The following is a 55,967-nucleotide window of genomic DNA, read 5'->3' on the forward strand; positions in this document are numbered from 1 at the left end:
GCGGTGACCGCGACTGGCGGGGGCTGCTCGATGCCATCGCCCGGGTCGCGCGTGCGCTGCCGGTGCCCGTAGTGGCCAAGGAAGTACCCCACACGTCCCACCCGTCCGGCCCATCCAAAGAGCAGCAGTTGACGTTGGTAGCCACGAGGGGCTGCGCCGTTGGCCGACCAACCCCTGTAACACCATGTAAACGATTACGGCGAAACGGGTTTTTTCTCGTTCCGGTATCATGGGCGGCTGATTTCAAATGGAGTCCTGCCCATGCGCCGCAAGATCGTCGCCGGTAACTGGAAGCTGCACGGCAGCCGCGAGTTCGCCGTTTCCCTGGTCACCGATATCGCCAACGGGGCGCCGGGGCAGGGCGTCGAGCTGGTCATCCTGCCGCCGCTGCCCTACCTCGGCGAGCTGGTGGAGGACTTCAGCGATACGGGGCTGGCCTTCGGCTCGCAGGACGTCAGCTGCAACGAGAAGGGCGCCTACACCGGTGAGGTGTCGGCAGCGATGCTGCATGAGGTCGGTGCGCGTTACGGCCTGGTCGGCCACTCCGAGCGGCGCCAGTACCATCACGAGAGCAGTGCGCTGGTCGCGGCCAAGTTCGCCGCCGCCCTCAACGCCGGGCTGGTGCCGGTGCTCTGCGTGGGCGAGACCCTGGAGCAGCGCGAAGCCGGGCAGACCGAGCAGGTCATCGCCAGCCAGCTGGCCCCGGTGCTGGAGCGGGTTGGCGCGGCAGGCTTTGCCAACGCCGTGGTGGCCTACGAGCCGGTCTGGGCGATCGGCACCGGGCGCACCGCCAGCAAGGAGCAGGCGCAGCAGGTGCATGCCTTCATCCGTGGCGAAGTAGCCAAGGTCGATGCTAGAATCGCTGATTCGCTGCCGATCCTGTACGGTGGCAGCGTGAAGCCTGACAACGCCGGTGAGCTGTTCGCACAGCCCGATGTCGATGGAGGGCTGGTGGGCGGTGCCTCGTTGGTGGCCGCCGATTTTCTGGCCATCGCCGAAGCGGCGGCCGCAAACTGATCAAGAAGTATAGTCCGAGGGCGGGTTCCAGATGCTGATGTTGATTCTCAATGTCGTTTACGTGCTGGTCGCAGTGGCCATGATTGCGCTGATCCTGATGCAGCGTGGTTCCGGCGCGGCAGCTGGTTCGGGCTTTGGTGCCGGTGCCTCGGGCACGGTGTTCGGTGCGCGCGGCGCATCGAACTTCATGTCCAAATCGACCAAGTGGCTGGCCGTGGTGTTCTTCGGTATCAGCCTGTTCATGGCCTGGTACGCCGGTCATGGGGCGCGCCCCTCGGGCGGGCAGGACCTGGGTCTGATGATCGCGCCCGCCGAAACCGCGCCGGCCGCTCCGGTCAACACGGTGCCGAGCGTGCCGCAGGCCGCCCCGTCGACGGCTCCGGCCCCCGCAGAGCAGGCCGTTCCGGCCGCCACTGTGCCGGCTGAGGCGGAATCTGCAGAAAACGTTAAATAAAATACGCAAAGAGGCTTCCAGAAACACTGAAGCCGGTTACAATACGCGGCGCATTAAGCTGATTGGCTGATGTGATCGTTTGCCCAGGTGGCGGAATTGGTAGACGCACTACCTTGAGGTGGTAGCGACTTAGGTCGTAGGGGTTCGAGTCCCCTCTTGGGCACCATTTGTTAGTAAAGCGGGTACAGCCTGGCGCGCTCGGCGCCAGGCCGGTCTCCCGTCCACTCCCCCATGCCAACGTGCCTGCAGGCACCGCGGCAGAGGCAAGAGAGAATCGCTGTGCTGGCCGAATATTTGCCGTCCCTGCTGTTTCTGATCGTTGCCACCGGTATCGGCGTTGCGCTGATGCTGGTCGGACGATTCCTCGGCCCCCGCCGCCCCGATCTGGAAAAGCTGTCGCCCTATGAGTGCGGCTTCGAGGCCTTCGAAGACGCGCGCATGAAGTTCGACGTGCGCTACTACCTGATCGCGATCCAGTTCATCGTCTTCGATCTGGAAATCATCTTCATCGTGCCGTGGACCCAGGTCTTCATGGAGCTGGGCGCCCGTTCGCTCGTCACCATGGGCCTGTTCGTCGGCATGCTGTTCCTCGGTTTCATTTACGTCTGGAAGAAGGGAGCGCTGGAATGGGAGTGATTCAGACTCTCGACGGCCTGATGAACAATCCGACCCCGGAAGGGCGGGTTGATGACATCCTGCGTCCGGCTGGCGACAACCCGCTGCTGGAAAAGGGCTACGTCACCACCAGCGTCGATGCATTGCTCAACTGGGCGCGTACCGGCTCGCTGTGGCCGATGACCTTCGGTCTGGCCTGCTGCGCGGTGGAAATGATGCATGCCGGTGCGGCGCGTCTGGACCTTGACCGCTACGGCATCGTGTTCCGTCCGTCGCCGCGTCAGTCCGACGTGATGATCGTGGCCGGCACCCTGGTCAACAAGATGGCCCCGGCGCTGCGCAAGGTCTATGACCAGATGCCGGACCCGAAGTGGGTCATCTCGATGGGCAGCTGCGCCAACGGCGGCGGCTATTACCACTATTCGTATTCGGTCGTCCGCGGTTGTGACCGCGTGGTGCCGGTGGACGTCTATGTCCCCGGCTGCCCGCCGACCGCCGAGGCGCTGGTGTACGGGATCCTGCAGCTGCAGAAGAAGATCTGGCGTACACAGACCATCGCCCGCTGACCCTTCTACCTGACGAGAGCGCGCCAAGCCCCATGGCAGAGCAAGCATCCTTCATCGACCGACTTTCCGCGCGTTTCGCTGACGCGACTGTCATCGTGGTCGAACCCCGCGGCGAAGTGACGCTGGAGGTGCCTGTTGCCCAGTGGCACGCCACCGCACTGGCGCTGCGTGACGAATTCGCGTTCGAGATGGCCGTGGACCTGTGCGGCGTCGACTACCTTGGCTACGGCTCCGACGAGTGGGACACCTCCGACGTCTCCTCGCAGGGTTTCAGCCGCGGCGTCGAAGGCAAGGGCCTGGGTCGCTTCGCCTGGGGTGAATTCCCCAGCGAGGAAAGCGCCGGTGGCGCGCGGCCGCAGGCGATGCCGAGCCGTCGCTTTGCGGTGGTCGCGCAGCTGCGCTCGCTCGAGCACAACCTGATGATGCATATGCGCTGCTTCGCACCGGACGAGTCGCTGCCGGTCGTCGCTTCGCTGACCAGCGTGTGGCCGGGTATGAACTGGTTCGAGCGCGAGGCGTTCGACCTGTTCGGCGTGATCTTCGAAGGTCACCCGGACCTGCGCCGCATCCTGACCGACTACGGTTTCGTCGGCCATCCGTTCCGCAAGGATTTCCCGCTGATCGGCAATGTGGAAGTGCGGTACGACGAAGAAAAGAAGCGCGTGGTCTATGAGCCGGTGACCTCGGTGGAGCCGCGCGTCGGCGTGCCCCGCGTGATCCGTGATGACGCCCGTCTGCAGACCGCTGCAGGCGAACGCGCGCAGGAGGCAGTGAAGTGAGTCACGTACATCAGGCTGGCGAAGCGTTTGCCAGCAACACGGCAGAGCAGCGCCAGGAAATCCGCAACTACACCATGAACTTCGGGCCGCAGCATCCCTCGGCCCACGGTGTGCTGCGTCTGATCCTGGAGATGGACGGCGAGACCATCATGCGCGCCGATCCGCACGTCGGTCTGCTGCACCGTGGCACCGAAAAGCTGGCCGAGTCCAAGCCGTTCAACCAGTCGATCGGTTACATGGACCGCCTCGACTACGTGTCGATGATGTGCAACGAGCATGCCTACGTGCGTGCCATCGAAGACCTGATGGGGATCGAGGCGCCGATCCGTGCGCAGTACATCCGCACGATGTTCGATGAGATCACCCGCATCCTCAACCACCTGATGAACATCGGCACCGGCGCGCTCGACCTGGGTGCGATGGCGGTGATGCTGTACGCCTTCCGCGAGCGCGAAGAGCTGATGGACTGCTATGAAGCGGTCTCCGGCGCGCGCATGCACGCGGCGTACTACCGTCCGGGCGGCGTCTACCGCGACCTGCCGGACCAGATGCCGAAGTACAAGGAATCGCGCTGGCATAAGGGCAAGGCCCTCAAGCAGCTCAATGCCGCGCGCGAAGGCTCGCTGCTGGACTTCCTGGAGAACTTCACCAACGAGTTCCCGGGCCGTGTCGACGAATACGAGACGCTGCTGACCGACAACCGTATCTGGAAGCAGCGTACGGTCGGCGTGGGCGTGGTCAGCCCGGAGCAGGCCAAGGCGTGGGGCCTGACCGGCCCGATGCTGCGTGGCTCGGGGATCGCCTGGGATCTGCGCAAGAAGCGTCCCTACGCCGCGTATGACAAGGTCGACTTCGACATCCCGCTGGGCACCGAGGGTGACTGCTACGACCGTTACCTGTGCCGCGTGGCCGAGATGCGCGAGTCCAACCGCATCATCAAGCAGTGCGTGGCGTGGCTGAAGGCCAACCCGGGCCCGGTGATCGTCAAGAACTTCAAGGTCGCTCCGCCCCGGCGCGAGGACATGAAGGACGACATGGAAGCGCTGATCCATCACTTCAAGCTGTTCAGTGAAGGCTACTGCGTACCGGCCGGTGAAACCTACTCGGCCGTCGAAGCGCCCAAGGGCGAGTTCGGCTGCTACCTGATGTCCGATGGCGCCAACAAGCCGTTCCGCGTGCACCTGCGCGCGCCGGGCTTCGCCCACCTGTCGTCGCTGGACGAGTTCGTCCGCGGCCACATGCTGGCCGACGTGGTGGCGATGATCGGTACCTATGACCTTGTGTTCGGTGAGGTCGACCGGTAATGCCGGTCTTCCTGCCCGCACGTCCTGAAGGCAGCCGGCGCAAGCCGGCGCCGCAGGTTCTGGAGATTCACGTTATGCATTTCGCTGAGGTCGGCCGATGAAGGCGACAGGTAATTTCGAGGCGGCGCGCGACGTCGACCCGATGGTGGTGCTGAGCGACAAGACCCGTGCTCACATCGATCACTGGCTGTCCAAGTTCCCGCCGGACCGCAAGCGTTCGGCGGTGCTGCAGGGCCTGCACGCCGCACAGGAGCAGAACCAGGGCTGGCTGACCGACGAGCTGATCGCCGGTGTGGCCAAATACCTGGACCTGCCGCCGGTGTGGGCCTACGAGGTGGCCAGCTTCTACTCGATGTTCGAGACCGAGAAGGTAGGCCGCAACAACGTGGCCATCTGCACCAACATCAGCTGCTGGCTCAATGGTGCCGACGACATCGTGCGCCACTGCGAGAAGAAGCTGGGCATCAAGCATGGCCAGTCCACCGCTGACGGCCGCGTCTACCTCAAGGTCGAGGAAGAGTGCCTGGCCGGCTGCGCGGGCGCGCCGATGATGGTCATCAACGGTCATTACCATGAGCACCTGACGCTGGAAAAGGTCGACGCGCTGCTGGACGGGCTGGAGTAAGGGCATGGCACATCACCACGAATCCAAGGGTCCGGTCGGTCCCGCGCCGCAGCCGCACCAGGTGGTCTATACCACCCTGCATTACGACACCCCGTGGTCGTACGAAAGCTACCTCAAGACCGGTGGCTATGCCGCGCTGCGCAGGATCCTCGAAGAGAAGATCACGCCGGAGCAGGTCATCGAAATGGTCAAGGCCTCGGGCCTGCGTGGCCGTGGCGGTGCAGGCTTCCCGACCGGCCTGAAGTGGTCCTTCATGCCCAAGGGTGACATGCAGAAGTACATCCTCTGCAATTCGGATGAATCGGAGCCGGGCACCTGCAAGGACCGCGACATCCTGCGCTACAACCCGCATTCGGTGGTGGAGGGCATGGCCATTGCCTGCTACGCCACCGGCTCGACCGTGGGCTACAACTACCTGCGTGGCGAGTTCCACCACGAGCCGTTCGAGCACTTCGAGCAGGCGCTGGCCGATGCCTATGCCAACGGGTGGCTCGGCAAGAACGTGCTGGGCAGCGGCGTGGACATCGACATCTACGGCGCGCTTGGCGCCGGCGCCTACATCTGCGGCGAAGAAACCGCGCTGATGGAATCGCTGGAAGGCAAGAAGGGCCAGCCGCGGTACAAGCCGCCGTTCCCGGCCAATTTCGGCCTGTACGGCAAGCCGAGCACGATCAACAACACCGAGACCTACGGTTCGGTGCCGGCGATCATCCGCAACGGTCCGGAGTGGTTCAAGGGCCTGAGCCTGACCAACAACGGTGGTCCGAAGTGCTTCTCGGTATCCGGCTGCGTGCAGAAGGGTGGCAACTTCGAGGTGCCGCTGGGCACCACCTTCGACGACCTGCTGGAAATGGCCGGTGGCCTCAAGCCGGGTCGTACCCTCAAGGGCGCGATTCCCGGTGGCGTCTCGATGCCGGTGCTGACCGCGGCCGAGCTCAAGCGCCTGCCGATGGACTACGACACCATCCGTGCGCTGGGTTCCGGCCTGGGCTCGGGCGCGATCGTGGTGATCGACGACAGCGTCTGCTGCGTCAAGTTCGCCCGTCGCATCAGCCAGTTCTTCCACAAGGAATCCTGTGGCCAGTGCACCCCGTGCCGTGAAGGCACCGGCTGGATGCACCGCGTGCTGGACCGCATCGTGGCCGGCAAGGCGACGATGGAAGACCTGCACCAGCTGAAGACGGTTGCCGGCCAGATCGAAGGCCACACCATCTGTGCGTTCGGTGAAGCGGCGGCATGGCCCATCCAGGGTTTCCTGCGCCAGTTCTGGGACGAGTTCGAGTACTACATCGTCAACGGTCATTCGATGGTTGACGGCAAGAAGGTGGAGGCTGCTGCCGCATGAGCGCGCAACCGGTAAATCCCAACGTACCGCCGGACCACGTCACCGTCGAGATCGACGGCCAGGCGCTGGTGGTGCCCAAGGGGTCGATGATCATCCAGGCCGCTGACAAGGCCGGCATCCCGATCCCGCGTTTCTGCTACCACGAGAAGCTGCCGATCGCGGCCAACTGCCGCATGTGCCTGGTCGACGTGGAAAAGTCGCCCAAGCCGGCGCCCGCCTGCGCCACCCCGGTGATGGACGGCATGAAGGTCGCCACCCGCAGCGAGAAGGCGCTGAAGTTCCAGCGTTCGGTGATGGAGTTCCTGCTCATCAACCATCCGCTGGACTGCCCGGTCTGCGACCAGGGCGGCGAGTGCGAACTGCAGGACGTCTCGCTCGGCTACGGCCGTTCGGTCAGCCGCTTCAACGAGCGCAAGCGCGTGGTGGTGGATGAGGACATGGGGCCGCTGGTGGCCACCGAGATGACCCGCTGCATCCAGTGCACCCGCTGCGTGCGCTTCACCGCTGATGTTGCCGGCACCTATGAGCTGGGCGGCATGTACCGTGGCGAGAACCTGCAGATCGGCACCTACGACGGCAAGCCGCTGACCACCGAGCTCTCCGGCAACGTGGTCGACGTCTGCCCGGTCGGCGCGCTGACCAACAAGGTGTTCCAGTTCCGTGCGCGTCCCTGGGAACTGACCGCGCGCGAGTCGCTGGGTTACCACGATGCGATGGGGTCGAACCTGTTCCTGCACGTGCGCCGTGGCGAAGTGCTGCGTTCGGTGCCGCGCGACAACGAACTGGTCAACGAATGCTGGCTGTCCGACCGTGACCGCTACTCGCACCAGGGCCTGTACAGCGAGGACCGTGCGGTCAAGCCGCTGCGCAAGGTCAATGGCGAGTGGAAGGAAGTGAGCTGGGCCGAGGGTCTGGCGGCAGCCGTGGACATCCTCAAGGCCAACCAGGGCGATGCCCTGGGCATGCTGGTGCACCCGTCGACCTCGAACGAGGAAGGCGCGCTGCTGGCCCGTCTGGCCAAGGGTCTGGGCACCGGCAACATCGACCACCGCATCAACAACCGCGATTTCTCCGACGCCGCGACCGCCGAAGTGTTCGGCCTGCCGCTGGCCGAGATCGAGGGTGCCAGCCAGATCGTCGTGCTCGGCAGCAACATCCGCCACGAGCTGCCGCTGCTGCATGCCCGCCTGCGCAAGGCGCAGACCCAGAACGGGGCGAAGATCCACGTCGTCAACCCGGTCGATTTCGATTTCGCCTTCAGCATCGCCGGCAAGCAGATCGTTGCCCCGTCGAAGTTCGTCGATGCGCTGGCCAGCACCGAGCTGCGTGCCGCCGTGCAGGGCGGTGCCAACACCGTGCTGATCGTGGGTGGCATCGCCGAGAACCACCCGCAGGCGGCCGCCATCCGTGCGGCAGCACGCGAGTTCGCCGCCGCCACCGGTGCGAAGCTGTGCCGTATTCCGCAGGGCGCCAACGCCATCGGCCTCGGCCGCGCCGGCGTGCTGCCCAGCGGCAAGGACGTGGCCGCGATGCTGGCGCAGCCGCGCCAGGCCTATGTGGTCTACGGCCTGGAGCCGGGTCTGGACTTCGCCGATGCCCCCGCTGCGCGCAAGGCGCTGGCCGGCGCCCAGGTGGTGGCCTTCAGCCAGTTTGCCTGCGCCTCGACCCGTGACGTCGCCGATGTGATCCTGCCGATCGGCGCGCTGCCCGAAGTGGACGCCACCCTGACCAACCTTGATGGTCGCGAGCAGTCGGCGCGTGCCGGCGGCAAGCTGCCGGGTGAAGCCCGCGAGGGCTGGCGTGTGCTGCGTGCCCTGGGCGGCGAGCTCGCCGTGGCCGGTTTCGAGTTCACCGACCTGGCCGGCCTGCGTGCCAGCCTGGCACCGGTCAGCGTGGCGGTCTCGAGCTCGGCCCAGCCTGCAACGGCGGGCGAGGGCCTGGAAGTGGCCAGCACCGCAGCGATCTACCGCACCGACGCGGTGGTCCGCCGCGCGCCGGCGCTGCAGGCGCATCCGCTGAACACCGCGCCGCGCATCGTGCTGAACACGGAAGACGCCGCCCGCCTGCAGCTGCAGGACGGCCAGATGGCCAAGGTCGGCACCGACGCCGGTCGTGCCACCCTGCCGGTGGTCGTCGACGCCCGCGTCGCTGCGGGTTCGGTCTGGATTGAATCGGGCCACGGTGCAACCGCACCGCTGGGTGCTGCACGCGTATCGGTGGTGGCTGCATGAACGAATTGCTGTTGAACGCGGTCGATCCGCTGCACCAGTGGCTGCTCGGCCTTGGTGAGATCGGCGCGCTGATCTGGATCATCCTGAAGATCCTGGTGATCGCCTTGCCGGTGATCATCGCCGTGGCCTTCTACGTGGTCTGGGAGCGCAAGCTGATCGCCTGGATGCACGTGCGTCACGGGCCGATGTACGTGGGCATGGGCATCTTCCAGGCCTTCGCCGACGTCTTCAAGCTGCTGTTCAAGGAAGTCGTCCAGCCCAGCAGTGCCAACAAGGTGATCTACCTGCTGGCGCCGCTGATCACCCTGGCCCCGGCCTTCGCCGCCTGGTCGGTGGTGCCGTTCGACTCGCAGATCGTGCTGTCCAACGCCAACGCGGGCCTGCTGTACCTGCTGGCGATGACCTCGATGGGCATTTACGGTGTGATTCTGGCCGGCTGGGCGTCGAACTCCAAGTACGCCTTCCTGGGCGCCATGCGCGCCTCGGCGCAGATGATCAGCTACGAAATCGCGATGGGCTTCGCGCTGGTCGGTGTGATGATCGCTGCCGGCAGCCTTAACCTGAGCAGCATCGTGATGGCGCAGGCCGGCAGTTCCGGTTTCCTCGACTGGTTCCTGCTGCCGCTGTTCCCGCTGTTCGTCGTGTACTGGGTCTCCGGCGTGGCCGAAACCAACCGCGCGCCGTTCGACGTGGTCGAAGGCGAGTCGGAAATCGTGGCCGGTCACATGGTGGAATACTCGGGCGGTGCGTTCGCGCTGTTCTTCCTGGCCGAGTACGCCAACATGATCCTGATCAGCTTCCTGATCTCGATCTTCTTCCTGGGTGGCTGGCTGAGCCCGATCCAGGGCTGGGTCAACCCGGGCGACGTGTCGCCGCTGGTCGACTGGATCTGGAAGGGCGGCGCGCCCTGGCTGTTCCTGAAGGTGTTCTTCTTCGCCAGCGCCTACATCTGGTTCCGTGCCAGCTTCCCGCGCTTCCGCTATGACCAGATCATGCGCCTGGGCTGGAAGGTCTTCATTCCGCTGACCATTTTCTGGATCGCGGTTACCGCCTTGATGGTGTTCTACGGCGTGATTCAAAAGGGCGTCTGAGTGATGAACAAAGTTATCCATTACTTCAAGAGCCTGCTGCTGCTCGAACTGCTGGGCGGCATGTGGCTGACCCTGAAGTACACCTTCAAGCCGAAGTACACACTGATGTACCCGATGGAGAAGTTCCCGCAGTCGCCGCGCTTCCGTGGTCTGCACGCCCTGCGCCGTTATCCCAACGGTGAAGAGCGCTGCATCGCCTGCAAGCTGTGCGAGGCCGTCTGCCCGGCACTGGCGATCACCATCGACTCGGCCAAGCGCGAGGACGGCACCCGCCGGACCACCCGTTACGACATCGACCTGTTCAAGTGCATCTTCTGCGGCTTCTGCGAGGAAAGCTGCCCGGTGGACTCGATCGTCGAAACCCACATCCTCGAGTACCACTTCGAGAACCGTGGCGAGAACATCGTTACCAAGCCGCAGCTGCTGGCCCTCGGTGATCGGCTTGAAACCGAGATCGCCGAACGTCGCGCCGCCGATGCCGCATACCGCTGAGGTCGAGAGATGGATTGGGTAAATATCGCTTTCTGGGTTTTCGCAATTGCCGCCGGCATCTCCGCCGTGGCGGTGATCAGTGCGCGCAACCCTGTGCACTCGGTGCTGTTCCTGGTGCTGACCTTCTTCTCGGTGGCCTGCATCTGGCTGCTGGTCGGCGCTGAGTTCCTCGGTGTCGCACTGGTGCTGGTATACGTAGGCGCGGTGATGGTGCTGTTCCTGTTTGTGGTGATGATGCTGGACATCGACACCGACAACCTGCGCGAAGGCTGGGTGCGTTACCTGCCGGTCGGGCTGGTGGTCGCGGTGGTGATGTTGCTGCAGATCGTGACCCTGCTGGGCGTGAAGGGCAGGGCAGTCAACCCGTTCCCGGCCGACAACGCCGCTGCGCTGGCCGCCGACACCTCCAACATCACCTGGCTGGCGCGCAGCCTGTTCACCGAATACCTGCTGCCGTTCGAGTTCGCCGCGGTGATCCTGACCGTGGCCGTGGTGGCAGCGGTGATGCTCACCCTGCGTCGTCGCGAGGGCATCAAGACCCAGAACATCGGCGACCAGGTCCGCGTCAAGGCCGGTGACCGCCTCAAGATGGCCAAGATGGCCACCGAAGTGCCGGTCGTGCACAGCAACAACAAGCCGGTCGTCGGCGAGGAGGCTCAGCCGTGATTACTCTTGGCCACATGCTGGCACTGGGGGCCTTGCTGTTCTGCATCAGCCTGGCCGGCATCTTCCTCAACCGGAAGAACATCATCGTGCTGCTGATGTCCATCGAGCTGATGCTGCTCTCGGTGAACATCAATTTCGTCGCGTTTTCGCGGGAAATGGGGGACACGGCCGGTCAGCTGTTCGTGTTCTTCATCCTCACCGTGGCCGCCGCCGAGGCCGCCATCGGCCTGGCAATCCTGGTGACACTGTTCCGTACCCGCCGCACGATCAATGTCGGCGAAGTCGATTCGTTGAAGGGCTGATCCACAGATGGAAATCACTCTCTCCAAGAGTCTGTTGATCGCAGTGGTGCTCGCACCACTGTTCGGCAGCATCATCGCCGGCCTGTTCGGTCGCCAGGTCGGGCGCCTCGGCGCGCAGACCGTCACCATCCTGGGCGTGGCCGTCAGCTGCGCGCTGTCGATGTTCACGCTGTACCAGCTGCTCTGGGGCGGCGCGCAGCCGTTCAACGAGAATCTGTACACCTTCTTCGACGTCGGCCAGTACTCGGCGCACGTCGGCTTCATGGTCGACCGTCTGACGGCGATGATGATGGTGGTGGTGACCTTCGTGTCGCTGCTGGTGCACATCTACACCATCGGCTACATGGCCGAGGATCCCGGCTACCAGCGCTTCTTCAGCTACATCTCGCTGTTCACCTTCTCGATGCTCACCCTGGTGATGAGCAACAACTTCCTGCAGCTGTTCTTCGGCTGGGAAGCGGTGGGCCTGGTGTCGTACCTGCTGATCGGCTTCTGGTTCAAGCGTCCGAGCGCCATCTTCGCCAACATGAAGGCCTTCCTGGTCAACCGTGTCGGTGACTTCGGCTTCCTGCTCGGCATCGGCGGCGTGCTGTGGGTGTTCGGTACCCTGGATTACGCCACCGTGTTCGCCAAGATCATGGACCCGGAACTGGGCAACATCGCCATCCAGGTCTGGAGCGGCTCCATCTCGCTGTTCGGCCAGGAGATGCAGGTGCTCAGCGCGCCGGTCATCTGGAGCAGTGCGACCGTGATCTGCATCTGCCTGTTCATCGGTGCAATGGGTAAATCCGCCCAGGTGCCGCTGCACGTGTGGCTGCCGGATTCGATGGAAGGCCCGACCCCGATCTCGGCACTGATCCATGCCGCGACGATGGTGACCGCCGGTATCTTCATGGTCACCCGCATGTCGCCGCTGTTCGAGCTGTCACAGACCGCGCTGGACTTCGTGCTGTTCATCGGCGCGACCACGGCGTTCTTCACCGGCCTCATCGGCATCGTGCAGAACGACATCAAGCGCGTCGTTGCGTACTCCACGCTGTCGCAGCTGGGTTACATGACCGTAGCGCTGGGCGTGTCGGCCTACTCGGCCGCCGTGTTCCACCTGATGACGCACGCCTTCTTCAAGGCGCTGCTGTTCCTCGGCGCGGGCTCGGTCATCATCGCCATGCATCACGAGCAGGACATGCGGAAGATGGGCGGCCTGCGCAGGTACATGCCGATCACCTTCATCACCATGTGGATCGGCACCCTGGCGCTGGTCGGCACGCCGTTCTTCTCCGGCTTCTACTCGAAGGATTCGATCATCGAGGCCGCCGAATTGCATGCGCACCATTCGGGCAGCTGGGTCGCCACCTACGGCTACTGGGCTGTGCTGGGCGGCGTGATCGTGACCAGCTTCTACAGCTTCCGTCTGCTGTTCATGACCTTCCACGGCAAGGAGCGTTTCCGTGATGCCCACCATGATGACCATGGTGATGCGCACGGTCACGATGACCACCACGCTGCTGACGCACACCACGACGCCCACGATGACCATGGTCATCACGGCCACGGGGCCCATGAGCCGCACGAGACGCCGTGGGTGGTGACGCTGCCGCTGATCCTGCTGTCGATTCCGTCCATTGCCATCGGTTTCTTCAGCATCGGTCCGATGCTGTTCGGAACCGACTGGGCCGGTCACCACGCCCCGGAGGCCATCAAGGGACAGGCGATGAACTTCTTTACCGGCATCGTGGAGTTCTACGATCCGGCCAAGAACACCATCGCCATCCTGGGCGAGGAGTTCCACGGTCCGGTCGCGTTCGCGCTGCACGGCATGATGATGCCGCCGTTCTTCCTGACCCTGGCAGGCTTCCTGCTGGCCGTTCTGTTCTATCTGTGGAAGCCGGATCTGTCGGGCAAGGCGCGCAGGACCTTTGCCCCGCTGGTGTCGGTGCTGGAGAACAAGTACGGCTTCGACAAGCTCTGGATCAACGGCTTTGCCGGTGGCAGCGTCAAGCTCGGCAAGGTGTCGTCCTGGTTCGACAGCAACATTGTTGACGGTCTGGTCAATCTCACCGCGAAGGGTGCTGATGTTGCAGCGCATGTGCTGCGCCGTACCCAATCCGGTTTCCTCTATCACTACGCCTTCGCGATGATCATCGGCCTGATTGCCCTGCTGGGCGCGCTGATGCATTACATGCGTTGATGACCTGTACGGAATAAGAAGACGTGACCAACTGGCCTCTCCTCAGTGTTCTCATCTGGCTGCCGATCATCGGTGGTGCCCTGATCCTTGCGATCCGTGACGCGCAGACCGCCCGCTGGGCGTCGCTGGGTGTTGCCGTGCTGACCTTCGTCGCCAGCCTGGCCCTGCTGTCCGGTTACGACCCGGCAGTGGACGCCCTGCAGTTCGTCGAAACGCATGCGTGGATCCCGGCCTACAAGGTGGGCTACAACCTCGGCGTCGACGGCATCGCCATCGCGCTGATCCTGTTGACCACCCTGGTCGGCGTGCTGGCCCTGATCGGCGCCTGGAGCGCGATCGACAAGCGCGTCAACCAGTACGTGGCCGCCTTCCTGATCCTGGAGGGCATCACGGTCGGCATTTTCGCTGCGACCGATGCGATGCTGTTCTACGTGTTCTTCGAGGCGATGCTGATCCCGATGTTCCTGATCATCGGTGTCTGGGGTGGTCCGCGTCGCATCTACGCTGCACTGAAGTTCTTCCTGTACACCTTCCTCGGCTCGGTGCTGATGCTGGTGGCGCTGGTCTATCTGTACATGAAGGGCGGCAGCTTCCAGCTCGCCGACCTGTACGCGCTGCCGCTGAGCGCGAAGGAACAGACCTGGATCTTCTTCGCCTTCCTGATCGCCTTCGCGGTCAAGGTGCCGATGTTCCCGGTGCACACCTGGCTGCCCGATGCGCACGTGGAAGCACCGACCGCCGGTTCGGTGATCCTGGCTGCCATCGCGCTGAAGATCGGTGGTTACGGCTTCCTGCGCTTCAACCTGCCGATCGTGCCCGATGCCTCGCACGAATGGGCGTGGCTGGTCATCGCGCTGTCGCTGATCGCGGTGATCTACGTCGGTCTGGTGGCGTTGGTGCAGTCGGACATGAAGAAGCTGATCGCCTATTCGTCGGTCGCGCACATGGGCTTTGTGACCCTCGGTACCTTCATCGCGCTGTGGCTGGTCCGTGAGGCCGGCAACACCGATGCGGCCCGCCTGGGCCTGCAGGGTGCGATGGTGCAGATGATCTCGCACGGCTTCGTCTCCGGCGCGATGTTCTCCTGCGTGGGCGTGCTGTATGAGCGCATGCACAGCCGCCGCATCGCCGACTACGGCGGCGTGGTCAACGTCATGCCGTGGTTCGCCACCTTCTCGATGCTGTTCTTCATGGCCAACGCCGGCCTGCCGGGTACGTCCGGTTTCGTGGGCGAGTTCATGGTCATCCTGGCTGCGTTCCAGCGCAATCCGTGGATCGCCCTGGCTGCCGCCACCACCCTGATCACCGCGGCGGCCTACTCGCTGTGGCTGTACAAGCGCATCTTCTTCGGCGAGGTGGCCAATGCCCACGTCGCCGAGCTGAAGGACATCAATGGCCGTGAATGGCTGGTGCTGGGTGTGTTCGCTCTGGGCACGCTGGCCCTGGGCCTGTACCCCAAGCCGCTCACCGATCTGATGGAGCCGTCCATCGCCAAGCTGGCGATGCAGATCGCCTCCAGCAAGCTGCTCTGATCGGGCCGACCAGCGAACTGATTCCAGGATTTGATAATGACCACCTCGCCGCTGTTGCCATTGACCGCCGCCGACCTGCCGCCGCTCGCTCCCGAGCTGGTGCTGGTTGCCAGCGCCTTCGCCCTGATGATTCTTGACCTGTTCGTCAGCGAGAAGAACAAGATCATCACCCACCTGTTCTCGGTCGCCGCGCTGGCGGTCGTGCTGGTCATGCTGGCCACCGGGACCGGCGGGCAGGGAGAGGTCTTCCACGGCATGTTCGTCCGCGACACCGCGGCCGACGTGATGAAGACCGTGATCGTGCTGCTCAGCGGCCTCAGCCTGGTCTACGGCTGGAGCTACATGCGCGAGCGCCGGCTGTTCCAGGGCGAGATTCCGGTGCTGGTGCTGTTTGCCACGGTCGGCATGATGATCCTGGTCTCGGCCGGCAGCCTGCTGATGGTCTACCTCGGTCTGGAACTGCTTGCGCTGTGCTCCTACGCGCTGGTGGCCAGCAACCGCGACAGCGGCATGGCCTCCGAAGCGGCGATGAAGTACATCGTGCTCGGTTCGCTGGCCTCGGGCCTGCTGCTGTACGGCATGTCGCTGATCTATGGCGCCACCGGCAGCCTGCACCTGGATGCCATCCGCGAAGCGATCCCGAACTCGCAGGAAAACATGCTGCTGGTCACTGGCGCGGTGTTCATGATCGCCGGCGTGGCCTTCAAGCTTGGCGCAGCGCCGTTCCACATGTGGCTGCCCGACGTGTACCAGGGCGCGCCCGCCCCGATCGCGCTGTTCATCAGCTCGGCGCCCAAGCTGGCCGCCTTCGGCATGGCCTACCGCTTGCTGGAAATGGGTGTGGGCCCGTTGTCGGACCAGCTGCAGCTGCTGCTGGCCGGTCTTGCCGCGCTGTCGCTGGTGGTCGGCAATCTGATGGCGATTGCGCAGACCAACCTCAAGCGCATGCTGGCCTACTCCACCGTTTCGCACATCGGCTTCCTGCTGATGGGCGTTGCCGGCGGCGGTACCGAAGGCTACAGCGCCGCGATGTTCTACGCGCTGGCCTATGCGGTGATGTCGGCGGCCTCGTTCGGCGCGATCATCGCGCTGTCGCGCGCCGGCTTTGAAGCCGAGAACATCAATGACTTCAAGGGCCTGAGCTCGCGCAACCCATGGATGGCGGCGCTGGTGCTGTGCATCATGGCGTCGTTGGCCGGCATCCCGCCGTTCCTGGGCTTCTGGACCAAGCTGACCGTGCTGGGCGCGGCAGTGCAGGGCGGCCTGCTGTGGCTGGCCATTCTGGGTGTGCTGGCGGCTGTGGTGGGCTGCTTCTACTACCTGCGCGTCATCAAGGTCATGTACTTCGACGAGCCGGTGGGCGAGCCGATGCCGCGCAACAACGACCGTGTGCTGGGCGTGGTGCTGGGCGTGAATTCGCTGGCGCTGCTGTTCCTGCCGCTGGGCCTGAACCCGATCATGGTCTGGTGCCAGCAGGCTTTTGCGCATCTTTCATAAAAAATGACACAAACCTGCGCGATTCGTGTAATATGCGCAGCCTGAGTTGTCACTGCAGCGGTTCAGCCAGAACTTCGTTGCGGTAGCCCGGTCCGAAAAGCGGGGCAGCATCTCAAACACTTCCGGTGCGGGGTGGAGCAGTCTGGCAGCTCGTCGGGCTCATAACCCGAAGGTCGCAGGTTCAAATCCTGCCCCCGCTACCACATCCTGCCGGCGCCAACCGGTCCGGGTGTCCATGAAGAAAGCTTGCAGTTTCTGTGAACTTCCTTTATGATTCCGCTTCTGCTGCGGGGTGGAGCAGTCTGGCAGCTCGTCGGGCTCATAACCCGAAGGTCGCAGGTTCAAATCCTGCCCCCGCTACCATATCGCCTCAATGTTGTTGGTTGAGCGCAGCGCGATCAAGGCGATCCTGGAGACAGGGTCGCCTTTTTCGTTCGGCCGTTGCTGCTCGCCGGCCTGATCGCTTCGATCTTTGCGCGGGAGGTGTCGGACGTCGCTGTTGCATCACACCTGCGACCGGTTGCCAGCCTTGCACCAGCACGGTGCAAGCGCTATCATCAAGGGGCTGGCGGTGTATCTGATGGTTGGCCTTGTGGCGCCGTCATCCCGCCACCGGCTTCAAGCAGAAGCTGGGCTTCGCAGGGGACCGCGTCAGCGCGCCCTGCGGCCGGAATCCAGTGACCGGATTCAACCGGACAAGGGGCCCAGCGGGCCCTTTGTTGTTTCCGGAGCGGGGCGGGCAGCAACCCGTCCCTCTATTTTCCAGCCGGGAGGCACCCGGCTCTACAGAATCAAGGCAGGCTGTGAGCGACAAGGCAACTGAAATCGCGAATCTGCTCGGCCCCACCGTCGATGCGCTGGGTCTGGAGCTGCTGGGCGTGGAATATCTGCCGGCGCCCGGTGGCGCGACCCTGCGCCTGTACATCGATGTGCTGATCGCCGAGCAGGACGAGCGTGTGATCAACGTCGAGGACTGTGAGCGCGTCAGCCGCGAGGTTTCGGCCCAGCTCGACGTGGAAGACCCGATCAGCGGCAACTACACGCTGGAAGTGTCGTCCCCGGGTGTGGACCGTCCGCTGTTCACCCTGGCGCAGTTCGGTCAGCATCTTGGTCAGAAGGCCAAGGTCACGCTGAAGCTGCCGCAGGACAACCGTCGCCGCCTGCAGGGCCGCATCGATGCGGTCGATGCGGAGCAGGGCACGATCAGTTTCACCGTCGACAACGCCCCGGTGGTGGTGTCGGCCGACAACATCGACAAGGCACGCATCATGCCGGACTGGGTGGCGCTGGGGCTGGCCCCGAGCAAGCCGACCGGCCCAGCACCGAAGCGTCCCAAGACTGACAAGAACCCATCAAACGAGCCGGCGGCAAAGAAGCCGCGCGCGGAGTGAGCCAATGAGCAAGGAACTTTTGCTGGTAGTTGACGCAGTCGCCAACGAGAAGGGCGTGCCGCGCGAAGTGATCTTCGAAGCGATCGAGGCCGCGTTGGCTTCGGCGGCGAAGAAGCGTTACCCGGACCAGGAAGTGCTGGCCCGCGTGGCCATCGACCAGAAGGACGGCAGCTACGAAACCTTCCGCCGTTGGGAAGTCGTGGCCGACGACGTGGTGATGGAGTCGCCGGATCGCCAAATCCGTCTGATGGACGCCGTCGACGAAGCCGAAGGCTCGGAAGTCGGTGATTTCATCGAAGAGCAGATCGAGAACCCGGATTTCGGCCGCATCGCGGCACAGGCAGCCAAGCAGGTCATCGTGCAGCGCGTGCGCGAAGCCGAGCGGCAGCAGGTGGTCGATGCCTGGAAGGACCGCGTGGGCGAGCTGATCACCGGCGTGGTCAAGCGTGCCGAGCGCGGCAACATCTATGTGGATCTGGGCGGCAATGCCGAGGGCTTCATTCCGAAGGACAAGGGCATTCCGCGCGACGTGCTGCGTGCCGGTGACCGCGTGCGTGGCTACCTGGCCGAAGTGCGTTCGGAACCGCGTGGCCCGCAGCTGTTCATCAGCCGCGCCGCGCCGGAGTTCATGATCGAGCTGTTCAAGCTCGAGGTGCCGGAAGTCGGCCAGGGTCTGGTCGAGATCAAGGCCTGTGCCCGTGACCCGGGCGACCGCGCCAAGATCGCCGTGCTGGCCCACGACGCGCGTACCGATCCGATCGGTGCCTGCATCGGCATGCGCGGTTCGCGCGTGCAGGCCGTGTCCAACGAGCTCAATGGCGAGCGCGTGGACATCGTGCTGTGGAACGACAACCCGGCCAACTTCGTCATCAATGCGATGGCGCCGGCCGAGGTGCAGTCGATCATCGTCGATGAAGACAAGCATTCGATGGACCTGGCCGTGGCCGAAGAGCGCCTGGCCCAGGCGATCGGCAAGGGGGGCCAGAACGTGCGTCTGGCCAGCCGTCTGACCGGTTGGCAGCTGAATGTGATGACCCAGGACCAGGTCACGGCGAAGTCCGAAGCTGAACAGGCTGGCGCCCGCCAGCTGTTCATGGACAAGCTGGAAGTGGACGAAGAAATCGCTGGCATCCTGGTCAGCGAAGGCTTCAACACGGTCGAAGAAATCGCGTATGTCCCGGTTGGCGAACTGCTGGCCGTGGAAGGCTTCGACGAGGATATCGTCGAGGAACTGCGCGCTCGTGCCCGCGACGCCCTGCTCAATGAGGCGCTGGCGGTGGAAGAAGGTCTGGAAGACGGTCAGCCGTCCGACGACCTGCTGGCCCTGGAAGGCATGGACGAGGCAACTGCCTACGCCCTGGCCGGCCATGGCGTGCGTACCGGTGAGGACCTGTCGGACCTGGCCGCGGACGAAGTGGTGGAGTTCGGCATCGAAGGGCTGGACCAGGAGCGCGCCGCGGCGCTGATCCTGGCCGCGCGTGCCGAAGAGATCGCCCGTCTGGAACGCGGCCAATGAGCCGGCAATGAACAGGGCCCTGAGCCGCTCAGGGCGTAGAATCCGCGTCTCCTCCAACTGCGGGGAGGCGCCCTCAAGATCATAGGATCCGAATGTCGCAGCAAACCACCATCCGCAAGCTTGCTGAACTGGTCAACACGCCTGTCGATAAACTGCTGGAACAGCTTGCCGGTGCCGGCATGAAGTTCAGCGGTCCCGACCAGGTCGTGACCAGCACCGAGAAGGTCAAGCTCCTTGGCTTCCTTCGCCGTGCCCATGGCAAGCCCGAGCAGGCCGTCGAGGAAGCCGAAGCCGCTTCCAAGAAGATCACCCTGAACCGCCGCAAGCACCAGGAAGTGACGGTGAATGCGGGTCGCAGCAAGACCACCGTGAACGTGGAAGTGCGCCAGAAGCGCACCTACGACAAGGCGGCCTCGCGCATGACCCCGGATGAGGAGCGCGCCGACATCCTGCGCAAGCTGGAGGAATCCCGCCAGCGCAATCTTGACGAGCAGGCCGCCCTGGCTGAAAAGGACCGTCTGCGCGACGAGGCCATTGTTCGTGCCCGCGAAGAAGAAGTCGCGGCCAAGGAACGTGCCGAAGCCGAGAAGAAGGCGGCCGAAGAGGCTGCTGCCGCTGCAAAGGCCGCCGAGGCGCTGGAGGCAAGCAAGCCGAAGGTGCGCGCGCCGATCGACGAGACCGCCTCGCGCCCGTCGCGTGTGACCGTGCCGAACTCGGCTACGCCGCGCAACCCGCCGCCGCCGCCGCCGCGCAACGACGACCGCAGCAACCGTGCTGCGCCGCGCAGCGAGCGTGGCCCGGGCGATCGTTTTGCCGGCCAGATGCATCTGTCGGCTGCCGACCGTGCGCGTCGTGGCAACAGCAACAGCAACAACCGGGGCCGTCCGGGTGGCCGCAACCAGGCCGGTGGCCGTCGCGACATGTCGCGCGGTGCCGCCAACAGCGGTCCGCACGGTTTCGAGCGTCCCACCGCACCGGTGGTGCGTGAAGTGGCGATCGGCGACACGATCACCGTGGCCGACCTGGCGCAGAAGCTGGCGCTGAAGGGCGGCGAGGTGGTCAAGGCGCTGTTCAAGATGGGCGTGATGGCCACCATCACCCAGTCCATCGACCATGACACGGCCGCGCTGGTCACCGAAGAACTCGGCCACACCGTGGTGCGCGCCAACAATGACGACATCGAGGACGCGCTGCTGGCGTCCACCGCAGGCGACCAGGGCGAAGCCGTCCAGCGTCCGCCGGTGGTGACCATCATGGGTCATGTCGATCACGGCAAGACCTCGCTGCTGGACTACATCCGCCGTACCAAGGTGGCCACCGGCGAAGCCGGCGGCATCACCCAGCACATCGGCGCCTACCACGTCGAAACGCCCAAGGGCGTCATCAGCTTCCTGGATACCCCGGGCCACGCCGCGTTCACCTCGATGCGTGCCCGCGGTGCCAAGCTGACCGACATCGTGGTGCTGGTCGTGGCCGCTGACGACGGTGTCATGCCGCAGACCAAGGAAGCCATCCAGCACGCCCGCTCGGCGGGTGTGCCGCTGATCGTGGCGATCAACAAGATCGACAAGGCCAGTGCCGACCCGATGCGGGTCAAGAACGAGCTGCTCACCGAACAGGTGGTCTCCGAAGATTTCGGCGGCGACACCCAGATGGTGGAGATCTCGGCCAAGACCGGTCTGGGTGTGGACGACCTGCTGGATGCCGTGTCGATCCAGGCCGAACTGCTCGAACTGAAGGCCGTGGACGACGGCCGCGCCGCCGGTGTGGTCATCGAATCCTCGCTGGACAAGGGCCGTGGCCCGGTTGCCACCGTGCTCGTGCAGCAGGGCCGCCTGAAGAAGGGCGACTACCTGGTGTGCGGCGTGCAGTACGGCCGTGTGCGTGCGCTGTTCGACGAAACCGGCAACCAGCCGGAGTTCGCCGGTCCGTCCATTCCGGTCCAGGTGCTCGGCCTGTCCGGTGTGCCCGAAGCCGGCGACGACTTCGTCGTGGTCGAGGACGAGCGCCTGGCCAAGGAAGTGGCCCAGCAGCGTGAGACCAAGCGTCGCGAGTCGCGTCTGGTCGCCACCGCCGGCAGCCGCATGGAAGACATCATGGCCCAGCTGGGCAAGGGTGATGGTCAGCAGGTGCTGAACCTGGTGATCAAGGCCGACGTGCAGGGTTCGGTGCAGGCGCTGAGCCAGGCACTGGTCGCGCTGTCCAACGAGGACATCCGCATCAACGTGATCCACTCCGGCGTGGGCGGCATCACCGAGTCGGATGCCAACTCGGCGGCTGCCTCCAAGGCCACCGTGATCGGCTTCAACGTGCGTGCGGATGCCTCGGCCCGTCGCATCATTGAATCCAACGGTATCGACCTGCGTTACTTCTCGATCATCTATGACGTGATCGATCAGGTGAAGCAGGTGGCGTCCGGTCTGCTGGGTGTGGAGATCCGCGAAGAGATCATCGGTATCGCCGAAGTCCGCGATGTGTTCCGCAGCTCCAAGCTGGGTGCCGTGGCCGGCTCGATGGTCATCGAGGGCGTGGTCAAGCGCAACAAGCCGATCCGCGTGCTGCGCGACAGCGTGGTGATCTTCGAGGGCGAGCTGGAATCGCTGCGCCGCTTCAAGGAGAACGTCGAGGAAGTCCGCAACGGTACCGAGTGCGGTATCGCGGTGAAGGCCTACAACGACGTCAAGCCGGGTGACCAGATCGAGTGCTTCGAGCGTATCGAAGTGCCGCGCACCCTGTAATGCTGCAGACGGACCGGCCTTCATCGGCCGGTCCATCCCCGGGTGGGGCCCGACCATGGTCGGGCCGCCCCGCATTCAACACGAGAGCCAGACCGCGTGCCCAAGACTTTCCATCGAACCGACCGTGTCTCCGCCCAGCTGCGCCGTGAACTCGGTACCCTGGTGCACAACGCCGTGCGTGAGCACGGGTTGCCCTCGGTGAGCGTGTCCGACGTGGAAATCACCCGCGACATGGCCCATGCCAAGGTCTTTGTGACCGCGCTGATGCCCGAGCGTTCGGCCGAAGCCGTGGCCGGCCTGAAGGAGCTGGGCTACCGGCTGCGCATGGACCTGGCCCGGGCGATGAAACTGCGTCACGTGCCCGAACTGCACTTCCACTACGACGATTCGGTGGACCGCGGCGAGCACATCGATAACATCCTGCGCGACCTGCCGGACACGGTGGCCGCGGAGAAGCGTCGCGAAGCCGACGAAGAATAAGGTCGCTGTAGCCGGGCCATGCTCGGCTGCTTTTGCTCCCGCGCATCGCTGCGGAAGCCGAGCATGGCTCGGCTCTACACAACTCTGTCATGACCCGAATTCAGTTCCGTCGCCTTGACGGCATCCTGCTGCTGGATAAACCCGGCGGCCTGAGCTCCAACGCCGCCCTGCAGGTGGCGCGCCGCCTGTTCCGCGCCGAGAAGGGCGGCCACACCGGCAGCCTCGACCCGCTGGCGACCGGCCTGCTGCCGCTGTGCTTCGGTGAGGCGACCAAGATCGCCGGGCTGCTGCTGGGCTCGGCCAAGGCGTACGACGCCGGGATCGTGCTCGGCACCACTACCGACACCGACGACGCTGAGGGCCAGGTGCTGCTCCAGCGCCCTGTGCCCGCCTTCAGCGCGACAATGCTGAACGAGGCGCTGGCGCCGCTGACCGGTCACATCCGCCAGCGCGCCCCGATTTATTCGGCGCTCAAGCAGGGCGGCGAGCCGCTCTATGTAAAAGCCCGCCGCGGTGATGCCATCGAGGCGCCCGAGCGCGACGTCCACGTGCACTCCATCGAGGTGCTTGAACAGCAGGCCGATCGCCTGCGGCTGCGCGTCACCTGCGGCTCGGGCACCTACATCCGCAGCCTGGCCCGCGATCTGGGTGAGGCGCTGGGCTGCGGCGCCCATATCAGTGCGCTGCGCCGGCTGTGGGTGGAACCGTTCACCACGCCGGCGATGGTGACCCTGGAGCAGCTGCGGGCACTTTCCGACGCAGGTGATGAAGCGGCCATGGAGGCCCTGCTGCTGCCCTTGGCCAGTGGCCTGTCCGGCTACCCCGCCGTGCACCTTGAGGCGGAGCAGGCCAGCCGGTTCTGCATGGGTCAGCGCCTTCGCGATGCGGGCTGGCCGCCCGGGCAGGTGGCCGTGTTCGATGCCGACGGGCAGGTGCGCGGCCTCGGCCAGGTGGACGACACCGGCCTGCTGGCGCCCCAGCGCCGCTTCAATCTGTAACCGGGCCGGGGCCGGTTCAGGCCCGGTCCTTGTCCGCAGCGGCCGCGACCGTTACAATTTTGCGGCCTTCAACAGGCGGTCTGCGTCTTTGCAGGCCTCACAGCCAACGGCGAGTCAGGCGGTGCGTCATCGCTACGTTCCTGCCGGCCCCGCATCACAAGAGAAAAAGAAATGTCGATCGACACCCAGAAGGTTATTGAAGATAACAAGCGCAGCGCCGCCGACACCGGTTCGCCGGAAGTCCAGGTCGCTCTGCTGACCGCCCGCATCGAACTGCTGACCGGCCACTTCAAGACCCACAAGAAGGACCACCACAGCCGCCGTGGTCTGCTGCAGATGGTCAACCGCCGCCGCAGCCTGCTCGACTACCTGAAGAAGAAGGACGTCGAGCGTTACAAGGCCCTGATTGAAAAGCTTGGCCTGCGTCGCTAAGCAAAGACTCCCCCGCGGCGCAGCGATGCGCCGCGGTTTTGTTTTGTAGTACCGCATTACCTTCTCGGACCGGACAGCCCGGTCATCCGCTGGCGGCATGGGTCGCCAACGGTCCATTCGCAGACAGCATCCCCAAGGACACCCTCCGTGGCAAAAATCACCAAAACCTTCCAGTACGGCAAACACACCGTCACGCTTGAAACCGGCGAAATCGCACGCCAGGCCGGCGGCGCCGTCATCGTCAAGTTCGATGACACCGTGCTGCTGGTCTCCGCCGTCGCCGCCAGGAGCGCGCGTGAGGGCCAGGACTTCTTCCCGCTGACCGTTGATTATCAGGAGAAGTTCTACGCCGGTGGCCGTATCCCGGGCGGCTTCTTCAAGCGCGAAGGCCGTGCGACCGAGAAGGAAACCCTGATTTCGCGTCTGATCGACCGTCCGATCCGTCCGCTGTTCCCGGAAGACTACAAGAACGAAGTGCAGATCATCGCCACGGTCATGTCGCTCAACCCGGACATCGACGGTGACATCCCGGCCCTGATCGGTGCCTCGGCCGCGCTGTCGCTGGCCGGCACCCCGTTCATGGGCCCGATCGCCGCTGCCAAGGTGGGTTACCGCAACGGTGAGTACATCCTCAACCCGACCGTGACCGAGCTGAAGGACTCGGAGCTGGAGCTGGTCGTGGCCGGTACCGCCAACGCCGTGCTGATGGTCGAATCCGAAGCCGCGCTGCTGTCCGAAGACGTGATGCTGGGCGCTGTGACCTTCGGTCACCGCGAGATGCAGAAGGTCATCCAGGCCATCAACGAGCTGACCACCGAAGCCGGCACCAAGCCGTCGACCTGGACCGCTCCGGCCAAGAACGAAGCGCTGATCGGCGCCCTGAAGGAAGCCGTGGGCGCACGCCTGGGCGAAGCCTTCCAGGTGCGTGACAAGCTGGAGCGTCGTGACGCCATCAGCGCGATCAAGAAGGACGTGCTGGAATCGCTGGCCGGCCGTGCCGAGTCCGAAGGCTGGAACACCGCCGAGCTGTCGAAGGAATTCGGCGAGTTGGAATACAGCACCATGCGCAATTCGGTGCTGGACACCAAGGTCCGTATCGACGGCCGTGCGCTGGACACCGTCCGCCCGATCGCCGTGAAGACCGGCGTGCTGCCGCGTACCCACGGTTCCTCGCTGTTCACCCGCGGTGAAACGCAGGCCATCGTGACCATCACCCTGGGCACCGCCCGTGATGGCCAGGTCATCGATGCCGCCTCGGGCGAGTACAAGGAAAACTTCCTGTTCCATTACAACTTCCCCCCGTATTCGGTGGGTGAGTGCGGCCGCATGATGGGCCCGAAGCGTCGCGAGATCGGCCACGGCCGTCTGGCCAAGCGCGGCGTGCTCGCCGTGATGCCGAGCCTGGAAGCCTTCCCGTACACGATCCGTGTCGTGTCGGAAATCACTGAGTCCAACGGCTCGTCGTCGATGGCGTCGGTCTGCGGTTCGTCGCTGGCTCTGATGGACGCCGGCGTGCCGGTCAAGGCGCCGGTGGCAGGTATCGCCATGGGCCTGGTGAAGGAAGGCGAGCGTTTCGTGGTGCTGTCCGACATCCTGGGTGACGAAGATCACCTGGGTGACATGGACTTCAAGGTGGCCGGTACTGCCGAGGGCATTTCCGCCCTGCAGATGGACATCAAGATCGAAGGCATCACCGAAGAGATCATGAAGCAGGCCCTGCAGCAGGCCAAGGCTGGCCGTCTGCACATCCTGGGTGAAATGGCCCACGGCCTGACCGCCCCGCGTGAAGAGCTGTCCGACTACGCGCCGCGTCTGCTGACCATCAAGATCCATCCGGACAAGATCCGCGAAGTGATCGGCAAGGGTGGCTCGACCATCCAGGCCATCACCAAGGAAACCGGCACCCAGATCGACATCCAGGATGACGGCACCATCGTCATCGCATCGGTCAACGCCATTGCTGCGCAGGCTGCAAAGGCCCGCATCGAGCAGATCACCTCGGACGTCGAGCCGGGCCGCATCTACGAAGGCAAGGTCGCCAAGATCATGGACTTCGGCGCCTTCGTCACCATCCTGCCGGGCAAGGACGGCCTGGTGCACGTCTCGCAGATTTCCAGCGAGCGTGTGGAGAAGGTGGGCGACAAGCTGAAGGAAGGCGATGTGGTCAAGGTCAAGGTGCTGGAAGTGGATAAGCAGGGCCGTATCCGCCTGTCGATGAAGGCTGTGGAAGAAGGCGAGGGCGCCGTCGCCGAGTAATCGCGACGCCGTCATTGCTGGACAGAAAAAGCGGGCCTTGGGCCCGCTTTTTCTTTGCAGGGTGTCCGTGGCGTATGCGCGCAGGAGGCACGGGAGGTGGTGCCTCTTCCGGGCGCGCCGAAGACGCGCCAGCGCTCGAGGAACGATGGGTTAGCGAATGCGGACGTCACGCACCACCCATTGATGGAGTCATGGCTTGATCGATATGAGATAGGCGGGGGCTAATGCCAGCAGCCGGGCCGATGTCGGCCTGTGCGGAGCGGGGGTGAGAGCCCCCCTGACCCGAGAGGAGCACCTCATGCTGCTGGGAACTGGACCCTCGTCGTCGCTTTGCCCCTTCTGCCTGCCGCACGATCCCGGACGCAGGCGTCTGCTCGCACTTGCCGGACTGGCTGGCAGTGGCCTTCTACTGTCGCCCTCATGGGCGCGGCTGCCTGCCACGGTGACCGGCGGTCCGGTATATCCGGTGGATGCGCCCCTTCAGGCTGGTGAGGAAGGCTGGCAGTACATCCGGGACGCCGTTCTGGCCAGCCTCAATCTGGTTCCGGTCGTCGGTGGATTTCTGTCCTACCTCGGCGCGTTGTTCATACCCGGCGCCGGCTTGAGCGCTGAGCAACGCTGGCAGCGGTACACTGATGCGGTAGTTTCCCGAACGGTATTCGAGCTGGTCAAGGCAGATCTGCTGGGCTTGAGCAACGTAGCCATGCTTTACCGCAGCGCGGTAGCGTCGCAGAATCCGGCTGTGATGCTCAGCCAGAGCATTGCCGCCAACAGCCTGTTTGTGCAGGTCTTGCCGCGATTCCAGCTGGAAGGCCAGCGTGCAGCGTTGTTGCCATTGTTCGCTGTTGCCGCGAGTCTGCACCTGGCACTGTTGCGCGACGTGATTCTCGGCGCCCGGGAACTGGGGATCGGTGGCGAGTACCTCGCACAGCTCGTCGCTCAGCAGAAGAGCGCGATTGCCGATTACACCGCCTACGTCGACCGCGAAACACAGTCCATCTATGACGCCGTCCGCGCCAGGCCAGGTGAGGGCGCTGCGAGCAACACGCCGCTTTCGCAACTGCTCGAGCGCCGTTCGCAGCTGCAACTTGCAGTACTCGACCTGCGCGATACCTGGTATGCATTCGATGCGACGCTGCATCCCGACCGCGTGACCCTGAGTGTCGACCGCGAGCTTTACACGGGCCTGATAGGGCGATGGGATGGTACCGGTGCAGCGCGGGATCGCTTTCCTGACTGGACGCCGCCGCAGGCGCCCTTGCGTTCGATCGAGGTCACGCGTAGGCGGGTCCCCAACATCGAGGTGGGCTTTCTTGATGGCGTCCGCATGGAGTACAGCGACGGCCAGGTGCTGATCACAGGCCAGCTCGCTGAGCGCAATGCGCCGCTCCAGCTTGATGCCGGTGAATCGATCACAGCGGCAACGACCCGTTACAGAACCATCCAGGGCCTTGTGTCGCTGGAGCTGGCAACCAGTCGTGGGCGCCGGTACAAAGTGGCTGGGCGCGAGAACAACTTCGACATCCGGGTCGACTCCGCTTTCGCGATGCATCAGCTTTCGTCCATTCGTGTGCTCGGGCGTGGTCGTGCCAGTGCCAGCGCGGCTGCCGGGTGCTACGTGCTGGGCTTTCAACTCATCGAGAGGCGTGCCCGCGGCTTGACGCTGGAAATGCTCAGGCGGGTAGGTCCAACGATTGCGCCGCATCTGCTGGACTGGATTGACGGCGGTTGAGTCTCTGCCGGATGCGGCGGCCGCTCATGCCGGAGGGAGTGACCATACGCTGTTCCGGTCCCCGTGCCGCGCACGCCGGGAGGTGGCCCGCGCGAGCGCGGCAAAGCCCACCGCCATGGCCAGCGCGACGGTATCTACCCAGAACAGGGGCCAGTGGCCATGACCGGCACTGGCCCACCACCACCAGCCGGTCAGCAGGCCGTGGCTGAGCGGCACCAGGGCGGTCACCACGGCGGCGGCCCACAGCAGTTCACGCGCGGCCTGGGCCGGGTAACGCAGTGCCGCCCAGCCAGCGCACAGCGCCCAGGTGCCGAAGCACACCCAGCGGATGCCGCTGTCCACCGCCTGCGGGGCGAGCTGTTCCAGCACCTGCGCGCTTACAAAGGCCGCCGAGATCGCCACGCACAGGCCGATACAGATGCCCACCGTTGCCCGGGCCATGTTGCGCGGTGCGCGACCCTGTTCGGCCTGCCGCCGCTTGCGCCGCGACTCGATCCACAACAGGTTGCCGGAATAGAACAGGAACGCCCCGCCCAGTCCCAGCACGAAGTACAGCCAGGGCACGGCGGCATTGCCGAACTCGCCAAAGTGCAGCGCATACGCGGCGCTCAGCGTGGCATGGTTGGCATCGCGCTGGCCGGGGAGCTGGGTAGCCAGCACCGCACCGCTGGCCACGTCCAGCGCCACCGCGCCGGCCGGGCCCAGGGTGCCCTCGGACTCACCGGTGATCTCCAGCGTGGCGTTGCGGTCGCCCGCGTTGGCCAGCTTCAGGTAGGTGGGGGTGAAGCCTTGCACGCCCTGCTGCTCGGCTGCCTGCAGGGCCAGCGCGTGCAGTTCGGCCAGGCGCACGTGGCTGCCCGGTGCGCCGGCGGGCGCGCGCACCGGCGCGGTATCCATCGCGGCCGGCACGGCCTGCATCAGCTTGCCGTCGTAGATCAGTGGATTCAGTACGGCCATCTGCAGGAACAACAGGCACAGCAGGGTGCCGGTGACCGCAAACAGCAGATGGAACGGCAGGCTCAGCACGCCGACCACGTTGTGCGCGTCCTGCCACATCTGCTTGAGGTTGCGTCCGGGACGCAGCGCGAACAGATCGCCTGCCAGACGTGGCAGGTGGATCACCAGCCCGCTTAGCAGGGCAAGGCCGTAGAGCAGGCTGACCACGCCCATCAGGTAGATACCGGCAACGGGCAGCCCGAGGCTGTAGTGCAGGCTGTTGACCAGTTCGGCCAGCCCGGCCTGGGGTGGGGTGACGCTGCCGTCGTAGTGATCGAGCCAAGCGTACTGCCAAGTGCCCTGCGCATCCTGCCAGTAGGCGATGGGCTGGGGGTGGTCGCCGCCAGGAAAGGTCATGCCCATGTGCTGACGGGCCGCGGTGTGGCGCTCAAGCACCCCATCAAGCAGGCGCTGCGCATCGGCCAGCGTCGCGGCGGGCTGCTCGATGGCCTGCGGTGTCTGCCACAGGGGAATGTCGTGGTGAAACACGGTCAGCGCACCGGCATAGAACGCCACGAACAGCGCAAATCCGGCAATCAGGCCGACCCAGCTGTGCAGGGTGGTATACGTGCGCAGGGTCCGGGAACTGAACTTCATGGGTGGGTTCTCAGTGCACCGCGCCGCTCAGGCGCAGCAGCCCAAGCAGGGCAAAGGCAACGGCGGCAGCACCGCCCAGCGTGAGCCAGGCGCGCAGCGTTGTGCGGAAGCTGAAGGCCCAGAGCGCGGCCAGCATCCACAGCGGAACAAAGCTGATCAGGCTGACCACCAGCATCTGTGGCCACGGGCCCGGGGGCAGCCAGGCCAGCAGGCCGGTCAGCGCGGCGGCCAGCAGCAGTCCGGGCAGCAGGGCTGCGGCGGCGCGGCCCCACATCAACGTGCGTCCCGGGCCGGGCGATGCCAGGCGGCCAGCGCCGGCAGGAGCATGGCCATCGCCATCCAGGCGCACAGCATGGTCACCAGACCGGCACCGACCCCCAGATCGGCCATCCACAGCCAAAGCGACACCGCCGCGGTCAGCAGGCCCAGCTGACGGCCCGTCCGCCCCGCACGACGCAGCCGGCGCCAGCGGCAGTGCGGGGAGGCGGCGTAGAAAGCCAGCGCGGAAAGCGCCGCGCACAGCAGGGCCAGGCCGTGGAAGCCAAGCGAGGAGAGGGCGATGGCGGGTACGCTGACGGCAGGCATGAACGGACGGGAACCGGAAAGGGAAGGGCAGAGCAATGGGTGCATCCTGCGGGCTCAGCCTGTATATGGTAATGAGTGGCGTTTACAACCACCAGTGCAGCGACGGGCTGCGCCGCCGGTGCCGCCGCTTGGGCTTTGTCGCGCGGTGGTTTAAGATCATCACATCACCGTTCTGGAACAAGGTGGCCCGCGCCCTGCGCCGGCCGAGCGTGCGACATGAGCACTACTGCCGCCCCCTGCTGAGCTGCTGCCGACGGCCCTGTCTCCAGGCGCCTGCGTGGCGCTTTTTTTCATCCGGGCCTGCCCCGTTCCCGCATTTCCAGCCCGCCCGCGCGGGCCCTGCATGAAGCCTCCCCAATGATCACCATTACGCTTCCCGACGGCAGCCGCCGCGAGTTCGAACATCCCGTCAGTGTCATGGACGTGGCCCAGTCCATCGGCGCCGGCCTGGCCAAGGCCACCATCGCCGGTTCGGTCGATGGTGTGCTGGTCGATGCCTGCGACATCATCGATCACGATGCCAGCCTGCGCATCATCACCGCCAAGGACGAGGAGGGTGTGGAGATCATCCGCCATTCCAGCGCGCACCTGGTCGGCCACGCGGTCAAGCAGCTGTACCCGGACGTGAAGATGGTCATCGGCCCGGTCATCGCCGAAGGCTTCTACTACGACATCTACTCCGAGCGCCCGTTCACCCCGGAGGACATGGCGGCGATCGAAAAGCGCATGGGCGAGCTGATCGCCCAGGACTACGATGTGGTCAAGAAGATGACCCCGCGCGCCGAAGTGGTGGAGATCTTCAAGGCCCGCGGCGAGGACTACAAGCTGCGCCTGATCGAGGACATGTCCGACGACATCCAGGCCATGGGCATGTACTACCACCAGGAATACGTGGACATGTGCCGTGGCCCGCACGTGCCCAATACGCGTTTCCTGAAGGCGTTCAAGCTGACCCGTATTTCAGGCGCGTACTGGCGCGGCGACGCACAGAATGAACAGCTGCAGCGCATCTACGGCACTGCATGGGCCGACAAGAAGCAGCTTGAGGCCTACATCAAGCGCATCGAAGAAGCCGAGATGCGCGATCACCGCCGTATCGGCAAGCAGCAGGATCTGTTCCACCTGCAGGAAGAAGCTCCCGGCCTGGTGTTCTGGCATCCCAAGGGCTGGTCGCTCTGGCAGGTGGTCGAGCAGTACATGCGCAAGGTGTATCGCGACAGCGGCTACGGCGAAGTGCGCTGCCCGCAGATTCTGGATGTAAGCCTGTGGAAGAAGTCCGGCCATTGGGACAACTACCAGGACAACATGTTCTTCACCGAGTCGGAAAAGCGCACCTACGCCGTCAAGCCGATGAACTGCCCGGGCCATGTCCAGGTGTTCAACCAGGGCCTGCACAGCTACCGCGATCTGCCGATCCGCTACGGTGAGTTCGGGTCGTGCCATCGCAACGAGCCGTCCGGCGCGCTGCACGGCATCCTGCGCGTGCGCGGATTCACCCAAGACGATGGCCACGTCTTCTGCACCGAGGCGCAGATCGAGGCCGAGGTGACCGCGTTCCATCAGCAGGCGCTGGCGGTCTACCAGCACTTCGGTTTTGACGACATCCAGATCAAGATCGCGCTGCGCCCGGAATCGCGGCTGGGCGACGATGCGACCTGGGACAAGGCCGAAGGTGCACTGCGCTCGGCGCTGTCCAGCTGCGGCGTGGAGTGGCAGGAGCTGCCGGGCGAAGGCGCCTTCTACGGCCCGAAGATCGAGTACCACCTGAAGGATGCCATCGGCCGCACCTGGCAGCTGGGCACCATGCAGGTCGACTTCATGATGCCGGGCCGTCTTGGTGCCGAATACGTTGACGAGAACAGCCAGAAGAAGCATCCGGTCATGCTGCACCGGGCCATTGTCGGCTCGATGGAGCGGTTCATCGGCATCCTCATCGAGCACCATGCCGGCCAGTTCCCGGCGTGGCTGGCGCCCGTTCAGGTTGTTGTCGCCAACATCACCGATGCGCAGGCAGACTATGTCAGCCACGTTCGTAAAACCCTTGCGGATCAAGGCTTCCGCGTGAACGCGGATTTGCGTAACGAGAAGATCGGCTATAAGATTCGCGAGCACACGCTGCAACGGGTCCCTTACCTGCTGGTCATTGGCGACCGAGAGAAGGAAAACAACCTGGTGGCCGTGCGTACGCGTTCTGGCGAAGACCTGGGCAGCATGAGCGTCGAGGCCTTCATCGACCTGCTGCAGGCCGGGAACGCAGCGTAACTACAGGTCCGCCCCGCGCGCCGTGGCGAGCGGGGCGATTCGATACCCTTGGGAGATTGCAATATCAGTACCCCTGACAACAAACAGAACCGTCGTAATCAGGAAATCCGAGTGCCGCGCGTACGCGTGATCGGCAGTGACGGAGAAATGATCGGCGTGTTGTCGCGCGACGAAGCGCTGTCCATGGCCGAAGATGAAGGCCTGGACCTGGTCGAGATCCAGCCGCAGGCCGACCCGCCGGTCTGCAAGATCATGGACTTCGGCAAGTTCAAGTTCGAAGCGCAGAAAAAGGCCAGCGAGGCCAAGAAGAAGAGCAAGCAGGTCGAGATCAAGGAAGTGAAGTTCCGTCCGGTCACCGACGAGGGCGACTACCAGATCAAGCTGCGCAAGATGCGCGGCTTCCTCGAAGAGGGCGACAAGATCAAGGTCAACATCCGCTTCCGTGGCCGTGAAATGAGCCATCAGGAACTGGGTCGTGAAATGGCGTCGCGTATCGAGGCCGACCTTGGCGAAGACATCGTGATCGAATCCCGTCCGCGCCTTGAAGGCCGTCAGATGGTGATGATGATCGCGCCGAAGAAGAAATAAGCCTCGGCCGGGCGTCTGCCTGCTGAAGCGTGCCACGGTGAAGCAGCGCTTCGCCGCGGCGGGAAGAGCCGGGCATTGCCCGGCTCTTTGTGTTTCAGTGCAGCACGGCGCGCGCCTGCTGCCATTGCTGGCGGGCCTTGCGAAGATTGCAGCGCGTCGCCGGGGTGGCTTCCGGTGGCTGCTCTGCCAGATGGCCCAGCGCATAGGCCAGGGCGCGCGTCAGCGTCAGCTGGGCAGTGGCGCTGCCGGCGTCGACCCGATCAGCGGGCCGGTGATAGTTGGGCGAGTGTCGCTTGCCCGCCTCACCTCCGAACAGTGCCTGCTCTTCAGTGGTCTTGTTGCGGATCCCGGGGATCGAGGCCAGGCCTCCGGTGGCGATGCCGCAGGCCGCAAAGGGCAGATGGTCAGAGCCGAGATAGGGCGAGATCGAGACGCTGGGGCTGCCGGTGTGGCCCAGGCCGTCGCGTAGTGCCTGCCGGATCAGGCGCTCCTGCGCGGGCCGGTCGCTGCTGCTGGCGTGGTCGGGGTCGTAGATGCCGAAGATGTAATTGGGGGATCCGACCATGTCGGCATTGAGGTAGACGCGCAGCCGCTGGCGCCGCTCGGCGTCCATGGCCAGCTGGGTGGCGTGGTGGATCGACCCGTTCAGGCCACTTTCCTCGGCGCCCCACCAGACCAGGTGGAGGGTGGAAGCGGCGCGGTCGAGCATGGCCACACGGGCGATTTCAAGCACGGCGCTGCTGCCCGAGCCGTTGTCGTCGGCGCCGGGTGAGCCCGGTACGCTGTCCAGATGGGAGCCGACCATCACCACCGGTGCGTCGGCACCGGCGCGGCCGGCGATCTCCGCGATGAGGTTGAAGCTGGCCCTGCCGTTGTAGGTGAAGGGCTCGCGTCTCACAGTGACGCCCATCGCCCGCAGCCGTGCTTCGACGTAGCGGGCACTGGCGTCGTAACCAGCAGAGCCCGCGCTGCGGTCGCCGCCATGTGCCAGGGTGATCTGTTCCAGTTCGGCCCAGTTGCTGGCCAGCTGGGCGCCCGATACGGCATCGGCCCAGCGGACGGCCAGATCGGCTGCTGCATCGGCTGCGGCCACCGCGCTGGCCATGCTGCCCAGCGACAGGCCGAGCATGAGGGCCAATGGCCTGATCGTGAGTGCTCGTGTACGCATGCAGGATCTCCTTGCAGGTCGGCGCCGGCAGGCGCCGATGTCGATGCTGCAGGGATTGGAGCTCCAGGAGTGCGACCGGACTGCAGGACCCGCCCACTGGTCCGCTGCCGGCGGCATGACCGGGGCGTGCCCGGCAGGGCGGGGCATGGATGGCCCATGGCCGTGCTCCTGCCGCAGCGCCGCGGCGCGCTGCAGAGGGACGATCGGGGGCGGTCGCGTCACCGGGGCGTTCACGTTGCCAAGGACTGGCAACAGCCACTTTTCCCCTGTATGATTGCCGGCTCGACCCACCCAGGACGGGTCGTACGCCGATCATGGCAGGACGGAAAGTGCGGTTTCGACCGCCGCCAGATCAGTCAGAAACCAGGGTCATATCCCATCAAGGACATTGAAATGCCCAAGATCAAGACCAACCGGGCAGCGGCCAAGCGTTTCCGCAAGACCGCCTCGGGCAAGTACAAGTGCGGCCATGCAAACCGTAGCCACATCCTCACCAAGAAGGCGACCAAGCGGAAGCGTAACCTGCGTCAGACGAACCACGTCCGCGCAGAAGACGCCGGCCGTCTGGACCGCATGCTTCCCTACCTCTGAGGATCTGAACAATGGCACGAGTTAAGCGTGGCGTACAGGCGCGTCGCCGCCACAAGAAAATCCTGGATCTCGCCAAGGGCTATTACAACGCCCGTCGCAAGGTCTTCCGCGTTGCCAAGCAGGCGGTCATCAAGGCGCAGCAGTACGCCTACATCGGCCGTAAGCAGAAGAAGCGCAACTTCCGTTCGCTGTGGATCACCCGCATCAACGCGGCTGCCCGCATCAACGGCCTGAGCTACAGCCGTTTCATGAACGGTCTGCTGAAGGCCGGCATCACCCTGGACCGCAAGGTGCTGGCTGATATCGCCGTGCACGATGCAGCCGGCTTTGCCGCGCTGGCCGAAAAGGCCAAGGGCGCGCTGGCGGCTTAAGTCCTTCCCCAGGCCGTTGCCGTTCACGCGCAGCGGCCCATGGAACAGGCAATGCATGGGGAAGGGCGCAAGTCCTTCCCCATTCTTTTTTGTACCGGACGCGGCCCTGGCGGCGGTCGGTCAGCGGTGGCGACGGGGGTCGGCCCTTCGCATCCGCGATGGCAAACCGACTGGAGTTCCGGCTACCCATGAGTGACATCCAATCCCTGACCACCCAGGCGCTGGCTGACGTGGCCGCCGTGCAGAGCCCCGACGCGCTGGAGCAGCTGCGTGTGGCGCTGCTGGGCAAGAGCGGCAGCATCACCCTGCTGCTGAAGCAGCTGGGCTCGCTGCCCCCGGCCGAGCGCAAGGCCGCCGGTGAGGCAATCAACCTGTCACGTGATGCGCTGGGCGCGGCGCTGGCGCAACGCAAGGCCGTGCTGGAAGACGCTGCGCTTGACGCGCGCCTGGCGGCTGAAGCGATCGACGTGACCCTGCCGGGCCGTCGCGGCGGCCGTGGCGGCCTGCACCCGGTCACCCGTACGCTGGAACGCATCACCGAAATCTTCGGCCGTCTCGGCTATGAGCTCTCCGAAGGACCGGAGATCGAAGATGACTGGCACAACTTCGAGGCGCTGAACTTCCCGCCGCACCACCCGGCGCGCGCCATGCATGACACCTTCTACTTCGGTGATGGCCGCCTGCTGCGCACGCATACCTCCGGGGTGCAGGTGCGCTACATGGGAGAACACGCGCCGCCGCTGCGCATGATCGCCGCCGGCAAGGTCTACCGCAGTGACAGTGACCAGACCCACTCGCCGATGTTCCACCAGGTCGAAGGCCTGCTGGTGGACGAGCACTCCACCTTCGCCGACCTGAAGGGCACGCTGTCCGAGTTCGTCCGCGCGTTCTTCGAGCGTGATTTCGAGATGCGCTTCCGCCCCAGCTACTTCCCCTTCGTCGAGCCCGGCGCGGAAGTGGACATCGCCTGGCAGCAGCCCGACGGCAGTACCCGTTGGCTGGAGGTGCTCGGCTGCGGCATGGTCCATCCGAATGTGCTGCGTGCGGTAGGTATCGATCCGGAGCGCTACACGGGCTTTGCCTTCGGCCTTGGCGTGGAGCGCTTTGCGATGCTGCGCTATGGCGTCAACGACCTGCGCGCGTTCTTCGACAACGACGTGCGCTTCCTGAAGCAGTTCGCGTGACCCCCGCGGCGCCCGGCTTGCCGGAGCGCGCACTGCAACGCATCAAACACGGCCCAGGCGCGTGCGCCGGGCTCACCAGGATGGAAAGATCATGAAGTTCTCCGAAAACTGGCTGCGCAGCCACGTCCCGACCACTGCCAGCAGCGACGAACTCAGCGCCGTGCTGACCGCGATCGGCCTGGAAGTGGAAGAGGTCACCGCTCTCGGTGGTGGCCTGGACCAGGTGGTGGTGGCGCGCATCGTCGAAGCTGAGCGCCACCCCGAGGCCGACCGTCTGCAGGTGTGCCGGGTGGATGCCGGGCAGGGCAGGCTGCTGCAGATCGTCTGCGGCGCACCGAACGCACGCCCGGGCCTGGTGGCACCGCTGGCCATGGTGGGCGCGCAGATCGGCGAGCTGAAGATCAGCCCGGCCAGGCTGCGCGGCGTGGAGTCCAACGGCATGCTGTGCTCGGCCAGGGAGCTGGGTCTGGACAGCGATGCCTCCGGCCTGTTCGAGCTGCCCGCCGATGCGCCGATAGGCCAGCCGCTGGTGGAGTATCTCGGGCTGCCCGACGCCAGCATCGAAATCAAGTTGACCCCCAACCGTGCCGACTGCTTCAGCGTGCGCGGCATCGCCTTCGATGTGGCCGCTGCCACCCGCAGCGAGGTGCAGGCGTTCGAAGCGGCGCCGGTCGCGGCCGTGGGTTCGCGCGAGCTGGCCATCGCGCTCGATGCAGGCGCGGACGCGCCGCGTTACCTGGGCCGGGTGATCGAGGGCGTGAACGCTGCTGCCAGCACCCCGCTGTGGATGGCCGAGCGCCTGCGCCGCAGTGGCGTGCGTCCGGTCTCGCTGCTGGTGGACATCACCCAGTACGTGATGCTCGAGCTTGGCCAGCCGATGCATGCCTACGACCTGGATACGCTGCAGGGCCCGATCGCGGTGCGTCGTTCGCGTGCCGGTGAACAGCTGAAACTGCTTGACGGTCGCGATGCGGCACTGGATGACAGCTTCCTGGTCATCACCGACGCCGACCGTCCGGTCGGCCTGGCCGGCATGATGGGGGGCTTCGATACGCGTGTGACCGATGCCACCACAGCGGTGTTCCTGGAAGCAGCGCACTTCGCCCCGGCTGCGATCATGGGTCGCGGGCGCAAGCTCGGGCTGCACACCGATGCGGGACACCGCTTCGAGCGTGGCGTGGACCCGTCGCTGCCGCGTCAGGCCATCGAGTACGCTACCGCGCTGGTGCTGCAGCTGGCCGGGGGCACCCCGGCGCCGGTCACCGAAGCGGTGCGCAGTGATGACCTGCCAGAGGCAGCGACCATCACCCTGCGTCGCGCGCGCATCCGCCGTGTGCTCGGCATCCAGATCGAGGACGCCGAAGTCGAGCGCATCCTGCGCGCGCTGGGCATGGGCGTGGAAGCGACGGGCGAAGGCTGGCAGGTCACCGCACCGAGCCGCCGTTTCGACATCGCCATCGAAGAAGACCTGATCGAAGAGCTGGCGCGCATCCACGGGTACGAGCAGATTCCCACCACCCTGCCAGGTGGCGCCGCGCGCGTGGCCATGCCCAGCGAGACCCGGCTGGACGAGCTGAGCGTGCGCCGCCAGCTGCTGGCCCGCGAGCTGCAGGAAACCATCAACTACGCCTTCGTCGATGCCGGGCTGCTGGCCTCGTGGCAGTTGAACGAGCAGCTCGTCGCGCTGGCCAACCCGCTCTCGGCCGAGCTGGCGGTGATGCGCCCGGCGCTGCTGCCGGGTCTGGTCGCCACGCTGGGTCGCAACGTGGCCCGCCAGGCCGGTCGCGTGCGCCTGTTCGAGCTGGGGCGCGTGTTCGCCGCGCAAGCGGGCGAGGGCGCGCCTGCGCCGCTGGAAACCCAGCGCGTGGCGGCAGCGGTCTGCGGTGACGCTGACGCCGAGCAGTGGGGCGTGGCCAGCCGCAAGGTCGATTTCCACGACCTCAAGGGCGACCTGGAGGCACTGGCTGCCGCCACCGGTGCACAGCTGAGCTTCCGGCCCTCGCAGCGCGCCTATGGCCACCCGGCGCGCTCGGCCGAGGTCTACCGTGACGATGTGTGCCTGGGCTGGATCGGACAGATCCACCCGCGCCTGGCCAAGGCGATGGATATCGACGTTGACGTCTATGCCATGGAGCTGGACCTGGCACCGCTGGCCGCACGCGCGCTGCCACGTGCGGGCGAGCTCTCGCGTTTCCCTGCCGTACGCCGCGACCTGGCCGTGCTGGCGCCGGAGGGCGTGAACTGGGCGGCGCTGGCTGAGACCGTTCGCGCCGCCGCCGGCCCACTGCTGCGTGAGCTGAACCTGTTCGACCGCTACATCGGCCACGGCGTCGAGCCGGGCTTCAAGAGTCTCGCTATGGGCTTGATTTTGCAGGACAAGTCACGCACTCTGACGGACCGCGACGTGGACGCGGTGGTGACCGAGGTGGTCGCCGCCATCGAGCGTGAGCATCACGCGCGGATCCGCGGCTGAGCGGGAAGCATTCAGGGGTAAGCAGGCAATGGCACTGACCAAGGCGGAAATGGCTGAAAAACTGTTCGACGAAGTCGGTCTGAACAAGCGCGAGGCCAAGGAGTTCGTCGACGCATTCTTCGACGTGCTGCGTGATGCCCTGGAGCAGGGACGCCAGGTGAAGCTGTCCGGCTTCGGCAATTTCGACCTGCGGCGCAAAAACCAGCGCCCGGGTCGCAACCCGAAAACCGGCGAGGAAATTCCGATTTCCGCCCGTACGGTTGTGACCTTCCGTCCAGGCCAGAAGCTCAAGGAAAGGGTGGAAGCGTATGCTGGATCCGGGCAGTAACCGAGAACTTCCGCCGATTCCGGCCAAGCGTTACTTCACCATCGGTGAGGTAAGCGAGCTGTGCGACGTCAAACCGCACGTGCTGCGCTACTGGGAAACCGAGTTTCCCAGCCTTGAACCCGCCAAGCGGCGTGGCAACCGTCGTTACTATCAGCGCCACGACGTGCTGATGGTGCGGCAGATCCGCAGCCTGCTGTACGAACAGGGCTATACCATCGGTGGCGCGCGGCAACGACTGGACGGCCCCGATGCCCGTGAGGAATCGGCGCTGAGCAACCAGATCATCAAGCAGGTGCGCATGGAGTTGGAAGAAGTGCTGCAATTGCTTCGCCGCTGAAGCAATTTCCGTTTCAATCCGCTATACTTCACTGCTCGCTGCTACAGCGGTAACATCGCAATAGACGTCGGGGCGTAGCGCAGCCTGGTAGCGCATCTGCCTGGGGGGCAGAGGGTCGTCGGTTCGAATCCGGCCGTCCCGACCATTGCGGTTCAACAGAAAGGTTCGCACCGTGCAGTGCGGACCTTTTTTGTTGGCTGCAGCGACGGCATGACGGGAAGGCGTGACGGGCATGGCCCGTCACTACCTCAATGGGCTGATGCCTTCGAGAACAGGTTGATCACCAGCACGCCGGCGCAGATCAGCGCGATGCCGAGGATGGCCGGAGTATCAAGTTTCTGTTTGAACACCGCCAGGCCGATCAGCGAAATCAGCACGATGCCGACCCCGGACCAGATGGCGTAGGCAATGCCCGTCGGGATGTTGCGCATCACGATGGCCAGCAGATAGAAGCAGATGCCGTAGCCGACCAGCGCGCCGGTGGCAGGCAGCCAGCGTGTCATGCCGTCGGAGGCTTTGAGCAGCGAGGTGGCCACCACTTCCAGAGCAATGGCGGCAGCAAGCAGGGCGTAGGGATTCATCGAGGTACAGCAGCGTCCGGCGGCCCAGTCTATCAGTCGGCCAAGGGCGCAAAACGTGGCTGCGGGCCGTTGGGGCCTTGAACGGTTTCGACGAACATCGCATACGGTCGCACCCACAGACCCTGCTCACCGTAGAGCGCCCGATAGAGCACCTGCGGCTGCAGCGTCTCGCTGCTGCGCACGATGTCGATCACCTCATAGAGGCCGCCTTTGAAATGCCGGTAGCGGCCGCGGGCGAGTTCAGGCAAGGGCGACAGATCCGACATGAGCGCACGCAGGGCAGGCAGGGGCGATCATTGTCCGCGTCGCCACGCCAGGGGTCCAGCAGCTCATGTCCGGGTCAGGAGAACAGACCGGCCCGAAGCAGCTCTTCGAGAAGGATCACGTAGCTGGCAACAAAGTAGAACTTGATCAGCGATGGACGCTGCATCAGAAAGGTGCGCATGTGGAAGGGGCCCCCTGTTGGTGTACGTAGTGTGAAATTGTTTTGGCCGCGTGACAAGAGTCACAGAAACTCCGGCCTGAACGGCTTAGCGATGTGAGGCCGGTAGCTGAACACGACGCATCGTGGCGGTCGTGGCTTGTTTCGGTTTCAGATGCGTCCTATGCCGCACAGGGCGGTCGCTGGCGACCATGGGGTCATTCCAATGAACCCGGGGGCCGCCCATGCTTCTCACCATCGAACTCGTAGATCGACTTTGGCATCTTCGCCAGCCTGGCCAGGACCCCGTTGCCGGGTTCGCCAGCGGTGCCCAGGCCTTCGATACTGCGGCCGAACTGGCCCATCGCCACCATGCGCGTACGGGCCAGGCCTGTCTCGTCCAGGTGGCGGTAGCCTCGGCCCGGGTTGACGCGCTGCGCGTGGGTTAGCCAACCCCCGTCGAAAACAGACATCAGAATCAGAAAACCCTTATGGAGCTTGATCGCACCGTGGACTACTTTGTTGCACGGCGGGCCGGAAGGCTCGCCCTGGCGCCGTCACCGGCCGCTCTTGGAAGGGGCAACGGCCGGTGATGGCGCCACAACCTCCCCTCATGGAGAGCACGGCGCATGTTGATCCAGGTGCAGAGGGAGCCGCGCTGCTGGAATGTGCAGACGCCGCAACACGCCGCAGGCGTGCGTTTTCGAAACGGTGCCACCGCCTTTGACTTCGCCCAGGCACTTGCCCGGGAGCACCACCTGCGCACTGGCGAGACCGCCGATGTATGGGTCGTGGTAGGCGACGCCCATGTGGCTGCGGGAGGACATGGCAGCTGAGGACGCCACGACCTGAACTCGTTCAGTAACGGGCGTGGTAGTTGAACCGCAGGCCGTACGCGACAGAGAGAGGGCTGTGCGCGGCATCGGGGATGTTCGATGCTCTGGCCACGCACCCCCTCTGGAGCCTCGCATGCGTCACAACCAGTCCCCCTTGTCCCGCTTCCTGCGCCACGTTGGCCTGCTCGGTCTGCCATTGGTGGGCGGACTGGCGGCGGCCGGGATGGCACAAGCGCAGCCGTATGGCGGCCACGATCGTGGTCATCAACAAGGTCAGGGCATAGTGCGCTGCGAATCGATCCGCAACCGCAGCCGCGAGTGCCCGCTCAACGGGCAGCCGCAGCTGATCCGTCAGCTTTCTGGCTCGCCTTGTGTCCGCGGCGAGAGCTGGGGGCCGACCCGCAATGGTGTCTGGGTAAGCCGTGGCTGCCGCGCCGAGTTCGTCGCCCAGAGCCGCGGCCGCCCCGGCGGCGGCTGGGGCCATGGCGGATGGGGCCATGGCAATGGAAATGGCCGGGGCGACCTTCGTGGTCAGCTGATCACCTGCAATTCGGACAAGCATCGTCAACGGCGCTGCGATGCCGACGTGCGCCGTTCTGTAAGGCTGGTGCGACAGCTATCCAGTTCGGCGTGTGTGCAGGGTCGAAGCTGGGGCTGGGACCGTCGAGGCGTGTGGGTCAGCAATGGCTGCCGCGCCCAGTTCCAGATCAACTGACCCGTTGCCAGCGCGGCGGGTTATCGAGCCACGGGTAGAGCCGACCCCACGGTCGGCTCACCGCGCGCCAGCGCGGCGCGGTTTCAGCGCGACCTGACCAGAGCGCAGCCGGGCAGAGCCCGGCTCTACCGCCGCAAGCGCGCAGCGCGGTTCCGGCGCGACCTGGCCGGGTAGTGCCGGGCTCTGCCCGGCAAGCTGTCAGGCGATCAGGGCCTTGGGTTCCAGCTTCGGCCAGCGCTTGAGGATGGCCGCGCGGATACCGGCTGCATCGATGCCGGCCTCGCTCAGCAGGTCCTCACGGCTGGCGTGGTGCTGGTAGCTGTCCGGCAGGCCAAGGTGCAGGACGGGCTTGAGTACGTCCTCGGCATTGAGCAGCTCGGCAACGCCCGAACCGGCGCCGCCCGCCACGACATTGTCTTCAACGGTAACGAAGCCATCGTGGCGTGCAGCCAGCTCCAGCAGCAAGGCGCGATCCAGCGGTTTGATGAAGCGCATGTTGACCACGCTCAGCCCGAGCTCACGGCCGACCTGCTCAGCCGCCGGCACGGTGCTGCCAAATGCCAGGATCGCCAGCGTGCGGCCTTCAACGCGCAGCTGCGCCTTGCCGATCGGCAGCTGTGCCAGGTCGGTTCCGGCGTCCACGCCGGTGCCACTGCCGCGCGGGTAGCGCACCGCCGCCGGGCCCGCATGGGCCAGGCCTGTGCTGAGCATCTGGCGGCATTCGGCTTCGTCGGCCGGTGCCATCACCACCATGTTCGGCACGCAGCGCAGGTAGCTCAGATCCAGATTGCCGGCATGGGTCGCACCGTCCGGACCGACCACACCGGCACGGTCGATGGCAAACAGCACGTCCAGGTTCTGGATCGCCACATCATGGATCAACTGGTCATAGGCGCGCTGCAGGAAGGTGGAGTAGATCGCCACCACCGGCTTGGCGCCCTGCGTTGCCATGCCGGCGGCCAGCGTGACCGCGTGCTGTTCGGCAATGGCGACATCGAAGTAGCGCTGCGGATACTCGCGACTGAAGCGCACCAGCCCCGAGCCTTCACGCATGGCCGGCGTAATGGCGAACAGCTTTGGCTCGGCCGCGGCGGCGTCGCACAGCCAGTCGCTGAACACATCGGTGTAGGTGGGTTTTTTCGCGCCGGCCTTGGCGACCAGGCCCTTGTCCGGGTCGAACGGGCCGACCGCGTGGTAACCAATCTGGTCCCCTTCGGCAGGCTCGTAGCCCTTGCCCTTGGTGGTGAGAACGTGCAGCAGCTTCGGGCCCTTCAGGCCGCGCAGCGTCTTGAGCGTGGACAACAGGGCCGGCATGTCGTGGCCGTCGATCGGGCCGGTGTAGTGGAAGCCCATTTCCTCGAACATGGTCGAAGGCACGAACATGCCCTTCCAGTGTTCTTCCCAGCGTTTGACGAAGCGGGCCGGGTTGTTCTTCTTGTCGCCGAGGATTTTCTTGCCGCCCTCGCGCAGGGCATTGAGCGTGCGGCTGCCGGTTGCGCGGCCGAGCACCTTGGTCAGTCCACCGACCGCCTCGGAAATGGACATGTTGTTGTCGTTGAGGATCACCAGCAGGTTCGGCTCGGGGTCGTCCATGCCGCCGGCGTGCATCAGCGCTTCAAAGGCCATGCCGGCGGTCATCGCGCCGTCGCCGATGACCGCCACCACGCGACGCTCGTCACCCTCGCGCTGGCGCGCGATGGCCATGCCCAGCGCGGCGGAGATCGAGGTCGAGGAATGGCCTACCCCAAATGTATCGAACGCGCTTTCCTCGCGCTTGGGGAACGGCGCCACGCCATCTTTCTGTTTGACGGTATGGATCTGGTCACGACGACCCGTAAGGATCTTGTGCGGGTAGGTCTGGTGACCGACGTCCCACACCAGTTGGTCCACCGGCGTCTGGTAGAGGTAGTGCAGGGCGACGGTGAGCTCGATCACACCCAGCCCCGCCGCGAAATGGCCGCCACTGCGCCCCACCGATTCGATCAGGTAGGCGCGCAGTTCATCGGCGACCGCGCGGAGTTCGGATTCGTCGAACGTGCGCAGGTCATCCGGCGTCTGGATGCGCGCAAGGCGGGGATAGCGGGTCGAGTCGATCATCATCTTCGTACGTGTGCTGACACGGCATTTTCGCGCCCAAAGCGGGGTGTAGCAAGCAAACGCCTGCACATGTGAGCAGATGGTGACGGAACAGGCCGCAGAATCAGCGCGAAAGCCGGGAGCGTTTTGGCAGCTGCGCCTTCAGGAAGCTCATCTGGTCGGCAAGGATGTTGCGGTTGGACAGGATCAGGTGTTCGATCCAGCTGGGCCGGTAAGGCACGGCCAGCAAGGGCATCCCGGCCTGTTGCGGGGTCCGGTTGCTCTTGCGCGAATTGCACTGGAAGCAGGCGCTGACCACGTTCTCCCACAGGTCCAACCCGCCTTTGGAGATCGGCAGGACATGGTCGCGGGTCAGCGAGGGGCGGCCGAAATGCTGCCCGCAGTACAGGCACAGGTTGCCGTCGCGCGCGAACAGCGCCGTATTGGTCAGGTTGGGAGTGGGGTCCGGTGCCCGCGAGCGGGCATGGCCGCGCGCAGCGATGATCGGATGTACATCCAGTCCGCTGCGCAGGCCGCTGAGCCGGTTGGTGCCCCCGTGGATGTGCAGGCAGGGATCGCCGAGCGTCCAGGCCACCGCTTCGCGTGCGTACAGGCACGCCGCATCCTGCCAGGTGATCCAGTCCAGAACGCGCCCGTGCGCATCGAGAGACAGCAGGCGTACCGTGCCGGGGCGATGTAGTTGGGTAACAACCGGCGATGGGCTGGCGTCCGGAGCACAGATCGGAGCCCCGGTATCGATCAGACCCAAGCGTGTAGTGTCTGTCTCCATCGGGAAAACAGCTTATACCGGTTTGATGACGATTTGGGTAGGGCCGGGTCGTGCCCGGCCCCACACTGCGGCAGCCGGGCTGTGCCCGGCTCCACGGCTTACGCTGCGCCGAAGCGGGCGTCGTCCATGTCCATCAGCGACGCGGCACCGGCCTGGATCGCGGCAGCGTGCGCCAGTGTGCGCGGCAGTACGCGCGCGAAGTAGAAGCGTGCGGTTTCGCGCTTGCCCTGCTTGAACGCGTCGCTGTGGCTGCTGGCATCGGCGGCGGCCACGCTGCGGGCCCACCAGTAGGCCAGCACCACATAGCCGGAATAGAACAGATAGTCGTGGCTGGCGGCACCGAGTTCGTCCGGATTGCCGGCCGCGCGCCCCAGCACGTCCTGGGTCAGTGCCGCCCACTGGGCGGCCTTTTCCCGAAGTGGGGCGATGAACTCTGCCAGCGCGGCATTGCCTTCGTGTTCCTGTGCAAACGCCTCGATCTGCGCCAGCATCAGCTTCAGTCCGGCGCCTGCGCTGGCGGCGGTTTTACGCCCGATCAGGTCCAGCGCCTGGATGCCGGTGGTGCCTTCGTACAGGGTGGTGATGCGCGCGTCGCGTGCCAGCTGCTCCATGCCATGCTCGCGGATGTAGCCGTGGCCACCGAAGCACTGCAGCGCGTTGTAGGTGTTCTCGATGCCCCATTCGGTCTGGCAGGCCTTGGAGATCGGGGTCAGGAAGCTCACCAGCGTGTCGGCCCGTTCGCGCTCGTCGGCATCCTTGGCGCGGTGTGCCACGTCGATCAGGGTGGCTGCGTGCAGCGCCAGCAAGCGGCTGCCTTCGACCAGCGATTTGATCGTCAGCAGCATGCGCCGCACATCCGGGTGCACCAGGATCGGGTCGGCCGGCTTGTCCGGTGCCTTGACGCCACTGAGCGAGCGCGACTGCAGGCGCTCGCGCGCATAGGCCAGCGCGTTCTGGTACGCCCGCTCGGACAGGCCGATGCCCTGCAGGCCCACGCCCAGGCGTGCAGTGTTCATCATGGTAAACATCGCCTGCAGGCCCTTGTGCGGTTCGCCGACCAGGTAGCCTTGGGCGCCGTCAAAGTTCATCACGCAGGTTACCGAGCCCTTGATGCCCATCTTGTGCTCGATGGAGCCTACGCGCAGCGCGTTGCGCTCGCCCACGTTGCCTTCGCGGTCGACCTTGAACTTGGGCGTGACGAACAGGGAGATGCCCTTGGCACCTGCCGGAGCATCGGGCAGTTTGGCCAGCACCAGGTGAACGATGTTGTCGGTGAGGTCGTGCTCGCCGGCGGTGATGAAGATCTTGGTGCCGGTGATGGCATGGCTGCCGTCGGCATTGGGTTCGGCGCGGGTCTTGAGCAGGCCAAGGTCGGTGCCGCAGTGCGGCTCGGTCAGGCACATGGTGCCGGTCCAGCGCCCTTCAATCAGCGGCTTGAGAAACGCCTCGTGCTGCCACGGCTGCCCGTGCTGCTTGAGCGCTTCGATGGCGCCGTGCGACAGCAACGGGAAGTTGCCCCAGGCCAGGTTGGCCGCGTTGATCATCTCGTTGAGTGGAACCCCCAGCGTGTGCGGCAGGCCCTGGCCACCCAGTTCCGGGGCGGCGGTCAGGCCGGTCCAGCCCCCCTCCACGAACTGGTCGTAGGCCTGCTTGAAGCCGGGCGGGGTGGTGACTTCGCCGCGCATGGCATCCAGCACGCAGCCGATTTCATCGCCCACGCTGTTGAGCGGCGCCAGCACGCTGCCACTGAAACGACCGGCTTCTTCCAGCACCGCGTCGACCACATCGGCGGTGGCATCGGCAAAGCCAAGGCGGGCGAACAGGGCTTCGACCTGCAGCACGTCATGCAGGGCGAAACGAAGGTCGGACAGCGGTGCGGCGTAGCGGCTCATCGGTCACATCTCGTTCTGGGGTGGGAAAGCGGCGCAGGGCCGCACAGGGCGCCGGTCGCATCGACCGGCTCAGCGCAGCACGCCGGGCAGGCCGGGGGCCTGGTTGAGCGTGCTGCGGTTCTTGATCTGGAAGCTCCGCTGCTTCTTGTCTTCCGGTGTTGCGCTCACCGTGCCTTCCAGCGTGTAGGCCAGCGTCCGGTTGCTGGCCAGCGCATCAGCAACCACCAGGCGCGCCTCGGCGCTGGGCTTCAAGGTGGCCTGCACCACGTCGGCCGAAACGCCGCCAATGGACAGACCCGGCTGCAGAGCCAGCGTGCCGGCCTGCACGTCGTTCACGTCCAGCCGCAGCGCAACGTCGTCAAAGCGCATCGGCATCGAACTGTAGTTCTGCAGCCGCAGCGAGACCGTCCAGCTCCCGTCTGCGCCGACCGCCAGTTGCTGCAGGCTGCTGGCCGGCTCGGACACGCGCTTTACGTTGCCGCTGTTGCAGGCGGCCAAGGCAAGCAGGGACAGGGAAACCAGGGCGAGACGGAAACGCGTGGACATCGGTGCTGGTCCTTTCTGGCAAGGCAGGGCTAGAGGATACTACGGCGTATGGTCATGTCGAGGGCAGCCTCGATCCACCGCCAAGGGTAGCCGTTGCCCGCTTGCGGGCGCACCGTGATCGTGGGCGAGCGGCGCGCTGCGTTCAGCGCGCTGTCGCGCGGCCTAGTTGACCGGCGCCATCACCTGCAATGCCGAGAGCTCATAGCCCATTGCCTCGGCACGGCCCTTGAGCGTCTCCAGCTGCGAGGCGGACATGGTCGGCGCGCGCGAGAGGATCCACAGGTAGCGCCGGTCGGGTTCGCCGACCACGGCCCATTGGTACTCCGGGTCCAGCGCGATCACCCAGTAATCGGCCCACACCATCGGCAGCCAGGAAAGCCACGCAGGCGCAAAGCGCACTTCCAGCTTGCCAGGCGCACCGGCCACCGGGCGCGCTACGCCCTCGGCTTCAATGGTGCCGTCGGCTGTACGACAGCGGTTGACCACGCTGACCTTGCCCTCGTCGCGCAGTGCGTAGGTGGCGGTGATGTCGCCCAGGCATTTTTTCTGGAACGACACCGGCAGGTGGGCGATCTCGTGCCAGGTGCCGGCATAGCGGCTGAAGTCCAGATCGGCCACAGCGCGTACCGGCTCGGCCGCGCTGGCCGGCGGTACCGACGCCAGCAGGCCGGCCACCGCCAGTGCCGAAAACAGACGAAGCTTCATGACGATTTCCTTCAGGAGGGGACCGGGCGCCAGCCTAAGCGCCGCGCGTGCGCGAACGCGTGAACCGCACGCGCGCGTTGGTCTTCCATCAAGCCCTTGCCGGGTGATCGACGTCGCGCAGCAACGAATGTGAATTTTTTTTTGAAAAAGGCTTGCCGAACCGTGAGGACATCCGTAATATTCGCGTCCTCGGCAGCGACAGCGCTGCAACGAAACAAGTGGCCGAGTAGCTCAGTTGGTAGAGCAGGGGATTGAAAATCCCCGTGTCGGCGGTTCGATTCCGTCCTCGGCCACCACTCGTTTCAAAGGGTCTGCAGCGATGCAGGCCCTTTTTTTTGTTTTGTTTTTCCGGTCGCGTCGGTGGGTTCAACTGTGCGCCTGTCCACGCCCGGCCTGCAGCAGCCGACGGTTGCGCCAATGCGCAGCGGCCAGCAGCGCGCCGCCCACGCAGGTGGCCACCGCATGTCCGGTCAACGACTCCTTCAGCGGTTCGATCAGTGAGGCGGCCAGCAACAGTACAGCGCCGCACTCGGCCATGAACATCGGCAGACGCTGATGGTGCCGACGTGCGCCGATCAAGGTGCTGGACAGCGCGATCGTCGAGGCCATCAGGGCGAACGCCCATTCCCACCGTGACAGCACCAGCAGCAGCGTCATCGCTCCGTGCGCCGGATGCTGGAACGAGCGCAGCGCCATCATCGCCGCAGGCACGAACGCGAGCAGCAGGGGCAGGGCAGCGCAATGCAGCGCGCACGCAAGCGATAGCCCCACGCCGGTCAGGTCCAGATGCCGATGCCAGCGCGTTGACGGCCGCACGCAACGCACTGGCGCCGGCATCGATGAAGAACGTTTGCTCGATTTCATGTGTTACAGTATAACATTACATGAGGTGCCGACGATGCGCTCTGCCGTTTTTCTGCCATTGCTTCTGTTTTCCACCACCGGCCTGGCCCACGCGCCGCGGCATCACGCGGCGCATGTGCACGGCCAGGCCGTCGTGGATCTGGCGCTGGAGGGGGCGACCTTGGAAATCGCGCTGGACGCTCCCGGCATCGGCATCCTCGATTTCGAACGCGCACCGGCAACGGCACAGGAGCGGGCGGCGCTTGTCCGCGCCCAGCGCATCCTGCAGGGCGCAGACTGGATACGCCTGCCTCCGGCCGCAGGCTGCCGCATCGTTGACGCTTCGGCGCGCGCCGACGGCTTTGCCACTGTGAGCCCGCACGCAGGTGAGGTCGACCAGGCACCCCACCACGACCACCTGCCCGCGGGTTTCAAGGCGTCGGTGCGCTATCGCTGCACCTCGGTCACTGCCCTTCGCGCGCTGGATATCATCCTTCCGCGCCGGTTCCCCGGTCTCCAAAAGGTGGTGGTCAACACCGTCACGCCCGCCGCGCAGGGCCGCGCCGTACTGGACGCTGCCAACGTGCGTGTCGAACTCGCGCCATGAGTGCCGCGCCAGCGATCGACATCACAGGCCTGAAGGCCGGCCATGGCACCCAGACCGTGCTGGCGGTGCCGCAGCTGCGCATCGGCGCAGGGGAACGCGTGCTGGTGCGCGGCGCCAGTGGCAGCGGCAAGAGCACCCTGCTCGGCCTGATGGCGGGCATCGCCCTGCCATGGCAGGGCCACATAAGCATCGTCGGCCACGCACTGGAACGACTGAGCGCGACGCAGCGTGACCGCTTCCGCGCCGAGCATCTCGGGGTGCTGTTCCAGCAGTTCAACCTGCTGCCGTACCTGAGCGTGCGCGACAACATTGCGCTGGGCGTGGCGTTCTCGTCCGCACGCCGCGCGCGCCTGACCACTACGGTTGACGACGAGGTGCGCCGGCTGCTTGGTGCGCTGGGCCTGGCGCCCGGACTTGCTGCGCACAGGGCCGGGCAGCTGAGTGTGGGACAGCAACAGCGCGTGGCCGCAGCCCGCGCGCTGATCGGGTCGCCTTCGCTGCTGCTGGCCGACGAGCCGACGTCCGCGCTGGACCCCGAAGCGGCATCGGCCCTGTTGACGCTGATGTTCGCGCAATGCCGCCAGAACCACACCACGGCGGTGGTCGTCAGCCACGATCCGCAGCTGGATGCCTTGTTCGACCGCGTTGTGGTACTGGACGCAACGGCCCTCCGGGAGTGCACGCATGCTTGAGTTGGCCTGGGCCAGTCTGCGCAGCCGTACGCTCTGTGTCGCGCTGGCGGTGATGGTGATCAGCCTCAGTGTGACCCTGCTGCTGGGCGTGGAACGCGTACGCGTGCAGGCGCACGAAGGATTTGCAAGCACGGTATCGGGTACCGATCTGATCGTGGGCGCGCGCTCGGGGCCGGTGAACCTGCTGCTGTATTCGGTGTTCCATGTCGGTGACCCCACCAACAACATCTCCTGGTCGTCCTATGAGGCCTTGGCGGCACTGCCGCAGGTGAAATGGACCGTGCCACTGTCATTGGGTGACTCCTTCCGGGGCTACCGTGTGGTCGGCACCACCCCTGCCTACTTCGCACACTATCGGTACGGCGACGGACTTGCCTTGGCGTTTGCCGAGGGCAGCCCATTCGACGAGCTGTTCGATGCCACCATCGGCGCCGAGGTCGCCCGCGCGCTCGGCCTGCAGCTGGGTGATCGCATCGTGCTCGCCCATGGCACGGGTGCGGTGAGCCTGCACACGCATGACGACACGCCGTTCCGCGTCAGCGGCATTCTGCAGCGCACCGGCACACCGGTAGACAGCTCGGTACTGGTGTCGCTGCCTGCCATCGAGGCCATCCACGTAGACTGGCAGTCGGGCGTGCACCTGCGTCGCCAGCGGCGCGACGCGATGCAGCTGAACCTGCGCGATCACGTTCCGCAGAGCATCACCGCCGTCATGCTCGGCCTGGACAGCCGCATCGCGACCTTCGCTGTGCAGCGGCACATCAATATGTTTCCGGACGAGGCGCTGCTGGCGATCATGCCAGGGGTAACGCTGCAGCAGTTGTGGCAATCGCTGGGTACGACCGAGCGCGCGCTGCGGCTGGTCAGCGCGATGGTCGTGGTGCTGGGCCTGGTCTCGCTGGTGGCGTTGCTGGTTTCCACGCTGCAGGCGCGGCGGCGGGAAATGGCGATCCTGCGCGCTGCCGGTGCCCGTCCTGTCCATGTCGCCGGGCTGCTGGTGCTCGAAGCGCTGATCACCAGCGCGCTGGGCTGCGTCCTGGCGCTGGTGGCGCTGGTCACAGCCAGTGCACTGGGTCGCGGGTGGGCGCTGGCCGAGTTCGGTCTGTCCATCACCCGCATCTGGCCCGACGCGCGCGAGCTGGCCTGGGTGGTGGGCGTGCTGCTGCTCAGTGCGTCAGCCGCGCTGCTGCCTGCGGCGTTGGCCTACCGGCGCACGCTGGCCGACGGACTCTCACCGCAGACATGATGCGCGCTCCACACCTGCTGCTGCTTCTGCTGCTTGCCACGACATGCGCCTGTACCGGACCGCGTGATGCACACGAGATCACGCCGGCGGGCGATGCCCGCGGCGGCAGCGCTGCGGCGCCTGCATCGATGACCGAACTGGATTGGCTGGACATGCTGCCGCCGGAGGAGCTGGCCGCGCTGCAACGTGGCGATGGACCGGAGATCGAGCATCGGGGCCGCCAGCAGATGCCGCAGTACGGCACCTTCCACACGGTAGCGGGAGTGCTGGACCGGCCGGTGCGCCTGCCCGGTTATGTCGTGCCACTGGACACGACCGGCGATGGACGACTGCGCGGGTTTCTGTTCGTGCCCTCCTACGGCGCCTGCATCCATGTGCCACCGCCACCACCGAACCAGATCGTGCTGGTGCAGCTGGCCGAACCGATCCCCATGCCGGACATGTACTCGCCGTTCTACCTCGATGGCCACCTGCGCGCTGATCGCATGGAAGGGGCCTTGGCCGGCTCGGCCTACCGCATGGACGACGCGGTGCTGCGTCCGTATGCGCCGTGAGCGCCGCGCGCTGGACGCGCGGGACGGGCCTGCGCTACGGAGAAAAACGCAGCTGGCGCGCCGCGCCCGCGTGGATCTGGGTCTGGTAATAGTACTTGCATACCGGACATCCGTGTCGAGGTGGGGACTGATTGTGGTCGCCGCTCGCCAGTCCATGCAAGCGCGTCACATCGTGCTGATCAGATGCTGACGCGTGCGTCGCTAGCGTGAGGCGCTCATCCAGGAGACGCACGATGAACGACGCCACCAAGAATGAAGAGCACGACCGTCAGGGCGTGCAGGAAAGCCAGCAGGACCGCAAGCAGGACGATGTGGCCAAGCAGCGCCCGGGCCAGACCGACCAGCAGATCGACGACACGCACAACCGCCGCCCGCCGCGCGGGCAGACGCCGCGCTGATACAGATTGCCGGCCTCTGGCCGGCACCGCCCGGACATGCAAAAACAAAAAGCCCCGGGACAGGGTCCCGGGGCTTTCTGCGTGATAAGTGGTGGAGCCAAGGAGGATCGAACTCCTGACCTCGTCATTGCGAACGACGCGCTCTCCCAGCTGAGCTATGGCCCCACGGTGATTTGAAGTGTAGACCACGCGCTGAATCCTTGCCAAGCCCGCTGCGAGAGCCCGGATGGGCTGTCGGGAATACTCTGAACATCAGTTCCGCTTTGTGAGGGCGTCTTCACGCAAGATGCCAGTCATATCAGTGGGTTACGACATTTTTGGCGCTGTAAGGGGACCCCTACGGGCAGGTAAAGCCGTACCACTTTGGTGCCGATAACGTTATTCGCACCCCTTCCATGATGTGAGTAGCTGCAACGATGACGAGCGATGTCGCCACCGTGCTTTCCCGTTCCCCTTCCATCGGCTTCCGGCTTGCCGCACTGATCAGCGGCGTTGCTGCGGTGGCGCTGCTGCTGCTGGCGGTCCTTGTCTACCGGCAGACTGCCAGCAGCTACCAGCAACGCGTGGAAGCTGGCCTGCAGACCAGTACCGGGCTGATGCGCGATTCGGTGCAGCTTTATGATCGCAGCCTGGGCGAAAGCACGGCCCACATGGCCGGGTTGTTCAACGCCATGCTGCCATCAGGTACCGCTGGCGTGGACCCCGCTTCGCCGGTACAGATCGGTCAACGCAGCGTGCCCACCCTGCGCATGGGCGAGCACGTCCTGAATCTGGACATGCAGGCGGTAGACCGTTTTGCCGAAGCCACCGGCGGTGTGGCAACGCTGTTCGTGCGCGACGGTGCGGACTTCGTCCGGGTCGCCACCTCGCTGCGCAACCCCGAGGGCGAGCGCGTCCTGGGCACGGCGCTGGACCCGGCCGGCACGCCCTACGCCCGGCTCGCGGCGGGGCAGGCGTATACCGGCCCGGCCAAGCTGTTCGGTGAGGACTACATGACCCATTACGCGCCGCTGAAGAATGCGGCTGGCGAGGTGGTGGGCATCGCCTTCATCGGCCAGCAGTATGCGCAGGGGCTCGCTGCGCTGCAGGAGCGGCTGCGCACGGCCACGCTCGGCCGCGAGGGCTACTTCAGTGTTGTCGATGTGCGTCCCGGTGCCGACAGCGGCCGCATCGTGGCCGCGCCCGTCGCCGAGGGCGAGAAAATCGAATCGCGCGTCGAGGCCGACGACCTGCCGCGGTTGCAGCAGCTGGTGGCAGGTTCGCAGCAGCCGGTACAGCTGCGCCTGCGCGCCGCCGACGGCAGCAGCAAGGCCTATTTCGTCTCCGCACAGCCCTATGCACCGTGGGGCTGGCTGGTGCTGGGCATGGAGCCGGTCTCGGTGCTCGATGACGTCCTGCAGGCCAGCCTGGTGCGCATCGCCGCCGTCAGCCTGGTGGCGCTCGTGCTCATCATCGCGGTGGTTCTGCTGGCAATGCGTCGTCTGCTCACCCGTCCACTGGCGCAGGCCGGTCAGGTCGCCCGCGATGTGGCGGCCGGCCGCCTGGACGGTGAGATCGTGGTGGGTCGCAACGATGAAGTCGGCCAGCTGATGCGCAGCATGCAGCAGATGCAGGGCAAGCTGCGGCAGATCATCGCCGCACAGGATGAGATGAGCCAGCGCCACGCCGAAGGCACCATCAGCTTCCGCATCGACCCGGCCCAGTTCGAAGGCCGCTTCCGCACGATGGTGGAGGGCACCAACGAGCTGGTGCGCGCCCATATCGAGACCAAGTTCGCGATGGTCGATCTGGTCCAGCGCTACGCCGAGGGGGACCTGTCACAGCAGATGGCGGCCCTGCCGGGCGAAAAGGCGCGCATCACCGCCGCAGTCAACGGTGTGCGCGGGCGCCTGCTGGCCATCAACGGACAGATCCAGCAGATGGTGGATGCCGCTGCTGCCGGGGACTTCAGCGTGCGCGGCGACGCGCAGGCATTCCACCATGATTTCCGTCGGATGATCGAAGGGCTGAACCAGCTGATGATCACCGCCGATCACAACCTGGCCGCGCTCTCGGATCTGCTGCGAAACCTTGCCAAGGGCGACCTGCGCCATCGCATCGAGGGCCAGTTCCAGGGCGTGTTCGCTACCATGCGCGACGATGCCAATGCCACGGTGAGCGCGCTGACCCACATCATCGGCGGCATCCAGCAGTCGGCTGGTGCGGTGAGCGATGCAGCGGCCGAGCTGGCCGCCGGCAACGAGGACCTTTCCCGCCGCACCGAGCAGCAGGCGGCCAACCTGGAAGAGTCGGCCGCCTCGATGGAGGAGATGACCTCGGCCGTGCGCGAGAACGCGGCGCACGCCCGGCGTGCCGACCAGCTGGCGGCCGACGCGGCCGCCGTGGCCGGCGACGGTGGCCGGGCAGTGGCCGACGTGGTGCAGACCATGGGGCAGATCGAAGCCTCCTCGCAGCAGATCGCGCAGATCATCGGGGTCATCGACGGCATCGCATTCCAGACCAACCTGCTGGCGCTCAATGCCGCGGTCGAAGCGGCGCGCGCAGGCGAGCAGGGTCGAGGCTTCGCGGTGGTGGCAAGCGAGGTGCGCGCGCTGGCGCAGCGTTCGGCCGAAGCCGCCGGCCAGATCAAGGGTCTGATCAGCGATTCGGTGGAGAAGGTCAGCGCGGGGGGGCGCCAGGCCGAGGTGGCCGGCCGCACGATGCAGCAGGTGGTGGGCGCCATCAGCGAACTCGGCGGACTCATCGAGCAGATCGCCAGTGCCTGCCAGGAGCAGTCGGCCGGTATCGAGCTGGTCAACCAGGGCATCGTGCAGATGGACGGGGTGACCCAGCAGAATGCGGCGCTGGTCGAGGAAGCCAGTGCGTCGGCGCGGGCGATGGATGCGCAGGCACATGCCCTGCAGACGGCAGCCAAGCGTTTCCGGCTGCCTGCCAGCGCCCCTGCGCTGGCCTGAGAACAGGCCGGCTGCAGGGCCGGCACAGGCCGCGTTGAGATGACGGCAGCGCGGGGCAGGGCCCCCGCGCTGGCCACGTCCAAGGTGGTAAATGCGTCAAAACGTGACGCTGTGCCACCAAACTGACACATCAACGCCCTAAGGTGCGGCGGCGCCTTCGACTTCTTCCCGCCGCCCGGCCCGCGCAGGCCGCACGGACGCACCGCGAGCTCCTGCATGTCCTTCCGTACCCGATCGTTCCGTCGTCATCCCCTGGCGCTGGCCTGTGCTGGCCTGGCCGCCACCCTTTCGCTGCCGGCACTTGCCCAGCAGGCCGCTTCCGCTCCCAGCGCCACGGCGCTGGATGCCATCACCGTGACCGCCGAGCGGCGCGAACAGAACCTG

General features: G+C 65.5%; 54 protein-coding genes and 6 tRNA genes (1 of these 60 cut by a window edge). 46 read left to right on the forward strand and 14 right to left on the reverse strand.

All coding sequences use genetic code 11. The features are described from left to right. Positions 1-261: 261 nt before the first annotated feature. The 27 genes from tpiA (at position 262) to RZA67_RS05665 (ending at position 28,247) form a co-directional block, all read left to right on the forward strand. Positions 262-1,017: a triose-phosphate isomerase gene (tpiA, locus tag RZA67_RS05535; protein WP_317211631.1), complete on the forward strand. Its 756-nt coding sequence runs from the start codon at positions 262-264 to the stop codon at positions 1,015-1,017. 31 nt (positions 1,018-1,048) lie between these two features. Further along, a complete protein-coding gene (gene secG, locus RZA67_RS05540; RefSeq protein ID WP_317211632.1) occupies positions 1,049-1,471 on the forward strand; it encodes a preprotein translocase subunit SecG in 423 nt (140 codons plus the stop codon). 81 nt (positions 1,472-1,552) lie between these two features. Further along, a tRNA-Leu gene (locus RZA67_RS05545) sits at positions 1,553-1,637 on the forward strand. Between the two features lie 113 nt (positions 1,638-1,750). Next, entirely contained in the window at positions 1,751-2,107 is a 357-nt protein-coding gene (locus RZA67_RS05550) for an NADH-quinone oxidoreductase subunit A (RefSeq protein ID WP_026070543.1), read from the forward strand. Further along, complete coding sequence (locus tag RZA67_RS05555; protein WP_317211633.1) at positions 2,098-2,652, forward strand: NADH-quinone oxidoreductase subunit B family protein; 555 nt, start codon at positions 2,098-2,100, stop codon at positions 2,650-2,652. Before RZA67_RS05550 ends, RZA67_RS05555 begins: the two co-directional genes overlap by 10 nt. Positions 2,653-2,684: 32 nt before the next feature. Beyond that, complete coding sequence (locus RZA67_RS05560) at positions 2,685-3,431, forward strand: NADH-quinone oxidoreductase subunit C (RefSeq protein ID WP_317211634.1); 747 nt, start codon at positions 2,685-2,687, stop codon at positions 3,429-3,431. Continuing rightward, positions 3,428-4,735 carry an NADH-quinone oxidoreductase subunit D gene (locus RZA67_RS05565; protein ID WP_317211636.1) on the forward strand — a complete coding sequence of 436 codons (1,308 nt, stop codon included), beginning with the start codon at positions 3,428-3,430 and terminating at the stop codon, positions 4,733-4,735. The genes RZA67_RS05560 and RZA67_RS05565 overlap by 4 nt, the downstream gene beginning before the upstream one ends. 97 nt (positions 4,736-4,832) lie before the next feature. After that, positions 4,833-5,360 (forward strand): NADH-quinone oxidoreductase subunit NuoE, encoded by a 528-nt coding sequence (gene nuoE, locus RZA67_RS05570; protein WP_317211638.1) that lies wholly within the window; start codon positions 4,833-4,835, stop codon positions 5,358-5,360. Positions 5,361-5,364: 4 nt separating this feature from the next. Next, a complete protein-coding gene (gene nuoF / locus RZA67_RS05575) occupies positions 5,365-6,705 on the forward strand; it encodes an NADH-quinone oxidoreductase subunit NuoF (RefSeq protein WP_317211640.1) in 1,341 nt (446 codons plus the stop codon). Next, positions 6,702-8,936: an NADH-quinone oxidoreductase subunit NuoG gene (gene nuoG, locus RZA67_RS05580; protein ID WP_317211641.1), complete on the forward strand. Its 2,235-nt coding sequence runs from the start codon at positions 6,702-6,704 to the stop codon at positions 8,934-8,936. The genes nuoF and nuoG overlap by 4 nt, the downstream gene beginning before the upstream one ends. Next, positions 8,933-10,027, forward strand: a complete 1,095-nt coding sequence (gene nuoH / locus RZA67_RS05585; RefSeq protein WP_317211642.1) for an NADH-quinone oxidoreductase subunit NuoH — start codon at positions 8,933-8,935, stop codon at positions 10,025-10,027. The genes nuoG and nuoH overlap by 4 nt, the downstream gene beginning before the upstream one ends. A gap of 3 nt (positions 10,028-10,030) precedes the next feature. Continuing rightward, positions 10,031-10,519, forward strand: coding sequence for an NADH-quinone oxidoreductase subunit NuoI (nuoI, locus tag RZA67_RS05590; RefSeq protein ID WP_317211643.1), 489 nt, complete (start codon positions 10,031-10,033; stop codon positions 10,517-10,519). Between the two features lie 9 nt (positions 10,520-10,528). Further along, on the forward strand, positions 10,529-11,185 hold the full coding sequence (locus RZA67_RS05595) for an NADH-quinone oxidoreductase subunit J (protein WP_317211645.1): 657 nt from the start codon (positions 10,529-10,531) through the stop codon (positions 11,183-11,185). Then, positions 11,182-11,487, forward strand: coding sequence for an NADH-quinone oxidoreductase subunit NuoK (gene nuoK, locus RZA67_RS05600; RefSeq protein ID WP_317211646.1), 306 nt, complete (start codon positions 11,182-11,184; stop codon positions 11,485-11,487). Before RZA67_RS05595 ends, nuoK begins: the two co-directional genes overlap by 4 nt. Positions 11,488-11,494: 7 nt before the next feature. Beyond that, a complete protein-coding gene (gene nuoL / locus RZA67_RS05605; RefSeq protein WP_317211647.1) occupies positions 11,495-13,675 on the forward strand; it encodes an NADH-quinone oxidoreductase subunit L in 2,181 nt (726 codons plus the stop codon). Positions 13,676-13,698: 23 nt separating this feature from the next. Continuing rightward, positions 13,699-15,207, forward strand: coding sequence for an NADH-quinone oxidoreductase subunit M (locus RZA67_RS05610; protein WP_317211648.1), 1,509 nt, complete (start codon positions 13,699-13,701; stop codon positions 15,205-15,207). Positions 15,208-15,243: 36 nt separating this feature from the next. After that, positions 15,244-16,704 carry an NADH-quinone oxidoreductase subunit NuoN gene (gene nuoN, locus RZA67_RS05615; protein WP_317211649.1) on the forward strand — a complete coding sequence of 487 codons (1,461 nt, stop codon included), beginning with the start codon at positions 15,244-15,246 and terminating at the stop codon, positions 16,702-16,704. Between the two features lie 126 nt (positions 16,705-16,830). Then, positions 16,831-16,907: transfer RNA gene (locus tag RZA67_RS05620), tRNA-Met, on the forward strand. A gap of 83 nt (positions 16,908-16,990) precedes the next feature. Beyond that, positions 16,991-17,067: transfer RNA gene (locus RZA67_RS05625), tRNA-Met, on the forward strand. A 440-nt stretch (positions 17,068-17,507) separates the two neighbouring features. Further along, on the forward strand, positions 17,508-18,095 hold the full coding sequence (gene rimP, locus RZA67_RS05630; RefSeq protein WP_317211650.1) for a ribosome maturation factor RimP: 588 nt from the start codon (positions 17,508-17,510) through the stop codon (positions 18,093-18,095). Between the two features lie 4 nt (positions 18,096-18,099). Next, positions 18,100-19,611, forward strand: a complete 1,512-nt coding sequence (gene nusA, locus RZA67_RS05635; protein WP_317211651.1) for a transcription termination factor NusA — start codon at positions 18,100-18,102, stop codon at positions 19,609-19,611. 92 nt (positions 19,612-19,703) lie between these two features. Next, a complete protein-coding gene (gene infB, locus RZA67_RS05640; RefSeq protein ID WP_317211652.1) occupies positions 19,704-22,349 on the forward strand; it encodes a translation initiation factor IF-2 in 2,646 nt (881 codons plus the stop codon). A 96-nt stretch (positions 22,350-22,445) separates the two neighbouring features. Beyond that, positions 22,446-22,829 (forward strand): 30S ribosome-binding factor RbfA, encoded by a 384-nt coding sequence (gene rbfA, locus RZA67_RS05645; RefSeq protein WP_317211653.1) that lies wholly within the window; start codon positions 22,446-22,448, stop codon positions 22,827-22,829. An 89-nt stretch (positions 22,830-22,918) separates the two neighbouring features. After that, entirely contained in the window at positions 22,919-23,827 is a 909-nt protein-coding gene (truB, locus tag RZA67_RS05650; protein WP_317211655.1) for a tRNA pseudouridine(55) synthase TruB, read from the forward strand. Between the two features lie 171 nt (positions 23,828-23,998). Beyond that, positions 23,999-24,259: a 30S ribosomal protein S15 gene (gene rpsO / locus RZA67_RS05655; RefSeq protein WP_005417886.1), complete on the forward strand. Its 261-nt coding sequence runs from the start codon at positions 23,999-24,001 to the stop codon at positions 24,257-24,259. Positions 24,260-24,406: 147 nt separating this feature from the next. Continuing rightward, positions 24,407-26,515 carry a polyribonucleotide nucleotidyltransferase gene (gene pnp / locus RZA67_RS05660; protein WP_317211657.1) on the forward strand — a complete coding sequence of 703 codons (2,109 nt, stop codon included), beginning with the start codon at positions 24,407-24,409 and terminating at the stop codon, positions 26,513-26,515. 298 nt (positions 26,516-26,813) lie between these two features. Continuing rightward, a complete protein-coding gene (locus RZA67_RS05665; protein ID WP_317211659.1) occupies positions 26,814-28,247 on the forward strand; it encodes an insecticidal delta-endotoxin Cry8Ea1 family protein in 1,434 nt (477 codons plus the stop codon). Positions 28,248-28,271: 24 nt separating this feature from the next. On the opposite strand, the gene RZA67_RS05670 is transcribed toward RZA67_RS05665, so the two are convergent. Genes RZA67_RS05670 through RZA67_RS05680 form a run of 3 tightly spaced genes read right to left on the reverse strand, consistent with a single transcriptional unit; the run spans position 28,272 to position 30,425 of the window. Then, positions 28,272-29,840 carry a PepSY-associated TM helix domain-containing protein gene (locus RZA67_RS05670; protein WP_317211660.1) on the reverse strand — a complete coding sequence of 523 codons (1,569 nt, stop codon included), beginning with the start codon at positions 29,838-29,840 and terminating at the stop codon, positions 28,272-28,274. Positions 29,841-29,850: 10 nt separating this feature from the next. Then, complete coding sequence (locus RZA67_RS05675; RefSeq protein ID WP_317211661.1) at positions 29,851-30,114, reverse strand: hypothetical protein; 264 nt, start codon at positions 30,112-30,114, stop codon at positions 29,851-29,853. Next, positions 30,114-30,425 carry a hypothetical protein gene (locus tag RZA67_RS05680; protein ID WP_317211663.1) on the reverse strand — a complete coding sequence of 104 codons (312 nt, stop codon included), beginning with the start codon at positions 30,423-30,425 and terminating at the stop codon, positions 30,114-30,116. Before RZA67_RS05680 ends, RZA67_RS05675 begins: the two co-directional genes overlap by 1 nt. Positions 30,426-30,782: 357 nt before the next feature. Here RZA67_RS05680 and thrS point away from each other — a divergent pair, with 357 nt between their 5' ends. Further along, positions 30,783-32,687, forward strand: coding sequence for a threonine--tRNA ligase (gene thrS, locus RZA67_RS05685; protein ID WP_317211664.1), 1,905 nt, complete (start codon positions 30,783-30,785; stop codon positions 32,685-32,687). A gap of 63 nt (positions 32,688-32,750) precedes the next feature. Beyond that, positions 32,751-33,275, forward strand: a complete 525-nt coding sequence (gene infC / locus RZA67_RS05690) for a translation initiation factor IF-3 (protein ID WP_317213827.1) — start codon at positions 32,751-32,753, stop codon at positions 33,273-33,275. Positions 33,276-33,369: 94 nt separating this feature from the next. On the opposite strand, the gene RZA67_RS05695 is transcribed toward infC, so the two are convergent. Then, positions 33,370-34,443 (reverse strand): M28 family peptidase, encoded by a 1,074-nt coding sequence (locus RZA67_RS05695; RefSeq protein ID WP_317211665.1) that lies wholly within the window; start codon positions 34,441-34,443, stop codon positions 33,370-33,372. A 393-nt stretch (positions 34,444-34,836) separates the two neighbouring features. Here RZA67_RS05695 and rpmI point away from each other — a divergent pair, with 393 nt between their 5' ends. From rpmI to RZA67_RS05730, 7 genes are all read left to right on the forward strand, one after another. Next, positions 34,837-35,034, forward strand: a complete 198-nt coding sequence (rpmI, locus tag RZA67_RS05700) for a 50S ribosomal protein L35 (RefSeq protein WP_002811096.1) — start codon at positions 34,837-34,839, stop codon at positions 35,032-35,034. 11 nt (positions 35,035-35,045) lie between these two features. Then, positions 35,046-35,405 (forward strand): 50S ribosomal protein L20, encoded by a 360-nt coding sequence (rplT, locus tag RZA67_RS05705; protein WP_005410435.1) that lies wholly within the window; start codon positions 35,046-35,048, stop codon positions 35,403-35,405. 188 nt (positions 35,406-35,593) lie between these two features. Further along, positions 35,594-36,589, forward strand: coding sequence for a phenylalanine--tRNA ligase subunit alpha (pheS, locus tag RZA67_RS05710; RefSeq protein ID WP_317211668.1), 996 nt, complete (start codon positions 35,594-35,596; stop codon positions 36,587-36,589). Between the two features lie 91 nt (positions 36,590-36,680). After that, positions 36,681-39,062 (forward strand): phenylalanine--tRNA ligase subunit beta, encoded by a 2,382-nt coding sequence (pheT, locus tag RZA67_RS05715; RefSeq protein ID WP_317211669.1) that lies wholly within the window; start codon positions 36,681-36,683, stop codon positions 39,060-39,062. A 28-nt stretch (positions 39,063-39,090) separates the two neighbouring features. Continuing rightward, positions 39,091-39,390, forward strand: coding sequence for an integration host factor subunit alpha (locus RZA67_RS05720; protein ID WP_182339646.1), 300 nt, complete (start codon positions 39,091-39,093; stop codon positions 39,388-39,390). Beyond that, on the forward strand, positions 39,371-39,727 hold the full coding sequence (locus tag RZA67_RS05725) for a MerR family transcriptional regulator (RefSeq protein WP_317211670.1): 357 nt from the start codon (positions 39,371-39,373) through the stop codon (positions 39,725-39,727). The genes RZA67_RS05720 and RZA67_RS05725 overlap by 20 nt, the downstream gene beginning before the upstream one ends. A 68-nt stretch (positions 39,728-39,795) precedes the next feature. Next, a tRNA-Pro gene (locus tag RZA67_RS05730) sits at positions 39,796-39,872 on the forward strand. 103 nt (positions 39,873-39,975) lie between these two features. On the opposite strand, the gene RZA67_RS05735 is transcribed toward RZA67_RS05730, so the two are convergent. The 3 genes from RZA67_RS05735 to RZA67_RS05745 form a co-directional block, all read right to left on the reverse strand. Further along, entirely contained in the window at positions 39,976-40,308 is a 333-nt protein-coding gene (locus tag RZA67_RS05735; protein WP_317211671.1) for an SMR family transporter, read from the reverse strand. A 32-nt stretch (positions 40,309-40,340) separates the two neighbouring features. Then, positions 40,341-40,574 (reverse strand): DUF1653 domain-containing protein, encoded by a 234-nt coding sequence (locus RZA67_RS05740; RefSeq protein WP_317211672.1) that lies wholly within the window; start codon positions 40,572-40,574, stop codon positions 40,341-40,343. A 373-nt stretch (positions 40,575-40,947) separates the two neighbouring features. Continuing rightward, entirely contained in the window at positions 40,948-41,202 is a 255-nt protein-coding gene (locus RZA67_RS05745) for a hypothetical protein (RefSeq protein WP_317211673.1), read from the reverse strand. A gap of 156 nt (positions 41,203-41,358) precedes the next feature. On the opposite strand from RZA67_RS05745, the gene RZA67_RS05750 reads away from it, so the two are divergent. After that, a complete protein-coding gene (locus RZA67_RS05750) occupies positions 41,359-41,565 on the forward strand; it encodes a hypothetical protein (protein ID WP_317211674.1) in 207 nt (68 codons plus the stop codon). 133 nt (positions 41,566-41,698) lie between these two features. Beyond that, positions 41,699-42,280: a DUF3011 domain-containing protein gene (locus tag RZA67_RS05755; RefSeq protein WP_317211675.1), complete on the forward strand. Its 582-nt coding sequence runs from the start codon at positions 41,699-41,701 to the stop codon at positions 42,278-42,280. 198 nt (positions 42,281-42,478) lie between these two features. Here RZA67_RS05755 and dxs read toward each other — a convergent pair whose 3' ends face one another. The 5 genes from dxs to RZA67_RS05780 all read right to left on the reverse strand — a co-directional run bounded on the left by dxs (position 42,479) and on the right by RZA67_RS05780 (position 48,289). Further along, positions 42,479-44,377 carry a 1-deoxy-D-xylulose-5-phosphate synthase gene (dxs, locus tag RZA67_RS05760; protein WP_317211676.1) on the reverse strand — a complete coding sequence of 633 codons (1,899 nt, stop codon included), beginning with the start codon at positions 44,375-44,377 and terminating at the stop codon, positions 42,479-42,481. A 103-nt stretch (positions 44,378-44,480) separates the two neighbouring features. After that, entirely contained in the window at positions 44,481-45,146 is a 666-nt protein-coding gene (locus RZA67_RS05765; protein ID WP_317211677.1) for an HNH endonuclease, read from the reverse strand. Positions 45,147-45,244: 98 nt separating this feature from the next. Continuing rightward, positions 45,245-47,038, reverse strand: coding sequence for an acyl-CoA dehydrogenase C-terminal domain-containing protein (locus RZA67_RS05770; protein ID WP_317211678.1), 1,794 nt, complete (start codon positions 47,036-47,038; stop codon positions 45,245-45,247). Between the two features lie 69 nt (positions 47,039-47,107). After that, positions 47,108-47,584, reverse strand: a complete 477-nt coding sequence (locus RZA67_RS05775; RefSeq protein ID WP_317211679.1) for an LEA type 2 family protein — start codon at positions 47,582-47,584, stop codon at positions 47,108-47,110. 162 nt (positions 47,585-47,746) lie between these two features. After that, positions 47,747-48,289 (reverse strand): lipocalin family protein, encoded by a 543-nt coding sequence (locus tag RZA67_RS05780; protein ID WP_317211680.1) that lies wholly within the window; start codon positions 48,287-48,289, stop codon positions 47,747-47,749. A 220-nt stretch (positions 48,290-48,509) separates the two neighbouring features. Here RZA67_RS05780 and RZA67_RS05785 point away from each other — a divergent pair. Continuing rightward, positions 48,510-48,585, forward strand: a tRNA-Phe gene (locus tag RZA67_RS05785). Positions 48,586-48,655: 70 nt separating this feature from the next. Here the strand turns inward: RZA67_RS05785 and RZA67_RS05790 are convergent. After that, positions 48,656-49,060 (reverse strand): MerC domain-containing protein, encoded by a 405-nt coding sequence (locus RZA67_RS05790; protein WP_317211681.1) that lies wholly within the window; start codon positions 49,058-49,060, stop codon positions 48,656-48,658. 79 nt (positions 49,061-49,139) lie between these two features. On the opposite strand from RZA67_RS05790, the gene RZA67_RS05795 reads away from it, so the two are divergent. The 5 genes from RZA67_RS05795 (at position 49,140) to RZA67_RS05815 (ending at position 52,629) form a co-directional block, all read left to right on the forward strand. Next, positions 49,140-49,739 carry a DUF2796 domain-containing protein gene (locus tag RZA67_RS05795; protein ID WP_317211682.1) on the forward strand — a complete coding sequence of 200 codons (600 nt, stop codon included), beginning with the start codon at positions 49,140-49,142 and terminating at the stop codon, positions 49,737-49,739. Continuing rightward, entirely contained in the window at positions 49,736-50,431 is a 696-nt protein-coding gene (locus RZA67_RS05800; RefSeq protein WP_317211683.1) for an ATP-binding cassette domain-containing protein, read from the forward strand. Before RZA67_RS05795 ends, RZA67_RS05800 begins: the two co-directional genes overlap by 4 nt. Continuing rightward, on the forward strand, positions 50,424-51,677 hold the full coding sequence (locus RZA67_RS05805; RefSeq protein WP_317211684.1) for an ABC transporter permease: 1,254 nt from the start codon (positions 50,424-50,426) through the stop codon (positions 51,675-51,677). The genes RZA67_RS05800 and RZA67_RS05805 overlap by 8 nt, the downstream gene beginning before the upstream one ends. Beyond that, positions 51,677-52,231: a DUF3299 domain-containing protein gene (locus RZA67_RS05810; protein WP_317211685.1), complete on the forward strand. Its 555-nt coding sequence runs from the start codon at positions 51,677-51,679 to the stop codon at positions 52,229-52,231. The genes RZA67_RS05805 and RZA67_RS05810 overlap by 1 nt, the downstream gene beginning before the upstream one ends. A gap of 233 nt (positions 52,232-52,464) precedes the next feature. Continuing rightward, positions 52,465-52,629, forward strand: a complete 165-nt coding sequence (locus tag RZA67_RS05815; protein ID WP_317211686.1) for a hypothetical protein — start codon at positions 52,465-52,467, stop codon at positions 52,627-52,629. An 89-nt stretch (positions 52,630-52,718) separates the two neighbouring features. Here the strand turns inward: RZA67_RS05815 and RZA67_RS05820 are convergent. Further along, positions 52,719-52,794: transfer RNA gene (locus tag RZA67_RS05820), tRNA-Ala, on the reverse strand. Between the two features lie 251 nt (positions 52,795-53,045). Here RZA67_RS05820 and RZA67_RS05825 point away from each other — a divergent pair. Both RZA67_RS05825 and RZA67_RS05830 read left to right on the forward strand, forming a co-directional pair. Next, positions 53,046-55,583 carry a Cache 3/Cache 2 fusion domain-containing protein gene (locus RZA67_RS05825; RefSeq protein WP_317211687.1) on the forward strand — a complete coding sequence of 846 codons (2,538 nt, stop codon included), beginning with the start codon at positions 53,046-53,048 and terminating at the stop codon, positions 55,581-55,583. Between the two features lie 216 nt (positions 55,584-55,799). Beyond that, positions 55,800-55,967: the 5' end (the start) of a TonB-dependent receptor gene (locus tag RZA67_RS05830; RefSeq protein WP_317211688.1), read on the forward strand. 2,133 nt of this gene lie beyond the right edge of the window; the window shows 168 of its 2,301 coding nt (coding positions 1-168); it begins with the start codon at positions 55,800-55,802; its stop codon lies off the right edge, out of view.

The sequence above is a fragment of the Stenotrophomonas sp. C3(2023) genome, assembly GCF_032911385.1.
Lineage (GTDB): Bacteria > Pseudomonadota > Gammaproteobacteria > Xanthomonadales > Xanthomonadaceae > Stenotrophomonas.

Coding starts and splice junctions, on each gene's coding strand:
- RZA67_RS05740 (WP_317211672.1), bottom strand. CDS start 40,574: ATGTCGGATCTGTCGCCCTTGCCTGAACTCGCCCGCGGCCGCTACCGG.
- nuoF (WP_317211640.1), top strand. CDS start 5,365: ATGGCACATCACCACGAATCCAAGGGTCCGGTCGGTCCCGCGCCGCAG.
- truB (WP_317211655.1), top strand. CDS start 22,919: ATGACCCGAATTCAGTTCCGTCGCCTTGACGGCATCCTGCTGCTGGAT.
- secG (WP_317211632.1), top strand. CDS start 1,049: ATGCTGATGTTGATTCTCAATGTCGTTTACGTGCTGGTCGCAGTGGCC.
- RZA67_RS05780 (WP_317211680.1), bottom strand. CDS start 48,289: ATGAAGCTTCGTCTGTTTTCGGCACTGGCGGTGGCCGGCCTGCTGGCG.
- rpmI (WP_002811096.1), top strand. CDS start 34,837: ATGCCCAAGATCAAGACCAACCGGGCAGCGGCCAAGCGTTTCCGCAAG.
- RZA67_RS05800 (WP_317211683.1), top strand. CDS start 49,736: ATGAGTGCCGCGCCAGCGATCGACATCACAGGCCTGAAGGCCGGCCAT.
- nuoN (WP_317211649.1), top strand. CDS start 15,244: ATGACCACCTCGCCGCTGTTGCCATTGACCGCCGCCGACCTGCCGCCG.
- RZA67_RS05720 (WP_182339646.1), top strand. CDS start 39,091: ATGGCACTGACCAAGGCGGAAATGGCTGAAAAACTGTTCGACGAAGTC.
- RZA67_RS05775 (WP_317211679.1), bottom strand. CDS start 47,584: ATGTCCACGCGTTTCCGTCTCGCCCTGGTTTCCCTGTCCCTGCTTGCC.
- RZA67_RS05695 (WP_317211665.1), bottom strand. CDS start 34,443: ATGCGTACACGAGCACTCACGATCAGGCCATTGGCCCTCATGCTCGGC.
- RZA67_RS05745 (WP_317211673.1), bottom strand. CDS start 41,202: ATGTCTGTTTTCGACGGGGGTTGGCTAACCCACGCGCAGCGCGTCAAC.
- RZA67_RS05805 (WP_317211684.1), top strand. CDS start 50,424: ATGCTTGAGTTGGCCTGGGCCAGTCTGCGCAGCCGTACGCTCTGTGTC.
- nuoG (WP_317211641.1), top strand. CDS start 6,702: ATGAGCGCGCAACCGGTAAATCCCAACGTACCGCCGGACCACGTCACC.
- nusA (WP_317211651.1), top strand. CDS start 18,100: ATGAGCAAGGAACTTTTGCTGGTAGTTGACGCAGTCGCCAACGAGAAG.
- RZA67_RS05725 (WP_317211670.1), top strand. CDS start 39,371: ATGCTGGATCCGGGCAGTAACCGAGAACTTCCGCCGATTCCGGCCAAG.
- infB (WP_317211652.1), top strand. CDS start 19,704: ATGTCGCAGCAAACCACCATCCGCAAGCTTGCTGAACTGGTCAACACG.
- nuoH (WP_317211642.1), top strand. CDS start 8,933: ATGAACGAATTGCTGTTGAACGCGGTCGATCCGCTGCACCAGTGGCTG.
- dxs (WP_317211676.1), bottom strand. CDS start 44,377: ATGATCGACTCGACCCGCTATCCCCGCCTTGCGCGCATCCAGACGCCG.
- nuoI (WP_317211643.1), top strand. CDS start 10,031: ATGAACAAAGTTATCCATTACTTCAAGAGCCTGCTGCTGCTCGAACTG.
- RZA67_RS05810 (WP_317211685.1), top strand. CDS start 51,677: ATGCGCGCTCCACACCTGCTGCTGCTTCTGCTGCTTGCCACGACATGC.
- RZA67_RS05555 (WP_317211633.1), top strand. CDS start 2,098: ATGGGAGTGATTCAGACTCTCGACGGCCTGATGAACAATCCGACCCCG.
- RZA67_RS05675 (WP_317211661.1), bottom strand. CDS start 30,114: ATGTGGGGCCGCGCCGCCGCAGCCCTGCTGCCCGGACTGCTGCTGGCC.
- RZA67_RS05665 (WP_317211659.1), top strand. CDS start 26,814: ATGCTGCTGGGAACTGGACCCTCGTCGTCGCTTTGCCCCTTCTGCCTG.
- RZA67_RS05735 (WP_317211671.1), bottom strand. CDS start 40,308: ATGAATCCCTACGCCCTGCTTGCTGCCGCCATTGCTCTGGAAGTGGTG.
- RZA67_RS05680 (WP_317211663.1), bottom strand. CDS start 30,425: ATGCCTGCCGTCAGCGTACCCGCCATCGCCCTCTCCTCGCTTGGCTTC.
- rpsO (WP_005417886.1), top strand. CDS start 23,999: ATGTCGATCGACACCCAGAAGGTTATTGAAGATAACAAGCGCAGCGCC.
- RZA67_RS05560 (WP_317211634.1), top strand. CDS start 2,685: ATGGCAGAGCAAGCATCCTTCATCGACCGACTTTCCGCGCGTTTCGCT.
- tpiA (WP_317211631.1), top strand. CDS start 262: ATGCGCCGCAAGATCGTCGCCGGTAACTGGAAGCTGCACGGCAGCCGC.
- RZA67_RS05765 (WP_317211677.1), bottom strand. CDS start 45,146: ATGGAGACAGACACTACACGCTTGGGTCTGATCGATACCGGGGCTCCG.
- pheS (WP_317211668.1), top strand. CDS start 35,594: ATGAGTGACATCCAATCCCTGACCACCCAGGCGCTGGCTGACGTGGCC.
- thrS (WP_317211664.1), top strand. CDS start 30,783: ATGATCACCATTACGCTTCCCGACGGCAGCCGCCGCGAGTTCGAACAT.
- rplT (WP_005410435.1), top strand. CDS start 35,046: ATGGCACGAGTTAAGCGTGGCGTACAGGCGCGTCGCCGCCACAAGAAA.
- RZA67_RS05770 (WP_317211678.1), bottom strand. CDS start 47,038: ATGAGCCGCTACGCCGCACCGCTGTCCGACCTTCGTTTCGCCCTGCAT.
- RZA67_RS05755 (WP_317211675.1), top strand. CDS start 41,699: ATGCGTCACAACCAGTCCCCCTTGTCCCGCTTCCTGCGCCACGTTGGC.
- nuoE (WP_317211638.1), top strand. CDS start 4,833: ATGAAGGCGACAGGTAATTTCGAGGCGGCGCGCGACGTCGACCCGATG.
- RZA67_RS05750 (WP_317211674.1), top strand. CDS start 41,359: ATGTTGATCCAGGTGCAGAGGGAGCCGCGCTGCTGGAATGTGCAGACG.
- nuoL (WP_317211647.1), top strand. CDS start 11,495: ATGGAAATCACTCTCTCCAAGAGTCTGTTGATCGCAGTGGTGCTCGCA.
- pheT (WP_317211669.1), top strand. CDS start 36,681: ATGAAGTTCTCCGAAAACTGGCTGCGCAGCCACGTCCCGACCACTGCC.
- RZA67_RS05595 (WP_317211645.1), top strand. CDS start 10,529: ATGGATTGGGTAAATATCGCTTTCTGGGTTTTCGCAATTGCCGCCGGC.
- RZA67_RS05670 (WP_317211660.1), bottom strand. CDS start 29,840: ATGAAGTTCAGTTCCCGGACCCTGCGCACGTATACCACCCTGCACAGC.
- RZA67_RS05815 (WP_317211686.1), top strand. CDS start 52,465: ATGAACGACGCCACCAAGAATGAAGAGCACGACCGTCAGGGCGTGCAG.
- RZA67_RS05825 (WP_317211687.1), top strand. CDS start 53,046: ATGACGAGCGATGTCGCCACCGTGCTTTCCCGTTCCCCTTCCATCGGC.